Source organism: Pseudomonas sp. FSL R10-2189 (assembly GCF_009600325.1).
GTDB classification, from domain to species: Bacteria; Pseudomonadota; Gammaproteobacteria; order Pseudomonadales; family Pseudomonadaceae; genus Aquipseudomonas; species Aquipseudomonas helleri.
This window is the reverse complement of sequence record NZ_WIVZ01000006.1, coordinates 57,672-113,882: the sequence shown is the minus strand read 5'-3', so window position 1 is coordinate 113,882 and position 56,211 is coordinate 57,672. Positions and strand designations below refer to the sequence as shown.

Here is a 56,211-nt window from a genome sequence, read left to right as displayed (position 1 = left end):
ATTACCGGGCAAATCTACGTCTCGGACGGCGGCTGGACCGCTAACGGTTTCTAGCTTTCCTTCGTTGTGCCGGCCCGCAGGGGCCGGTCGCTTTGAGTTCTTTGTGGAGAAGTAAACATGCCGAATAGTGTTGCCTTGTCGCCGGCATCGCCGTGGGTCGAGCTGAATACCACCGACGCCGACTGGAAGCAGGCCGACCCCGCGCTGCTGGGCACCATGCTCAGCCAGTTGCACCTGATCCGGGCCTTTGAAGAAACCGTACTGGAACTGGCCGGAGAAGGCCTGGTGCACGGTCCGGCGCACTCCAGCATCGGCCAGGAAGGCGGCGCGGTCGGTTCGATCGTGCCGCTGGGTGCGGCAGATGAAGTCAATGGTTCACACCGTGGCCACCACCAGTTTCTGGCCAAGGCGCTGGTGTACCTGATGCCCGAGGGCATTGACCCGAAAGCGCCGGTCAATCCGTCGATCCAGAATTTGCTGCAACGCACCCTGGCAGAAATCCTCGGCCTGGCCCAAGGCTTCTGCAAAGGCCGGGGAGGCTCCATGCACTTGCAATGGGCCGAGGCGGGCGCCCTGGGCACTAACGCGATCGTTGGCGGCGGTGTGCCGTTGGCGGCGGGCGCGGCCTGGGCCCACCGGCATGCGCAGACCGACACCGTGGCGGTCACCTATTTCGGTGACGGCGCGGTCAACATCGGTTCGGTGCTGGAAACCATGAACCTGGCGGCGGCCTGGAAGTTGCCACTGTGTTTCTTTATCGAAAACAACCTCTACGCCGTGTCGACCACGGTAGACGAAGCCACCGCCGAACCGCGCCTTTCGGCCCGCGGCCTGGGCTTTAACATCCCGAGCTGGAAAGTCGACGGCATGGACCCGCTGGCGGTGTACCTGGCCATGCAACAAGCGCTGGCGCACATGCGTGCCGGCAATGGCCCGACCGTGATCGAAGCCGACGTGTACCGTTTCTTCCACCAGAATGGCCCGTTCCCCGGCAGCGCCTTCGGCTATCGCAGCAAAGAAGAAGAACAACACTGGCGTGCCCGTGACCCGCTGGACCGCTTGGCCACTGAAATGAAAAAACGCGAGCTGATCGACGAAGCCGGTCTGACCGCGCTGCGTGAAACCATCAAGGCGGCCATGGCCGAAGCAGCGGCGCAGTTGCTGGAAGCGGACCCGTCCGGCAAGCCGGGCAAACGGCGGATTCGCCCTGAGCTATGGCCTGCAGCGGACTTTCGTGACGTGGGCATTCGTGGCGACCTCAGCGAGCTGGCCGATGCTCGCACGTGCGAGCAATCGAGCTACAGCGGCACCCTGGAAAAACGCAAATTCATCGACGCAATTGCCGACGTGATGAACCGGCGCATGGAAACCGACGACAGCATCGTGGTCATGGGCGAGGACGTGCATCGCCTCAAGGGCGGCACCAACGGCGCCACCCGTGGCTTGAAAGATCGTTTCCCGGAGCGGATTCTCGGTACGCCCATCAGCGAAAACGCCTTTTGCGGCCTTGGCGGCGGGATGGCCCTCGATGGCCGTTTCAAGCCGGTGGTGGAGTTCATGTACCCGGACTTTATGTGGGTGGCCGCCGACCAGGTGTTCAATCAGATCGGCAAAGCCCGGCACATGTTCGGCGGGCAAAGCGACGTGCCCTTGGTACTGCGCACCAAAATTGCCATGGGCACCGGCTACGGCTCGCAGCACTCCATGGACCCGGCGGGCATTTACGTGACCAGCCCCGGCTGGCGCATCGTCGCCGCGTCGACGCCGTTTGACTACATCGGCCTGATGAACACCGCGCTGGCCTGCAAAGACCCGGTGCTGGTGATCGAACATGTCGACTTGTACAGCCAGACCGGTGAAGTGCCGACTGACGACCTGGACTACCAGATCCCGTTTGGCACCGCCGCCATTCGCCGCGAAGGCCGCGAACTGACCATCCTGACCTACCTGAGCATGGTCGGGCATTCCCTGGAAGCCGTCGAGCAGACCGGCATCGACGCCGAGGTCATCGACCTGCGCTTTCTCGACCGCGCCAGTTTTGACTGGGCCACGGTAGAGGCGAGTATCCGCAAGACCAACAACGTGCTGATTGTCGAGCAGGGCGCCCGTGGCACGTCCTACGGCGGCTGGCTGGCAGACGAACTGCAACGCCGTTGCTTCGACTGGCTCGACCAGCCGATTCAGCGGGTTACCGGCGGTGAAGGTTCGCCGAGTATTTCCAAAGTTCTGGAGCGTGCCGCCAGTGCCCGCACCGAAGAAGTGGTTGAAGGCCTGCAACAGGTCATCCGCGAAAAAGGAGCACGTCCATGAGCGTCAACATGCTGGTTCCAATGGAAGTCGGTATTTGCTGCGTCGACCTGCCGGCCCTTAGCCGGTTCTATCAGGACGTGCTGGGCTTTACCTTTGTCGCCCAGGTGCAAATGCCCGCTGCCGCCGCGCAACGCGTGGGGCTGAGCGAGGGCGGTTACAGCGTGGTGCGCTTGCAGACGCCTTACGGCGAGCGGATCAAATTGCTTGCCCCGGAGCGCACGCCCACCCGGCACGTCGACGGTTTGATCCTCGATCGCCAAAACGCCAGTTACCTGACCTTTATCGTCGAAGACATCGCCAGCCTGGTTGCTGACCTGAAGCGCGCCGGTGCGAGCTTTTTCGCCGGTGACGAGGCGATCCAGCTGCGCCCTGATGTGAAAGCGCTGTTTTGCCGCGATCCGGAAGGAAACGTGCTGGAGTTGGTCGAGTACGCCGACATCGCCGCTTACCGTCCTGACCTTTTCAACCACCGGAGTGCCTGATGGCCAAGCTCTTGCACATGCCCGAGGTGTCGGCCAACGCGACCCACGCCGCCATCCAGAATTGGGCCATCAAAGAAGGCGAAACAATCGCCGTGGGCGATTGCATTGCCGAGATCGAAACTGAAAAAGCCCTGGTAGAACTGGCCGCTGAAGAAGAGGGCGTGCTGGGTAAAATCCTCGTCGCGGCGGGCCGCGAAGTAGAAGTCGGCTCGCCTATCGGTGTGTTGTTTGCCAAAGGTGAAAGCAACGTCGACATTGCCGCGTTGCTGGCCAAGGCGGTCGCGCAACAGGCTGCACCCGCGCCGGTAGCCGATGAGGCGCCTGTCGTACCTGTGCCTGTCGCTGCGCAGCCCGCGCAAACGGGTCGGGTCTTTGCCAGCCCCTTGGCCCGCCGTCTGGCGGCGGCCAAAGGGCTGGACCTGGCGAGCCTTAAAGGCAGCGGCCCCAACGGCCGTATCGTCAAGCGCGACGTCGAAGCCGCCAGCGCCGCTCCCGTAGCGCCTGCACCGGTGGTTGCGGCAGCGATCAGCGGCCCGGCCTTTGATGAAATCCCCCACAGCGGCATGCGTAAAACCATTGCCCGGCGCTTGGTAGAGAGCAAGGCCACGGTTCCGCATTTTTACCTGGACGTCGAGATTCGCATGGAGCGCTTGTTGGCCTTGCGTGAGCAAATCAACCAGAACGCGCCGCGCAAAATCTCGATCAACGACTTTATCGTCAAGGCCGTGGCCGTGGCCTTGCGCCAGGTACCGGCCATGAACGTGACCTGGACCGACACTGCGCTGCGCCAGTACCACGAGGCCGATGTGTGCGTCGCAGTGTCCACGGACACCGGGCTGATTACTCCGGTGGTGCGCAACGCGGGCGGCAAAGCCTTGTCGCAGATCAGCGCCGATGTCGCAGAACTGGCCGGGCGTGCCCGTGACGGGCGCCTGCGGCCCGAGGAATATCAGGGTGGCAGCTTTACCATCAGCAACCTGGGCATGTTCGGCGTCGAGCAATTCAGCGCCATTATCAACCCCCCTCACGCAGCGATTCTGGCCGTGGGCGCGACCCAGCAGAAGCCGGTGGTTGAAGACGGCGAGCTGAAAGCCGGCGCGGTCATGCGCTGCACCTTGTCGGTGGACCACCGCGCCGTGGATGGTGCGCTGGCGGCGCAATGGCTGGCCGTGTTCAAGGGCCTGATGGAAAACCCGCTGGGCATGCTGATTTGAGGGAGTCCCCATGAGCGATAACACTTTCGACGTGATCGTGGTAGGCGGCGGCCCCGGCGGTTACGTCGCGGCGATCCGTGCCAGCCAGTTGGGCCTGCGCACGGCGCTGGTCGAAAAGGCCCACTTGGGCGGGATCTGCCTGAACTGGGGCTGCATCCCCACCAAAGCCTTGTTGCGCAGCGCCGACGTCTTGCGTCTGATCCGCAATGCCAAAGGCTTTGGCATTGACGTGGGCCAGGCCAAACCGGACCTGGAGGCCATCGTCAAACGCTCCCGCGACGTGGCGGCGCAATTGCAGCGCGGCGTCAGCGGGCTGATGAAAAAACACCGTGTCCAGGTCTTCAACGGCCATGGGCGGCTTAATGGTCCGCAGCGTCTGAGTGTGACCGGCGAACAGGGCGAACAACAGCTAAGTGCGGCGCACATCATCCTTGCCACCGGCGCACGGGCCCGCGTGCTGCCGGGCATGGAGCCAGACGGCCAACACTTCTGGACCTACCGCGAAGCGCTGGTGCCAAAAAGCATACCCAAGCGTTTGGTGATCATTGGTGGCGGCGCCATCGGCATCGAGTTCGCCAGCTTCTATCACGCCCTGGGTGCCCACGTCAGAGTGGTGGAGATGGCCGAGCGCATCTTGCCGGTCGAAGACCAGGACATCAGCACCCACGTGGCCCAGTCGCTGACCCGCGAAGGCATCCACCTGTACACCGGCTGCGCAGTCAAAAGCAGCCGTGTCCAGCAGGGCAGCGTCCAGGTGCAGCTTCAAGGCAAGCGCCAGGAGACGTTACAGGCCGATGTGGTTCTGGTGGCGGCGGGGATTGTGGGCAACGTTGAAGACCTTGGGCTCGAAGGAACTCGGGTCAAGGTCGAGCGCAGCCATGTGCAGGTCGATGACTACTGTCGCACCGACGAACCGGGCGTGTACGCCATTGGCGACCTTGCCGGGGCACCCTGGCTGGCGCACAAGGCCAGCCACGAAGCGGTGATCTGCGTAGAGAAAATCGCCGGGAAAACCCCGCATCCGTTGAACCCGCTCAGCGTCCCCGCGTGCACCTACAGCCACCCGCAAGTGGCCAGCGTGGGCTACACCGAAGCCCAGGCACGCGCGGCCGGCAAGGCGATCAACGTCGGTAAATTCCCCTTCGTGGCCAACGGCAAGGCCATCGCCATGGGCGCCACTGAAGGTTTCGTCAAAGTCATCTTTGACGCCGACAGCGGCGAACTGTTGGGCGCACACATGGTGGGTGAAGAAGTCACCGAAATGATCCAGGGCTACGTCATCGCCCGTGGGCTGGAGACCACCGAAGCTGAGCTGATCGACAGCATCCTGCCGCACCCGACCATGTCCGAAGCCATGCACGAAGCCGTGCTGGCCGCCTACGAGCGGGCACTGCACAGCTAATAAACCTTACACCTCGCCTGTAGGAGCGAGCTTGTCTCGCGATCTTTTGATCTTCAAAACACCCGATCAAAAGACCGTGAGCACGCTGGCTACAGCGCTTTATTCACTGCTGTACATGACACCGGACCCCCGCCTCAAGCACTTGCGGCTGTTGGCAGCCGTCGGTGCTCAGGCTGCAGCGTTCGCGGAAGAAACACCCCTGGGGAAGGTTTCGGTTGCCCGGCAATTCGGTGGGCGCTGCCACCTGTTCGGCCCGCAATGGCACGCCCAGGCGGGGAACGGCTTCGAAGAGCAGGCGGGTGTACGGGTGGCGCGGCTGGTCAAGAACTTGCTCCGCGCTGCCCAGCTCGACGATCTGCCCCAAGTACATCACGGCCACCCGGTCAGACATGTGCCGTACCACCGAGACGTTATGGGAAATCAGGATGTAGGTCAGATTGCGCGCCCGTTGCAACTCGGCCAGCAGGTTGAGGATCTGCGCCTGCACCGAGATGTCCAGCGCAGAGGTGGGCTCGTCCAGTACGATGATGTCCGGGTCCGACGACAAGGCTCTGGCAATGGCGATCCGCTGGCGCTGGCCGCCGGAGAACTGGTGGGCAAAACGGTCCAGGTACTCCGGACGGATACCGACCTGGGCTGCCACTTTCGAGGCAATGTCGCGCATCTGTTCGCGTGAGCGCATGCCGCGCGCATAAAGCGGCTCGGTGATGATGCGCCAGATCGGCAACCTCGGGTTCAGTGATGATTGCGGGTCCTGAAAGACGATTTGCACATTGCTGCTGCCCTGGCCTTTTTTGCCGTTGGCCCAGCTCAACGCGCCACTGCTGGGGGCAACCAGGCCCATCAGCACTTGCGCCAGGGTACTTTTGCCACAGCCGGACTCTCCGACGATGCCCAGGGTTTCTCCGGCCCTGACCTGAAGGTCGATGCCATTAAGGGCATGGGCATAGCCGCGGGGCCGCCCCAGCCAGTCATTGCTGACGGGGAAGCGCACGCGCACATCAGTCAATTGAAGGATCTCGTGAGGTACCACGGCCACCGATTCAGACACTGCACTGTTCATCACGAAAGCTCCTTATGCGGTAGCCAGCAAGCGCTTTTACGTTGTTCATCGTGGTTGATGGCGGTCAACACCGGCCGCTCGCTGCATATCGGCAACGCATGCTGGCAGCGCTCCGCGAACGTGCAGCCGACGGGCAGGCGCGAGAGATTCGGCACTTGCCCGGGAATGGTCATCAAGGGCTGCCCCGGCTCGACCATTTCCGGTAAGCCGCTGAGCAATCCCCGGGTGTAGGGATGGCGCGGATGGCGCATCACATCCGCGGTCAGCCCTTGCTCAACCACCGCGCCGGTGTACATCACGTACACCCGGTCACAGAACTGCGACACCAGGGCCATGTCGTGGGTGATCAGCAGAATGGCGGTACCTTTTTGCCGGGCCTTTTCTTGCAGTAACAGCAGCACCTGGCGTTGCACCGTGACGTCGAGTGCGGTGGTGGGTTCGTCGGCGATCAGCAACTGCGGCTCACATGAGAACGCCAGGGCAATCATGACCCGCTGGCGCATGCCGCCCGACAGTTCGAACGGGTAGCTGTCCAGAACCTGCTCGGGGCTGGCGATGTGCATGTCGCGCAGCAGTTCGATGGCCTTGGCCCGGGCCTGTTGTGTACTGATTTTTTGGTGATGGATGATCACGTCGAGCATTTGCCGACCGATCCGCCGCGTCGGGTTGAGTGCGGTCATCGGCTCCTGGAAGATCATCGCCGCATCACGGCCGCGAATCTTCAAAAGCTCTTTTTCAGGGGTGTTGAGCATGTCGCGATCGAGCATGCTCAGGCTGCCGGAGGTGATCCGGTAACTGCGCTCGGGCAGCAAGCGCATGCTGAGCATCGCGGTGACGGATTTACCCGACCCGGACTCGCCGACCACGCCCACAATTTCGCCGGGGTTGACGTGCAACGACACGCCATTGAGTGCCTTGACGCTGCTCTTGTAGGCCGGGAACTCAAGGCTCAAGTTGTCGATGGCCAACACTGGATTGCAAGTCGACATGCTTATTTCCCCTGCTGGCGTGGATCGAGCAGATCGCGTACGCCATCGCCCAACAAATTGAAGCCCGTCGCCGTGATCAGAATGGCCAGCCCCGGGAAGGTGGAGTACCACCAGTTATCCAGAATGTAATTGCGCCCGGTGGCGACCATTGCCCCCCACTCAGCGGTGGGTTGTTGCGCACCCAGACCGATAAAGCCCAGGGCCGAGGCCATGAGAATGGCGCTGCCGATGTCCAGGCTCAGTTGCACCAGCAACGGTGGCATGGCGTTGCGCGCAACGTGCCAGTGGACCATGTGCCAGCGCTCGGCACCGAAGGTTTCGGCGGCCTTGACGTAGCCCATCTGGCGAATGCTCAAAGACTGGCCACGGGCCAATCGCACATAAGAAGGAATTCGCACCAGAGTAATCGCCAACATGGCATTGAACAGGCTGGCGCCCAGAGCGGCCGCCAGGGCCATGATCAGCACCAGTGACGGCACCGACAGCATGATGTCCATCATGCGCATGGTCACGGCGTCGAAACGCCCGCCAATCACCCCGGAAAAACAGCCCAGCAGCCCGCCGATAAAACACGCAGAAAAGGCCACGAACAAACCGACGCCGACCGATTGACGGCTGCCGAACAGCACCCGGCTGAACAGGTCACGGCCTACTTCATCGGTTCCGAACCAGTGCTCGGCAGAGGGCGCAGCCAAACGCGCCGAGAGGTTCAGGGCGTTAGGGTCATGGCTGGCCAGCCATGGCGCGAAGATCATGCACAACACCACCATCAGGGTGATGGCCAACCCGGCCATGGTCAGCGGGCTGCGGCGGATCTGATGGATCAAGTAGGCGGTTTGCTCGCGCCAGCGCGGGGTGGGGGCGGTGGAAGTCAGAGGGACGGACATTTCAATTCACCTCGCCGATACGCGGGTCGATCACGCGATACAGAAGATCGATGGCCATGTTCAGCAACACATAGATAAACGACACCAAAATGGCGAAACCCATCACCGCAGGGAAATCCAGCGACTGGATCGACTTGACGACGTAGGCGCCCATGCCGGGCCAGGCGAAGACGGTCTCGGTGAGCACTGCGCCGTAAAGCAAGTCGCCCAGGGTCAGGCCGAGCACCGTCACCGAAGGGATCAACGCATTGGGCAGGGCGTGGCGCAGGATCACGGTCCAGCGCGACAGGCCATAGGCGCGGGCCGTGCGGATATAGTCCTCGCCGAGCTGGTCGAGCATGGCGGAGCGAATTTGCCGGGCGATCACCCCCAGGGTCACGAAACCCAGTGTGGCGGCGGGCAGGATGAGGTGTTTGAGCGCATCCATAAACAGGCTGAAGTTTCCGGCCAGCAGGGCGTCAATCAGATAGAACCCGGTGATCGTGGTTGGCGGGGCAAGCCCTTCGGACAGACGCCCGCCACCGGGCAGCCAGCCCAGATGGCCATAAAACAGCACGATGGCGCCCAGCCCCAGCCAGAAAGCCGGGGTTGAAATCCCGGTGACCGCCAGGGTCCGTGCAATCTGGTCGATGGCGCGGTTGTGATAGACGGCTGACAACACACCCAGCGGTACGCCCACCACAATCGCCAGAAACAATGCGACCACCGCCAGTTCCAGGGTCGCCGGGAAGAACGCCTGCAGGTCTTCGAGCACCGGGCGATTGGTGCGGATCGACGTGCCGAGGTCGCCCTGCACCAGGTCCAGCAAGTAACGGCCATATTGTTGGTACAGCGGTAAATCCAGCCCCAGTTGATGGCGGATGCCGGCCACCAGCTCATCGCTGGCACGGTCACCGGCAATCAGTCGGGCGGGGTCGCCAGGAATCAGGTGGGAAATGGCAAAAGTAATCAGCGAAACACCGAACACGACCAGCAACAGGCCAAGCAGGCGCTTGCGCAACAACGTCAGGAAGGCCATAAGGCACCTCTGTTACTCAAACGACAGATATCAGAAAACCGTGCACGCCTTTAGCGGCGTGCACGAAAGCGCCGGTTCACTTGCTCATGCTGCCCAGGTTGAACACCTGTTCGAGCATGGGGTTGAACACATAGCCTTTGACCGAATCACGCATCGGCAAGGTGTAGCTCTTTTGGTAGAGGTACACGTAAGCACTGTCGTTGAGCGCCAGCTTTTGCGCGTCCTGATACAACTCGACGCGCTTGGCCTGATCGCTGGTGGTGGCCGCTTCACGAATCAGCGTGTCGACCTGCGGGTTGCTGTAGAACGAGCGGTTGCCCTGCAGGCCCTGCATTTTGGAGTCGAACCAGAAGTTCATGAACATGTACGGGTCGGCGAAGTCAGGGCTCCAGGTGCCGACGGCGATGTCATAGTCGGCCTGGCCAACACGTTCGCGCAGGGTGGCGTTGGCGGTTTTTTCCATCTTGAGGTTAATGCCCAGCGGCATCAGGGCCGCTTGCAAGGTCAGGCCAATCGGTTCCCAGTTGGCGTCCTTGTCCGAGTACATGTAACTCAGGTTGGTGATCTTTTTCGGCACTTTGGCCAGGCTGTCGGCTGCTGCCGCCATGTCCTGCTTCATGTTCGGCAGCGAACTGTCATACGCCCACATGCCTTTGGGGATCGGCCCGTTCAGCAGTTCGGCCTTGTCTTTGAGAATGCCGCTGACGATGCCCTTGTAATCCACCGCTTCGGTGATCGCACGGCGGGCGTCAACGTTGGTCAGCGGGCCTTTCTTGTTGTTGAGGTACAGGTAGGTCACCCGCAGGGACGGGTACTCTTTGACTGCAATGCCTGGCTTGCTGGCCAGCGCCCCCAACTGGTCTTCGGGCATGTCCTCAATAATGTCGAGGTCGCCACGTTCCAGTTGCAAGCGACGTACCGAAGGCTCGGCGATGATTTTCAACACCACGGTTTTCAACGCAGGCGCGGGGCCGGCGTAGTGAGGGTTTGGTTCCAGGGTCAGCGACTGGCCTTTTTGCCAGTTGGCCAGGCGATAAGGGCCCGAACCTGCGGTGTGGCTGGACAGCCAGGCGTTGGTTTCTGCGCCTTTGTTCGCCACCAGCGGGTTGATCACCGAGGCGCCGTTGTGGGCCAGGGTGTAGAGGAACGGCGCAAAAGGTGTTTTCAGGGTGAAGCGGATGGTCTGCGGGTCAACCACAGTGACCACCATGTCTTCCGGGAATGCCCCGGACGGCCCTTGCTTGAGGGTCATCAAACGGTCGAACGAGAATTTCACTGCTGCGGCGTCTACGGCGCTGCCGTCATCGAATTTGTTGCCCGGCTTGAGCTTGAATTCCCATACCAGGTTGTCGGGGGACACGGTCCAGCTTTCGGCCAGGTCGCCCTCGACTTCGGTGCTGCTCTTGTCACCGTCGGTCTTGTAGCCCACCAAACGTTGATAGGACGGGTAGGTAATGGTCCAGTCGTTGTTATCAAACGTCACGGCGGGGTCGAGGGTTTGCGGGTCGGCGGGTTTGCCGATAATCAGCGTGTCCTGTGCCACGGCAGCGGTAGCAGCCTGCCAGGCGCCGAGGCTCAAGGCGGCACACAAAAAACTCAGCGCCAATCTGCGGGCACGGGGAGGGGTGTGGCGGTTCACGGGGTTCATGACGGTCATTGCCGGTTTCCTTCAACATTCGATGTCTGGAAGTGGGTCAGGTTTTTTTTTGGAATCTATAACCGGGCAGTAGCAGTTGAAGCATGTTTACAGCGTTTTTGTTGTTCTTTTCGGGCAGTGCGTTGGCCCTGAAACTCTTTGGTTTCATCGACCTTTTACGGCTCAAACAGGTGTTACTCGTGGATCAACGGGTAGTCGTCGGCGTTGGGTAATTCGTAATGCCACCATTCACTGGCGATCGGCAGGAATCCGGCTCCGAGCATCACCCCCAACAGCAGCAAGCGATTGCGTTGCACCTGCACGGGCAAGTGTGGGTAGAACTGGTGCGAGGGTTCTTCCATGGTGTCGAAACCCGTGCCCATATCCAGCGCTACGCCGTCGCCGTCCACCAGTGTCAGGTCAACCGCGACACCACGACTGTGGTGTGAGCCCAGGTGCGGATCGCGCACGTAGTCGCCGTTGGGCAGGGCTTCCCACAACAGGAACTGCGCAGCAGGCGGCCGGTAGGCGTCATAAATCAGCAGGCTGTAACCGGCCAGTCGCGCCAGTTCGCTGGCCTTGCGCAGGCAGGCAGCGGCATCGCGATGCAGCAGGCAACGGGTTGTCGGGTAGATCACTTTGCCGGCCAGATTGTCGGCAGTGGCGTAGATCATGTTGATCTGCACCTGAAACTGCCGGGCATCAATCTCAATCAGTGGGCTGGGACTGGTAACGCTCTGATTCACACACTCACTCCTGGTGAAATCGGTTGGGGCAATGCGCTTAACCTTCGAACTGGCCGAAGGCTTTTTGCAGTTGACGATTCTTGGCCAAACGTTCGTCCAGATGCTCGCCATATTGCTGCGCAACAGCTGAAACCATGAGATTCAACAGGCATGCCAGCGGCGCCGGGGAATCCCAGAACTGGCCAACATCGGTTTTGATCTGCAACAGATCCAGCGCGTAGTCGCGGGCCCACGGGCATTGCAGGTCGGTAATCAGGGCCAGCGGCAATGCGTTTTCAAGAGCCGCCTGGCAGAAGGTCTGGGTCACGCTGGAATACGCCCGAAAGTCAGCAATGATCGCATAGGGGTTGTCGAAGCCTGAGTTCAGCGTTTCGGCATAAATGCCGGACAGGCCGTCTACGTAGAAAACCTTGGGGCGGATGTACTCAAGGTGGCTGTGAAAGGCCGTGAGAATCCCGCGGGTGGACTGGATGCCGATAATGAACACGGCATCGGCTTCGTGGATGCGTTTGACGATCTGGGCAAAGGCTTCGCTGCGCGCCACTTCATAGACGTACTGGATCGCTTCGATTTCACGCTGCATCGAACGGTCAAGCGCGTCGCCGCCGTTGCTTTCAAGGCGAAAGGCTGCAATCCGGTCGGTGATCAACCAGGACGCAGGCACTTCACCGCGCAAGCTCTGTTTGACGTCGTCGAGGTTCTGATAACCCAACGAGCGCAAGAACCGCCCGACCGAAATCCCGGTGGTTGAAGCTTGCAGCGCAATGCTGTCAGCGGACTCGAAAGGGAGCTGTTGCGGGTTGCCGAGCAAGTAACTGGCAATGCGTTTGCCGGTCGGCGTCATGCTGGAAAACTCGTTTTCCAGCAACTGAAAAAAATTGTTTTTTTCCATAAAGATCAACGCGCGCCGACAGGTGAGTGTTATGTGAGTGTCATTTTCACTCTTGGTGTTATCAACATAACATCAGTCTTCGAGCGGACACAACGGCTTTTCTGTGGATTGCTGAGGAATTAATTTTTGGCGTGGGAATGCGTTCTTTAAGAGGGGCCGTCCCGTCTTCGATTCCGTGCTGTCGCACAGCAAACAAGCCACCGACAGTCGTCAGCATCCCCCAATCGGTTCCCTCTCCTTCGGGAGAGGGCTAGGGTGAGGGGGGCTCTTACAGGGAGGGTTAGCCGATTGGCTTGCGACTTCGGGTCAGTAGCCACAGCAGGTAAAACCCGCCCAACAGCCCGGTGGTGAGGCCGATGGGCAGGTTGAGGTTCAGCGGGAAGCGCTGGCTCACCAAGTCGGCGCTGAGTAACAGCAGGGCGCCCATGATGGCGCCGGACACCAGTGGGATGTCCGGTGAGCCGGTCAGGCGTCTGGCCAGTTGCGGTGCTGCCAGGGCGATAAAGCTGATCGGCCCGGCCGCTGCCGTGGCAATCGAGGTCAAGCCCACGGCGGCCATGACCATCACCAGTCGCGAGCGCTCAACCGGGACGCCCAGTTGGCAGGCGGTGTCGTCACCCATCTCGAGCATGTTCAACGGCCGCGCATGGTAGATCGCAATGGGCACGATCAGCACAAAGCCCAGGGCTGCCGGCACCACGTGGGACCAGGTGCGGGTGTTCAGCGAGCCCGACAACCACAGTTGCGCGGTCATGGCTTGGTCGAGGTCGCCGGTCACCAGCAAGACAGTGTTGAGGCCGGTGAGCATGGCGCCGACGCCAATCCCCACCAACACCAGACGATAGCCTCCCGTGGTGCGGCCTTTCAGAGACAGGACAAACACCACGGCGGCTGTGCAGACGCCTGAGAGCACGGCCGCTAGCGAGGTGCCCAACGGACCGGCATTGAACAGGATGATTTGCACAATGGCGCCGCTGGCTGCGCCGGTGGTAAAGCCGATGATGTCCGGCGAGCCCAGCGCATTGCGCGAGATTGACTGAAACACCGATCCGGCCATGCCCAACGCGGCGCCGACAAACACGGCGGTGAGCACGCGGGGCAGACGCACCCGCTGAATGATCCGCTCGGCCGTCGGATTGTCACCCAGGCCGAACAGGCTGGCGAGCACTTCGCCGGGGCTCAGGTGCAAGGTGCCGATGCCCAGCAACAGCACGGCCAGCAGCAGTGCCAAGAGCAGTAATCCGGCGCCGATCAATGCCGCCCGTGGGCGCCAGACAAACGAGCAGTGGGCGAAACGAACCACGGCGGGCAGGCTGTTTTTCATAGTTGGCTCAGTCGGTACTTGCGCACCACAGCAATAAAGAAGGGCCCGCCGAGCAACAGGGCGACGATCCCGGCAGCGATTTCAGACGGGGCGACCACCAACCGGCCCAGCACGTCGGCACCCAGCAGCAGGATTGCCGCGTAGAGCCCGGAGTAGGGCAGGATCCAGCGATAATCCGGACCCACCAGCAAGCGGGCAATGTGCGGTGCCACCAGCCCGACAAAGGCAATCGGCCCGGCCCCGGCCGTGGCTGCCCCGGCCAGCAGCATGACCGCCAGGCACGCCAGCAGCCAGGTCGAGCGCGGGCTGGCGCCGAGTGCCAGGCCCAAGTCCTTGCCCAACGCCAAAATGTTCAGGTTGCTGACAATCAGCAGGGCCACCGCGCAGCCGAGGCTGACCGCCACGGCCAAGACGGCAGCCGCCTCCAGCCCGCTGCGCTCAAGTGAACCGGAAGCCCAATGGCGGAACTGATCGAACACCTCGGTGGGGGCATTGAGAATGAAAATCCCGGTGATCGAGGTCAGCATGATCGACAACCCGGCCCCGGCCAGTACCAGCCGCACCGGGTTGTTCCCGCTGGAGTGGGCCTGGCCGATGATGAACACCGCTATCCCGGCCAGCCCGGCGCCGATAAAGGCAAACCAGACATAGGCCAGTGGCGTGACCACATGGAACGCCACCGCGCCGATGATCACCGCCAGCGCGGCACCGGCGTTGATCCCCAGCAGGCCCGGTTCAGCCAGCGGGTTGCGCGTCACGGCTTGCATGATCGCCCCGGCCACGCCCAGGGCCAGCCCCGCGAGGATCGCCACCAACGTGCGCGGCACGCGCATTTCGCGCACGATCAGGTGCAAGTCGTTATGCCGGTCGTAGTGCCTGAGGGCGTCCAGCACCTGCGCCAGATCAATCGAGCGTGAGCCCAGCGTCAGGCTCAGCACGCTCATCAATAACAGCAGCGCAACGCCGCCGATCAGCCCCCGGTAACGCTTGCGTTGGCGGGCATCACCGCGTGCGGTGTATTGCAAAGACAATGGCCTCACTCAGTGAAAACTCCGTGCCACGGTGTCGATCATTTGCCGCCCCGAGTAATAGTCGATGCGAAACGAGCTGACTCCCAGCGGGTAGACCCGTTTATGGATCACCGCAGGCAGGTTGGCCAGCACCGGATCCGCGAGAAACGCTTGCACGTCGGCGTCATTGCCGCCGAGTAAAAACACGCTGTCACCGACAATCGCCCTGGACAGGTTTTCACGGGAAATAAAGCCCACGTCCGAGCTGCGTCGCACTTGCGCGTCCAGCGCCTCGGGCAAGCCGGCGACCTTGAAACCCAGCGCCGACAACAGGCGCGCCTGCGGGCTGCTCGGCAGGCCGACCGAGTAACTCCCGGCAATGTTGTAGCCGACCACGCTTACCGGTTCGGCCGGCGGCGTCAGGGTCGCGGCAACTTGCGCGGTGTAGTCGTCGAAGCGCTTGATCGCGTCCTGTGCCTGCTGTTCCAGGCCCGTCACCTTGCCCAACTCAACCGCCATTTGCTGCCAACTCTGGTTCGAGTAGTTGACCACGGTGGTGTTGATGCCCTGGGCTTGCAGCTCGCCTTGGTGCTGAATCACGCTGTCGGCCCCGGTGGCAGACAGCACCAGCAGGTCCGGGTCCTGGCCGATCACCGCTTCGATGTCGAACAGCAAATTGCTGTACAGCACTTGCACCCCGCGCTGGTCGGCCACCTCAGCCCATTGCGTGAAAAAGCCCTTGTCGTCAGACAGCCGGCTGGGAGTGGTCGCGGCGGTGGCGATCAAGGGCGCGTTCATGGCCAGCAAGATGCCGGTCACGCTGGGGGTGGTCGAGACGATGCGCCGGGGTGTGTCGGCGGCGTGGGCGACGCTGGCCAGCAGCAATGCCGCCAGCGACAACAGGGGCAGGGCGCGCAGTTTAATCATCGGTGCATGGCTCGTTCAGGTGATGGTTAAAGGTCGAGCCGCTGTATTGCTCGCGGAAACGCCCGGCTTGTACCAGACGCGGCATCACCTGCTGCAGAAATAAATGCACGGACTCGACAGCCCCTCCCGGCGCCGCGATAAAGCCGTCGATGGCACCCGAGTCGGCCCATTCTAGGATCTGCTCCACGGCATCGTCGACAGTGCCCACCACTTGCCAGTGCGCCGCCGAAATCACTTCCGGGCGTAGCAGCAGTTGGTCAATGGTCAGTGATTCGCGTTCGATCAGGCGTCGCAGCAGGCTGTTATGGGTACGGCTCCCGGCACTGGGCGGTACTTCAGGCAGGTCGGCCCTGGTCACCAGGCGATCGGCTGCCCAGTGACTCAGGTCGAGGCCGATCATGTCTTTGATCGACGCCAGTTTGCGCGTGCGGTCGAGGCGGGCATGGGTTTGCATAAACAGGGCGCGGGCTTCTTCGCGGGTGGCGGCCAGGTACAGGCTGAGGCCGGGCAACAAACGAATATCCGCCGGGTTGCGACCGTGGCGCTGGGCACGTTCAGACAGGTCGCGGCGCAGATCTTGGGCGGCCTCTATATCGGGCGTCGGGGCGAACACCAGGTCAGCCACCGAGGCCGCAAAATCGCGCCCCGAGTCTGACGCGCCGGCTTGAATCAGCGGGATGCGGGTGTCGGGGAAGGCGGGCAAATTGAGCGGGCCTTTGACCTTGAGGTGCTTGCCGTCATGGTTGATCGGGTTGACTTGGGCCACGTCCGCATAACGGCCGCTGGCGCGGTCAATCTGCAAAGCTTCGCTGGGGAAACTCGCCCACAGCGCCTGCACCACCTGGGTAAATTCGGCGGCGCGCTCATAGCGCTCTTCGGCGCTGGGCATGTGTTCCAGACCAAAATTTTCATGGCCTTGCAGGGCTGTGACGATGTTCCAGCCCGCGCGGCCACGGCTCACCCAGTTCAGCGATTGCAGCTGGCGGGCAACCACGTACGGCGGAAAAAAGGTGGTCGAGACGGTTGAAACCAGGCCGATATGCGTGGTTTCCCGGGCGACGGCCGCCAGCAGCACGGTGGGGTCGAGGCTGGCAAAGCCCGAGCCGCTGGCAAGCATTTCGGTGGGCATGCTGCTGACGTCCGGACGGAACACAAAGTCCAGGTGTGCGGCTTCGGCGCGGCGGGCCAGGTCAATGGCGTAATCAGCGGTGAAAATCCCTTCGATGTTGCTGTTTTCGCGTCTCCAGCCGTCGCCGCTCAACCAGGTGGGCGCCAGGGACAGACCGATGTGCAGGTGTTTTTTGCGACTCATGATCAAACCTTTGTGACCTAAACAAAAAGATCGCGAGACAAGCTCGCTCCTACAGAGGGGCGGGGGGTCAGAACGCGCCCTTGACCCCGACGCCGAACATCCGGGGTGTGGTCATGCTCGCTTCAAGGCCGCCGATGCCACGGTTTTGCTGCATGTAAATGGCGGAGCGGTCGTCGAAGACGTTCTTCACGTAGCCATACAGCTCGACCGCTTCACTGAAGCGATAACTCATGCGCGCATCGGTCAGGGTGTACGAGTCGATGCTCAGGCTCTTGGTGTTGGCGGTGTCGGAGTAGTAGCCGTCGAAGTGCCGCACTTGCACCGACAGGTTGGCTTTATCGGTGATGTCCCAGCTCGGGCCAAAGCTCAGGCTGTAACCGGGTGAGCGGGCAAATTCATTGGCCTCATACGATTCGTTGCTGGAGATCTTGTCGATGCGGGTGCGCAAGGTGCCGACGCTGCCGCGCAGTTTGAGGTTGTCCAGCACTTGGTAGTCCGCGCCCAGCTCAAGCCCATAGCCGTGGGCTTTTTCGGCATTGATGGTGTACGACTGGGCGACGCCGGGCGAGATCACCACCGGGATGTTGTACTGCGCGTCCTTGAAGTCCATGTAGAACAGGTTGGCGCTGAGGATCAGCCGGTCATTGAGCAGGTTGGCGCGGGTGAACAGTTCATAGTTCCACACCGATTCTTCCTTGAAGTCCTGCCACTGGCGGGTGCTCAGGTTAAGCGACATGCCGCCCGGGTTGTAGCCACGGCTGACCATCGCGCCGACGGTCCAGTCCGGGGTGGCGGCAAAGGCCAGCGACACTTTGGGCAGAAACGCCGAGAAGGTTTTCTGGTAGTCCAGCGGGCCGGGGGCGAGCACCGAGGTGCCCTGGCGGTCAATGCGGTCTTCCTGATAACGCAAGCCGCTGCTGAGGGTCCAGCGATCGTTCAGGCGGTAATTCAATTCACCGAAGACGCCGTAGTTTTCCTTGGTGTCATCAAAGCTCGACAGCCCTGACAGCAACAGGGATTCATCGGATTTGGTGCGGGCCACATACACGCCGCCGACGCCGCTGAATTCGCTGTGCTGGTCACCAAAGGTCAGGCGCGTTTCGTTGGACAGGTTGTTCTGCTTGACGTCGGCGTCGCCCTGGCCGCGAATGCCGGTGTAGCGTTTAACGCTGGAGTGCGAGTACTGCGCCTGGTTGAACAGTTTGAGGCCGTTGTCGAAGTCATAGCTGACATCGAGGATCCCGGTGTTGGTGGTCTGCTCCCATGACGGCATGGTCGTGGTGGTGTGGTCGAGCTTGTGGAAAGGCTCGGAGGCTGCTTCCTGGCTGGGGCGGTTGCTGTCGTTATGGACCAGTGTCAGCTTGGCTTCCAGCCCGGTGATCGAGCTGGGTAGCCAGAGCAATTTGGCGCGGGCGTTCAACGCGCTGAAGTCCTGATCGGTCTTGCCCTTCTGGAAGTTGGGGCTGGTGTAGTCAATGAACGTGTCGCGGGCCGAGTAATCCACCGCCAGACGGCCCGCCAGGTCTTCGCCCATCAACGGGCCGGAGAGGGCAATCGAGGTGCGTTTATGGTTGTAGTTGCCGATTTCGGCCTGGTACAGCGCTTCGGGGGTGAAGGTCGGGTTTTTGGTGTTGACGATGATCGCCCCGGCAATCGCGTTGGCCCCTTGCGAGGTGGTTTGCGGCCCGCGGAACACTTCGATGCTGTCCAGGTCCCAGACCGACGTCGCGCCAAAGAACATCTCGTTGTAATTCAGGTAATGGCCGTCCAGGTTGATCGTCGCGCGGGGCACGGTGCCGCCCCAGAACACGTTTTGCCCGTTGTTCGGCCCCTGGCTGTCCATCCCGCGAATGACCGGAGCGCCCACGGTGTCGGTGTAGATCACGTTGGGCACGCCCTGGAGCACTTCGTGAACCGTTGAGTCGCCGGTTTTTTGCTGATCGATTTCGCGACCGCTGATGACCGTGACCGAGGAGGCGGTGTTCTTCAAGTCACGCTCAAGTTTCTCACCGGTGACGGTAATCGGCTCGAACACCAGCGATGTTTTTTTCTCGCTGACCACGCTCTCTTCTGCCAGCGCACAGGACGCGCCAAGCAGGGTAGACAAGGTTAAAACGCTGAATCCACGGCTCAGCTTGCGGGATGGATAGGCCTTCAAGAGATGCTCCAAATGAGAATGATCCTCGTTAATGGCGATCCTAGCATGTAGCTATTACGTTCCTCAATAAAGAATTGATTCCTCTATGCGGTATTTGTCGGTGTGAACTACGCTGCTTTTTTTGTCCGCGGTAAGGGACGCTAAAGTCGGTATCATGCGCATCGCCGTTGCGTCATCGCGTCGTCGATGGATGCCTATTGAGAGACTGCTGCGAGACAGTGGCGAGGAGAGGTTATTTGAAGAAGTTGAAGGCCAGCGTGGACGACGAGGTCCCCGAGACCCCGAACGAAAAGCGCTCGGGTACGATTCAGTCGGTGGCCATTGCTGCACGGTTTTTGAATGTGCTGGCCAGCGCTGAGCGCGAACTGGCCTTGGGTGAAGTCGCCCGGCGCACCAGTACCGGCGGTTCCACGACCCATCGCTACCTGCAAAGCCTGGTCAAGGAAGGCCTGGCCAAACAGGACCCGGCCACCGGCCTGTATGACCTGGGCCCGGCGGCACTGAGCATTGGCATTGGCGCCCTCAAACGTGTGGATGCGGTAGAAATCGCCGCCGCGCAAATGAAAGCCCTGGCCTACCAGCATGCCGCCAGTGGCGGGGTGGCGATCTGGACCGACCGCGGGCCGACGCTGGTGCGCTGGTATCGCAGCGCCTACTTCTCCATCAGCCCGTTGGCCCTGGGCGATATCCTGCCGTTGGACAACACCGCCTGCGGGCTGGTGTTTCAGGCGTTTTTGCCGAAGACCACGATTGATGCAGCGCGCAAGCAACAGCCCGCGCATTTTCGCGGTACGCCGCCGACCAAAGCGGTGCTTGAAGATGTGCGCAGTGCCTGCTGGTCCGAGCTCACCAGCCACCTGCTGTCGAACGTGACCGGGCAGGCCGCCCCGGTGTTTGACGCCCAGGGTGAGCTGGTCTGCGTGATGACCACCGTGGCCGATCTGGGCCAGTTGAAATCGCCCGAAGATCGCCGGGCGCTGTTCCATGCGGCCAATCGGGTCAATCAGTCCACCGGCGGTTTGCCCTGGCAGGGTGGCGAGTAAGCCTTAGTCGATGGCTCGGGCCTTGGGCACCACCAACGGGGTGCCGGTGACCGGGTCAGAAATGATCACCGACGCCAGGCCGAACACTTGCTCGACCAGCGCTTCGGTGAATATTTCACTGGGAGCGCCCTGGTCGACAATCGCACCATCTTTCATCGCAATGATGTGTGAAGCGTAACGGCAGGCCTGATTCAGATCGTGCAACACGGCGACTATCGTGCGGCCCTCGCGGTTGAGGCGGGCGAGCAGTTCGAGCAGCTCGATCTGATGGGCAATATCAAGAAACGTGGTGGGTTCATCCAGCAGCAGGATCGGTGTTTCCTGCGCCAGCACCATGGCGATCCACACACGCTGGCGCTGGCCGCCGGACAGTTCGTCCAGCAAGCGGCCGGCCAGTTCCGTGACCTGCGCTGCCGCCATCGCCGCGCTGACGGCTTGCTCATCGGCCTGCGACCACTGGCGCAAAAAAGACTGATGCGGATAACGCCCACGGGCGACCAGATCGGCCACGGTGATGCCATCGGGGGCCACCGCTGTTTGCGGCAACAAACCGAGGGTGCGGGCAACTTCTTTGGCCGGCAACTGCGTGATGACCTGCTGATCGAGCAACACCTGGCCGCTGGCCGGGGTCAGCAAACGGGACAAGGCGCGTAACAAGGTCGACTTGCCACAGGCGTTGGGGCCGACGATCACGGTGAACGAGCCATCGATAATGCTGACCGAAAGGTCGGTCGAAATCGTCCGTTGCTCGTAACGCAGCGTCACGGCATCGGCACGCAAGCGATGGGTCATGGAGAAGAGTTCCTGGCCAGTCAGAAGGGCGGCCAGTATCACAGATGCGGAATTTGTTCCGCAATACGGAAAGCGCGGGGCGATATCAAGATCAAAAGATCGCGAGGCCCGCGATCTTTTGATGTCAACGTTATGCGGCCTTGGTTTTAAGGGCCTCGGCAATGTAATCCGCTTGCCGGATGGCCAGGCTGACAATCGTCAGCGTGGGGTTTTCGGCCGCGCTGGTGGTGAACTGGCTTCCGTCCGAGATAAACAGGTTAGGCACCTCGTGGCTCTGGCCGTGTTTGTTGCACACCCCGTCAGCCTCTTTCAGGCTCATGCGGCACGTGCCCAGGTTGTGGGTTGAAGGGTAGGGCGGCACGCGGTGGGTTTTCAGCGCGCCCACCGCTTCGTACACCGCGCTGCCTTGTTTGAAGGCGTGCTCGCGCATGGCCAGATCATTGGGGTGATCGTCGTAGTGCACGTTGGCCACGGGGATGCCCAAGTGATCCTTGGTGTCACTCAAGGTGATGCGGTTGGTCTCGCGGGGCATGTCTTCACCCACCAGCCACATGCCCGCCAGATGCGTGTAGTTGTCCATCACGCGGGTGAAATCCCGGCCCCAGGCGCCCGGATTAAAAAACGCTGCCATAAACGATGGGCCGAGGGAAATGGTCTCCATTTCATAGCCGCCGACAAACCCGCGATCCGGGTTGAAGCGCGACTCGTCACTGATCAGCCCCGCCATGATCGTGCCCCGATAGAAATGCACCGGGTCGTTGAACTCGGCGAATACCGAGCCGGTGGTGTGGCGCATGTAGTGCTTGCCGACCATCCCCGAGCCGTTGCCCAGACCGTGGGGAAACATCGCGCTGGACGAGTTGAGCAACAACCGCGGGGTTTCAATCGCATTGCCGGCAATCGCCACGATACGGCCTTTTTGCCGGTGCAACTGGCCTTGGGCATCGGCATAGACCACGGCATTGGCGCGGCCCTTGGCGTCGTGTTCGATGCGCACAGCATGGGCCTGGGTGCGCAAGTCGAGCTTGCCGGTGGCTTCGGCGGCGGGGATTTCGGTATACAGCGTGGACCACTTCGCGCCCATCTTGCAGCCCTGGAAACAGAACCCCAGCTGCATACATTGTGCTCGCCCGTCGCGGCCACGGCTGTTGATTGCCATGTGCCCGGTTGAGCACTCCTTGTAACCGAGCTTTTTGGCGCCGTTGTACATCACCTGGAAATTGTTGTTGCCCGGTAAGCCGGGGATGTCGTGGGTGCGGGTCACGCCCATTTTGTTTTCGGCGCGTTCGTAATAAGGCTCCAGTTCAGCCAGGGTCAAGGGCCAGTCCAGCAGGTTGGCGTCTTTGACCTCGCCGTACATCTGGCGTGCGCGAAATTCGTGTTCTTGCAGGCGAATACTGGCACCGGCCCAGTGGGTGGTGGTGCCGCCCACGGTTTTGCAGATCCAGGCGGGCAGGTTGGGGAAGTCTTTGGCGATCTGCCACGAGCCCGACGTGGTGCGGGTGTCGCCCCAGGACAATTGCGCAAACGAAGGCCATTCGTCGTTGATAAACGTTGCCGGGGATTGCCGTGCACCGGCCTCCAGCAACACCACCGGGATGCCTTTTTGGCACAACTCGTTGGCCAGCGTGCCGCCGCCTGCGCCGGAGCCGATGATGATCACTACCGAATCGTCGTCAAAACTGTAAGTCGTCATGTTCGCTGCTCCTCAAAACGCACTGGGACTGGCATCGGCTGGCGCGGCGGGTAGCCACTTCAGGTCATTGAAGCCGCGCATCAGGTAGCCGCCTTTAGGGAAGGAGGCACCTTCGTAGCCGAAGTGCTCGTAGGCCAGTTCATTGCTGTAGAGCGAATTGACCGACGTGCCGCGCACCAACTTGAAAAAGTCGCTGTTCTGGATTTTTTCGAGCAGGGCCACTTGCTGGTGTTCATCCAGGCTCGCCCACTTGCCGCCCGCCAGCGTGTCCAGTTCGGCGAGGCCTTTCTCCAGCTGCGGCAGAATTGAAGGGTCGGCCGATGCGCGCTCATCCAGCGCCTTCACAGCAAAGGCGTAGACAGCGTCTTCCATACGGTCATGGGGATAAATGCGCCGCACCACAAGCAACAATTGCGACGCCGCATCACTGGGGAGTGTGTTCATTTCCATGGCCCAGGACTGACTGGGAGCCAGCAGCGCAATAGGGCCGGAGCTGAACATGAGGGTGCCTAACAGCAGCCCGCCACTTCCTTGCAGGAAGCGACGACGATTGACCTTTAGGTCTTGCATGAAATGTCTCCTTGTTATTTTTATAGGAGTAACAGTGTCACAGGCAAATCACAGGTCGCGGGTTGGCAGGAGCGGGTGACAGCGGTAAGCCCGTCCAGCCGGACGCTGGTTAAAAGCAATCAGGTGTTTCTATTGATAGTGGCCTCCACGTTGCAGCACCTCGATCTTGTAGCCATCGGGGTCCTGGATAAAAAAGAACCGCGCGAGCAGTTCGCCGTCTCTTTTAAATTCTTTGATGGGGGCGGGCGACCACTGCAAGTCGCTAAGGCGCTTGAACTGCTCATCGAGATCATCGACCACGAAGGCGGCGTGCCCGTAGCCCGTGCCGTGGGTGTACTCGGTTTGGCCCTTGTTCCAGGTGAGTTCTATTTCTGCGCCACTCTCGATGTCGCGCAGATACACCAACGAGAAATCGTCAAACTCCAGGCGATGCGACTCGATAAGCCCAAACGCCTGCTGATAGAAATGCATGGATTTTTCGAGATCGCCTACGCGAATCATGGAATGAATAAACTTTGCCATTGCCTCATCCTGCCTTGGAATTCTGGTTCTTGTTATAAGCACATTCCAATGGATCATGAGACCAATTGCAGGAGGGCAGGTAATAGAGGGGTACTACGTTTTGGCATGTTGCGATCGATTTAAAGATCGCAGCCTCGCGCTGCTCGGCAGCGACTACACGTTTGTCATCCCTGTAGTCGCTGCCGAGCAGCGCGAGGCTGCGTTAAGGTTGTTTATACGCCAGCCGGAACGTGTGCAGCAGCGGCTCGGTGTAGCCATTGGGTTGCGCGCACCCTTCAAACACCAACGCGCACGCCGCTTGAAACGCGACCGATTGATCAAAATTTGCCGCCATGGGCGTGTACTGCGGGTCGTCGGCGTTTTGCTGGTCAACCACCCGGGCCATGCGCTGCAAGATTTCGAGGGTTTGCTCGCGGCTGATCACGCCATGCAGCAGCCAGTTGGCGATGTGCTGGCTGGAAATACGCAATGTCGCGCGGTCTTCCATCAGGCCCACGTCGTGAATGTCGGGCACTTTGGAGCAACCAATGCCTTGTTCAACCCAGCGCACCACGTAGCCCAGCAAGCCTTGGGCATTGTTTTCGACTTCTTCGCGGATGGCATCCGCTGACCATTCGGCCTTGCTCACCACCGGCACGGTCAGCAGCCCTTCAAGCAGGGATTCGCTGACGTCGGCGTAGCGGGTCTGTTCGAGGGTGGTTTGCACGTCGTGTACCGACAGCTGGTGGTAATGCAGCGCATGCAGGGTCGCCGCCGTCGGTGAGGGCACCCAGGCGGTGGTAGCACCGGCTTGGGGGTGGGCGATTTTCTGTTGCAGCATGTCGGCCATCCTGTCCGGCATGGCCCACATGCCTTTGCCGATCTGTGCGCGGCCGCGCAAGTTGCAGTCAAGCCCCACCAGCACGTTGTTGCGCTCGTAGGCGGCAATCCACGGCGTGCCTTTCATGTCGCCCTTGCGCAGCATCGCCCCGGCTTGCATGGCGCTGTGGATTTCGTCGCCGGTGCGGTCGAGAAAGCCGGTGTTGATGAACGCCACCCGTGACGCGGCGGCGCCAATGCAGGCCTTGAGGTTGACGCTGGTGCGCCGCTCTTCGTCCATGATGCCCATTTTCAGGGTGTGGCGTTGGAGCTGCAGAAGGTCTTCGATCCGGCTGAATAACTGCTCGGCGAAGGCCACTTCGGCCGGGCCATGCATTTTCGGTTTGACGATGTACACGCTGCCAGCGCGGGAGTTGCCCCGGCGTTGCAGGTCATGCACGGCGATCAGGCTGGTGATGACGCCGTCGAGAATCCCTTCGGGAATTTCCAGTCCCTGGTTATCGAGGATCGCCGGGTTGGTCATCAGGTGCCCGACATTGCGAATAAACAATAACGAGCGCCCCGGCAGTGTCAGCGACGAGCCGTCGGCGCCGGTGTATTCGCGGTCGGGGTTGAGGCGTCGGGTGATGGTTTTGCCGTTTTTGACCAGGTCTTCTTTAAGGTCGCCCTTCATCAAGCCCAGCCAGTTGCGATAGACCTGCACCTTGTCGTCTGCGTCGACCGCCGCCACCGAGTCTTCGCAGTCGATGATGGTCGAGAGTGCGGCCTCCATCAGCAGGTCTTTGACCCCTGCGGCGTCCGACTGGCCGATGACGCTGTGGCGGTCGATCTGGATTTCAACGTGCAGGTCATTGTGCTTGAGCACAATGGCCGTCGGCTCGGCGGGGTCGCCCTGATAGCCAAGGTATTGGGCCGTGTTGGCCAAACCGCTCTGGCTGCCATCTTTGAGGCTGACCAGCAGGGTTCTGCCTTCAATCTGGTAGCGCGTGGCATCCACGTGCGAGCCCTTTTGCAGCGGGAACGCCTGATCCAGAAACGTCCGGGCAAACGCAATTACTTTGGCCCCGCGCAGCGGGTTGTAGGCGCGGCCCGCTTCAGCGCCGCCGTCATTGGCGATCACGTCGGTGCCATACAGCGCGTCGTACAGCGAACCCCAGCGGGCGTTAGCCGCATTCAGGGCGTAGCGCGCATTGGCGGCAGGCACCACCAACTGTGGCCCGGCCTGTGTGCTGATTTCGCTGTCGACGTTGGCCGTGTTGACCTTGACCTGATCGGGTGGCGCCTGCAGGTAGCCAATGCCGCTGAGGAAGCTGCGGTACGCCGCCATGTCGGTGATCGGGCCAGGATGCGCGCGGTGCCAGGTGTCGAGTTCGCCTTGCAGACGATCACGCTCGGCCAACAGGGCACGGTTGATCGGCGCCAGTTCGTGCACCAGCCCGGCGAAACCGCTCCAGAACGCTTGCGCATCCAGCCCGGTGCCCGGCAGCACGTCGTGTTCAATGAAGTGGTGCAGCACGGGTGCAACCTTGAGGCCGTGGCAGTTAACAAAATCGCTCACTGTTATCTCTCCTTCAGTTCGGTTTATTTGAGGCTGTGTGCGCCGGCTTTGGCGACTTGCGCGTCTTGCGCGGAGGTGACCCCGGACACGCCAATGGCTCCGATGACCTGGCCGTCGACGATGATCGGCACGCCGCCTTCAAGGGAGGTCAGCAACGGCGCGGACAAAAACGCATGGCGGCCGCCATTGACCATGTCTTCGTAGCCTTTGGACTCGCGGCGGCCCAGGGCGGAGGTGCGGGCTTTTTCGGTAGCGATGTAGGCGCTGATCGGTGCGCACTCATCGAGCCGCTCCAGGGCCAGCGGGTGGCCGCCGTCATCGACAATCGCGATGCTCACGGCCCACTGGTTGTTCTGCGCCTCGAGGCGGGCAGCCTTGAGAATCTGCTGGACTTCGGTCTGGCTCAATACGGCTTTGCTTTTCATGACAGGTCTCAAGTGAGTTAGGGGTTAAGGCAATGCCGCTTCGACCAGCTCGATCCAGTGCCGCACCGGGGTGCGTCCGGCACCGTTAAGGTGGGTCTGGCAGCCGATATTGGCGGTGATGATGAGCTCGGGCTTGCCGCTTTCCAGGGCGTTCAACTTGTTATCGCGCAGTTGCCGGGACAATTCGGGTTGGGTCAGCGAATAAGTGCCTGCCGAGCCGCAGCACACATGGCTGTCAGGCACCGTAGTGAGGTTGAAACCCAAGCGGGTGAGGACGGACTCCACCGCGCCGCCGAGCTTTTGTGCGTGCTGCAAGGTGCACGGGCAATGGAAGGCCACTCGCTGGCTAGAGCTAATGGCAAGGGTTTCCAGAGGCTCGTCGCGCAGTACTTCAACCAGGTCCTTGGCCAGGGCGCTGACCCTTTTGGCCTTGTCGGCATATGCCGGATCGGTGCTCAGCAAGTGCCCGTATTCCTTGATAAAGGCCCCGCAGCCGCTGGCGGTTTGCACGATGGCTTCGGCGCCTTGTTCAATACTTGGCCACCAGGCGTCGATGTTACGCCGGGCCCGGTTCAGGCCCGCGGCTTGTGCATCGAGGTGGTAATCCACGGCGCCACAACAACCGGCCTCTCGGGTTGGCGTAATGCTGATGCCCAGCCGGTCCAGCACGCGGGCGGTGGCCGCGTTGGTGTTGGGCGACAAGCCGGGTTGCACGCAGCCTTCGAGCATCAATACCTGACGGGCATGACGGCGGGTCGGGCGTGCTTTGGCAGGCTCTACGTTGTGTGGCAGCTTGCTTTGCAAGGTCGCGGGCAACACGGCGCGAAACACCTGACCGCTGCCCAGCAATCCTTTAAACAGGCCCGGTTTTGGCACCACGGCGCGTAACCCCTCGCGCAACAGGCGCTGGCCAAGCGGCCGCTGCACCGCCGAGTCCACCACCGCCCGGCCGATGTCCAGCAGGTTGTGGTAATCGACCCCGGAAGGGCAGGTGGTTTCGCAATTGCGGCACGACAGGCAGCGGTCCAGATGCGCTTGGGTTTTGCGGGTGACGTCGTTGCCTTCCAGCACTTGCTTGATCAGGTAAATTCGTCCGCGCGGGCCGTCCAGTTCGTCGCCGAGCAATTGGTACGTCGGGCAGGTGGCATTGCAAAAACCGCAATGCACGCAGGACCGCAGTATGCGTTCGGCTTCTTCGGCGCGGGGCAGTTGCCGGGCCTCTTGGCTCAAAGTGGTTTGCATGGCTCAAAGCTCCGCGTACAGGCGCCCGGGATTGAAAATACCCTTGGGGTCGAGTTGTTGCTTGAGGGTGCGGTGGTAGCGCATCAGGGCTGCCGGCAACGGTTGGAACGGGCTGTCAGTCCGGCCGGGTGTGTAGCAGGTCGCATGCCCGCCCACTGCTTCAACCACACGGCGGATAAAGGCCGCATCGGCATCCGTTTTGAGCCAGCGCTGGGCGCCGCCCCAGTCGATCAACTGCTGGCCGGGCAGGGCCAGTGGTGCGGTGTTGTTGGGCAAGGACAAGCGCCACAGCGGCTGCTCTTGAGCAAAGAAACCCAGGCGTTGTTCGTTCAAATCCGCCCAATAGGCGGCGTCCAGCAACTCGCCGCCCAGCCTGTCATGGGCAGCCGCCACCGACCCTTCGCCGCCTTCAAGGCGCAGGTGCAGGCGCTGCCCGTCGTGGCACGCGGCGCTGATCGGCAGCGGCTCCTGGCCCCATTGCGCCAGCCGTTGCAAGGCCCGGTCAGGGTCGATTTCCAGGCTGATGCTCAAGGCCTGACGCGGTTTGGGCAGGACCTTGAGCGACACCTCGGTGATCACCCCCAATGCGCCATAACTGGCGGCCATCAAGCGCGACAGGTCATAACCGGCGACGTTTTTCATCACCTCGCCACCAAAGCGCAAGTGCTTGCCGTGGCCGGTGATCACGCGGGTGCCCAGCACGTAGTCACGCACCGAGCCGGCCCATGGGCGACGTGGCCCGGACAGCCCGCTGGCGACCATGCCGCCCACGGTCGCGTGGCTACCGAATGACGGCGGTTCGCACGGCAGCATCTGTTGTGCCGCGTCCAGGGCAGCGGCCAGTTCACTCAATGGCGTGCCGCAGCGGGCGGTGATCACCAATTCGGTCGGGTCGTAGCTGACGATGCCCCGGTGGCTGCGGGTGTCGAGCACTTCGCCGGTCATCGGACGGCCCAGAAACGCCTTGCTGTCAGCGCCCTGAATGCGCAAGGGCGTGGCGCTGTGCAGGGCCTGGTTGACCTGCTGCAGCAACGCGGCGCTGTTGTCGACATCATGTTCACTGCGCATCAAAAACGCTCCAGTTCAGGGAAGGGCAACTGGCCCATGTGCACGTGCATCGCGCCAAATTCGGCGCAGCGGTGCAGGGTGGGGATGTTCTTGCCGGGGTTGAGCAGCCCGCCGGGGTCGAACGCGGCTTTGACGGCATGGAACAGGGTCAGCTCATCACTGTTGAACTGCGCGCACATCTGATTGATTTTTTCGCGGCCTACGCCATGTTCGCCGGTAATGCTGCCGCCGACTTTCACGCACAATTCGAGGATCTTGCCGCCCAGCGCTTCGGCGCGATCCAGCTCGCCGGGCTGGTTGGCATCAAACAGGATCAGCGGGTGCATATTGCCGTCACCGGCGTGAAACACGTTGGCCACGCGCAAGTCGTATTCGGCTGACAGTGCGGCGATCGCTTGCAACACGCCGGGCAGCTCGCGGCGTGGAATGGTCCCGTCCATGCAGTAATAGTCTGGCGAAAGGCGGCCCACCGCCGGGAACGCATTTTTGCGTCCGGCCCAGAACCGCACGCGCTCGGCCTCATCCTGGGCCTGACGCACCTCGGTGGCACCCGCGAGTTCCAGCACCTGACGCACGCGTTCGCAGTCATCGTGTACGTCGGCCTCTACGCCATCGAGTTCGCACAACAGGATGGCTTCGGCGTCGATCGGGTAACCGGCGTGGATAAAGTCTTCGGCGGCGCGAATCGCAAGGTTGTCCATCATTTCCAGACCGCCCGGAATAATCCCCGCCGCAATGATGTCGCCGACTGCGCGCCCGGCTTTCCCGACCGAATCGAACGCGGCCAGCAGCACCTTGGCGGTTTGCGGCTTGGGCAGCAGCTTGACGGTGACCTCGGTGATCACCCCGAGCATGCCCTCGGAACCCGTGAACAGCGCCAACAGGTCCAGCCCCGGCGAGTCGAGCGCTTGCGAGCCGAGGGTCAGGTGTTCGCCGTCTACCGTGAGGATCTCGACCTGCAACACGTTGTGCACGGTCAGGCCGTACTTCAGGCAATGCACGCCACCGGCGTTTTCGGCCACATTGCCGCCAATCGAACAGGCGATTTGTGACGAAGGGTCCGGCGCGTAGTACAAGCCATAGGGCGCGGCAGCCTGGGAAATCGCCAGGTTACGCACCCCCGGCTGAACCCGCGCGGTGCGGGCGGCGGGGTCGATGTGGAGGATGTTGTTGAAGCGCGCCATCACTAGCAGCAAACCTTTTTCCAGTGGCAAGGCGCCACCCGACAGTCCCGTGCCCGCGCCGCGTGCGACCACCGGCACCTTGTGCGCATGGCAGAGCCGCAGCACGGTCTGTACCTGCTCAAGGTGATGGGGCAGGACCACCAGCATCGGCGTGGTGCGATAGGCCGACAGACCGTCGCACTCGTAGGGCTTCAGTTCCTCAGGCTCATGCAGGATTTTCAGGTCGGGCACCTGCGTTTGCAGGGCCAGCAGCAGGGCGTTTTTGTCGACGTCGGGCAAAACCCCGTCGACGGCTTCGTCGTAAAGAATATTCATGGTCGGTGGGCGACACCTGTTTATTTTTATTAGAGGTCCGTTGCCGGAGAGTGCTGGCTTGCATCATTGGCCCGAGGCGATTTACTGTCCATACGTTGTTGAACTGGTCGAACCAGTTTTTGCAGCGCCGCTTGTTTGTTTCAAATAAAAATAAATTCAAAAACAATGCGTTAGGTGTGTGCGCAAACCGACAGGATTGTGCCGACCGAACTGGTCGTACCAGTTGGAGTGTTCATGGACAGAATGGAATCACCGCGTAACCCGCAAGTGGCCGATGTGGTGTGTGAGCGCATCGAGCGCCTGATCGTTGACGGCGTGCTCAAGACCGGGCAATTACTGCCCTCGGAACGGCGCCTGACCGAAAAACTCGGCGTGTCCCGCACCGCCCTGCGGGAAGGCCTGAAACTGCTGCGCGCTCGCGGCATCATCAAGACCGAGCAGGGCAAGGGTTCTTTCGTTGCTGAACTTTCCGGCGAGGCGAGTGCGTCGCCGCTGATGCACTTGTTCAGCTCGCAACCGCGCACGCTGTATGACCTGTTTGAAGTGCGCAGCTTGCTGGAGGGCGAATCTGCACGGCTGGCCGCCTTGCGCGGTACCGACGCCGATTTTGTGCTGATCACCCGTAGCTATCATGCGTTGCTCGATGCGCACGACCGCTCCCTCGATGCGTCTGCCCATGCACGTCTGGACCATGCCTTTCACTTGGCTATTTGTGAGGCGTCGCATAATCCGGTGCTGGTGCAGACCCTGCGTTCACTCACCGATCTGTTGTTGAACACGGTGTTTGCGTCGGTCAATAACCTCTACCACCGCGAGCCGCAAAAGCGCCAAATCGACCGCCAGCACGCGCGGCTGTACAACGCTGTGACCGGTCGCTTGCCGGAGCAGGCGCGCAAGGCAGCCATCGCTCATATCCAGAGCATCAGTGAAAGTCTTAAAGAGATCGAAAACGAAGAACAGCGGCTGGTGCGGGCGACGATGCGCCTGGAGGGGTGGAGCTGAACATGGCGTCCAGCTCCTGTGTTGCGGGGGTCAGGCGACTTTGCCGCGGATGGTCAACAGGCTGATGCCCAGGCCCATAAACGAGGCGCCAAACAAGCGGTTAAGGGCTTTGGCCCGCGCTGGCGTCGCCAAATAGCCTTTTAGCGTCTGTGCAAGCAGGGCATAAAACAGGTGAGCGACAATCGAGCAGCCGGCAAATGTGATGATCAGCACGGCCAGATAAGACAAGCTGGAGTCACCGCCCTGAATGAACTGCGGCAAGAAAGCGGCAAAGAACAGGATGGCTTTGGGGTTGGTAATCGCGACCGAGAAGCCCTTGGTGAACAGCTTCCAGCCCGACAGGTTTTCCGAAGGATTGGCCTGTACGTTATCAAACGCGCGATTGCGGCTGCGCCATTGTTTGATGCCCAGATAAATGAGGTAACTGGCCCCCGCGACCTTCAGCACCAAGAATGCTGTGGCAGATGCGATCAATAGCGCGCCGAGTCCGGCACTGGTGGCCGAGGCAATCAGCAGCAGCCCGATGGCATTGCCAAGCGACCCGATCATCGCCCGCCACGGACCATGGCTGATGGAGTTGGACAACGCCATGATCACCGCTGGCCCGGGGGTGAGCGTCACGAGCATGGCGATAAAGGTAAAGCTCAGCCAATCATTTAATGAAACCAAAGGGGAACTCTCCGCAAGACCCACACAGCAGGGGCTGCAAGATTCTCATAGAGCGGGTGTTGTGTTCTATAAATCTCTTGGATATCTGTAGGAGTGGCTGCCCCGTCTCCGACGCCGCGCTGTCGCGCAGCAAACAGTCCACAGTAGTCGCTGACGAGGTACGAAGGCTGCGATCGGCTGCGTGCAGCCGTAAAAACCATCCATCTCGGGATTCTTGGGTACATATCCATTGCTGCGGCAACGGCCACTTAGGGTTCCGGCCTTACGCCGTGCCACTTTGAAAAGCGCAAAGTGGCCAAACGCTTTTTGCCCCAACCCCTCGGTGCCTCGCTGTGGCTCGGCATGCCCTCACCACAGGCCTTACTCCGTGGGCCCGCCGCGATCGGCCATCCCTGGCCGTGTCGCGGCTAACCCGGCGTCCTGCCGGGTTACCCACTGCGCAAAACCTGCGTTCGGCCAGCGTGGTTTAACGGGGCCTTTTAGATCAAGATCAAAAGCCAGATCAAGATCAAAAGATCGCGAGGCAAGCTCGCTCCTACAGTTTTATCGCGCATACCCGTAGCAGTTGACGAGCTCTGCGAGGCTACGTCCGGGCGAGCAGCGGCCGTAAAAGAGCCCGATCAAAAGATCGCGAGCAAGCTCGCTCCTACAGTTTTATCGCGTACACCCGTAGCAGTTGACGAGCTTTGCGTGGCTACGTTCGGGCGCGCTGCGGCCGTAAAAAGAGCCAGATCAAAAGATCGCGAGGCCCTCTGTTGTGCCCATTGATGACGCACCCTCCCGCGCACCAAAAGCAACCGCGCATGATCGATGCTGATGCATCCGCATGCGTATTTTTATGAAATTTTATTCATTTTTAGTGGTTTTGACAGGCTGGCACAGCCCTTGCTCCAGGCCCTTGCAGGCACAGATATTTTCTTTCGCTTCAAAGGACTGATCATGCAAGAGCAAGCAATGGTTGTGAGCCGCCGCAAGGTGCTGAACTGGATCGGTGTGACAGCGGGTGCCGCTGCGATGTATCAGGCAATGAGTGCGTTGAGCTTTGCCGCGGAATCCACCTACGAGCGCAATTTTGCCTTGAGCGGCGCGCCCAAGGGCACCCGTGTATTGATTCTCGGGGCAGGGCTGGCGGGCATGACTGCCGCTTACGAACTGCGTAAAGCCGGGTATCAGGTCAAGGTGCTGGAGTTCAACGCCAAACCGGGCGGGCGTTGCTGGACATTGCGCGGCGGCGACCGCTTTACCGAGTTGGGCGGTGCGACCCAGCAGTGCGAGTTTGATAAGGGCTTGTACCTCAATCCCGGGCCGTGGCGCATCCCTTACCATCACCATGCAGTGCTCGATTACTGCCACAAGTTCGGTGTCGCGCTGGAGCCCTTTATTCAGGTCAATTACAACGCTATGGTGCATTCCACCAAGGCGTTTGGTGGCAAGCCGCAGCGTTATCGCGAGGTGCAGGCCGACTTTCAGGGACATGTTGCCGAACTGCTGAGCAAGGCCGTCAACCAGCACGGCCTGGACCAGGCGCTGACCCGCGAAGACCGCGAACGCTTGCTGGAAGTGATGCGCAAGTGGGGCGCGCTGGATGCCAACAACGCGTACAAGAAATCCCTGGAAACCAGCCTGCGCCGTGGTTTTGCTGTGGATGATGGCGGCGGTCTGATGCCCGAGGCAGTGCCGTCCGAGCCCATTGACTGCAAGGCGCTGCTCGATTCCAACCTTTGGCAAAGCATTGCCAGCGGCCAGGAGTACGAATTCCAGAGCAGCATTTTCCAGCCAGTGGGCGGCATGGACATGATTGCCCAGGCCTTTCAGAAACAGGTGAATGACCTGATTCATTACAACGCCAAGATCACGCGCATTCAGCAAGATGCCAACGGCGTTACCGTGACCTATCAAAACAGTGATGGCAGCGGCGGGGCGCAGCAGGAGCAGGCTGACTGGTGCGTGTGCACCTTGCCGCTGTCAATTCTTGGGCAACTGCCCATCGATGTAAGCGCGCCAATGATGAGCGCCATTCGCGCCGTGCCTTATGAGTCTTCGGTGAAGGTCGGCTTGCAGTTCAAGCGGCGTTTCTGGGAGCAGGACGAGCATATTTACGGCGGCATCACCTACACCGACACGCCCGTCAGCAAGATCAGCTACCCGAGCACCGACTATGGCAAGCAAGGCAAGGGCGTGCTGCTGGGGGCGTATATCTGGGGCCCGAATGCCTACGAATTTACCGCCATGAGCCCGCAAATGCGCGTGCAGAAGGCTGTGGAGTTTGGCGCGCAGATTCACCCGCAATACCCGAGCGAATTCGAAAACGGCATCGCCGTTGGCTGGCATCGTGTGCCCTGGACTAACGGCTGCTACGGCTTATGGACGCCCGAGACGCGCCAGCAGCACTACAAAAACCTGTGCCAGATCGACGGCCGCATTGTGCTGGCGGGTGAGCATGCTTCGTACATCCCGGCCTGGATGGAGGGCGCGATTTTGTCGTCGCACGATGCGATCAAGCGCCTGCACACCCACATCATCGCCAGCACTAAAACCGCCTGACAGGGAGTTAGCCATGCGTACGATTATGTCCACCGCTGTGTTGTGGGGCCTGATGGGCAGCGCGACGGCGTTTGCCGCTGACGCCCCGATCCTGTCCACCTCCGGCAAGTTCGAAGAACAGACCGGTGAAGCGCTGTTCAATCAAGTCTGCCAGGGCTGCCACATGGCCGAAGGCCAAGGGGCTCATGGTGCAGGCGCTTACCCGGCGCTGTCGACCAACCCCAAGCTCGGCGCCAAGGTGTACCCGGTGTACATGGTGGCCTCCGGGCAAGGCGGGATGCCGGGCTTCAAAAAGTACATGGATGACCAGCAGATTGCTGCGGTGGTCAACTATGTCCGCACACATTTTGGTAATCAATATCCTGATACGGTCACGGCCGAAGAGGTTAGGGTTCTCACCCAGCGCTGAAAGTCTCCATGGATTACGTTTTTTCATCCCTAAAGGAATAAACAATGTCGAAGACCATCATCACCACCTTCCTGCTGACCTCTTTGTTGGGCGGCTTGATGGCCACCCAAGCCAACGCCGCAGAGGTTATCCGCCACAAGTTGCCAAACTCCGATTTCCCTATCTCCCTGGCCGTGGAAATTCCGCCTGGGGCCACCGTGGTCAACCTCAGTGGCGTAGTGCCGCCGATTGCCGACAGCAAGGCCGACCCCAAGACACTGGCCGCTTATGGCGACACCGAAGTGCAGACCGTCAATGTGCTGAAGAACATTGAAGGCACGTTGAAAAGTCTCAATCTGACCATGGGCGATGTGGTGAAAATGCAGGTCTATCTGGTGGGCACGCCTGAAACCGGCAAGATGGATTTCGCCGGCTTTATGAAGGGCTACACCCAGTTCTTTGGCACGGCTGCCCAGCCCAAGCTGCCAACCCGCTCAGCGTTCCAGGTGGCAGGTTTGGCCAACCCCAACTACCTGGTAGAAATCGAAGTGACGGCGGTTCGTCCATAACTTGATCCACGGCTTGACCCATGGTCAGCGAACACGCTGACCATGGTGGGTGGCCTTTAAACCTGGCCGCTGATAATCGCATCGGCAATGGTTGCGCAAAACCAGCGCAGCGCCGCCGAACTCTCACTGTTGGGGTTCCAGTGCAACGAGACATCGAACTCGGGCACCTGGAACGGCAAGTCCAGCATCTGCAACCCCCCGTCATGCACAAATAATCTGGCGATCTGCTCAGGCAGCACGGCCAGCAGGTCGGTGCCCGGAAGAATTTTTGGCAGCACGGAAAAATGCGGCACGTGCAGGTTGATCCGCCGCTCGACATTCATGCTCTTCAATACGTCTTCAATGCTGCCGTGGCCGGAGGTGCGGGTCACGGTGACGTGCCGTTCGGCGAGAAACTGTTGCAGATTGATGCGCTCGCGGATGCGCGGATGGCTGGCGCTGAGCAGGCAGGTATAGCGCTCATGCATCAGCACCCGGTTGTGGGTGCCGGGCACCGGATGGCGGCAAATCGCGGCGTCGATCTTGGCGCTGGCCAGCCATTCGCCCACCTGGTCGACCTGCAGCGGTATGACTTCGACCTCCGCCTGTGGCGCCTCGCGGTTCAGGCGCGCCAGAATCAACGATAAAAAGCCCATCTCACCCAGGTCTGAGAGCGCAATGCGAAACCGTCGTTCTGTGGTCGCCGGGTCAAACTGACGGGTGCTTTGCACGGCGCCCTCAATGCGCGTCAGGCAATCACGCAGCGTGGGGTAGAGCTGCTGCGCGACAAACGTCGGCTGAATGCCGTCACGGGTGCGACTGAACAACTTGTCATCGAACAGCTCGCGCAGGCGGGCCAGGCCATAGCTCACGGAAGGCTGGGTGACGAACAGGCGTTCTGCGGCCAAAGTCACGCTGCGGGCTTCATACAGGGTGATGAAGGTGCGGATCAGGTTCAGGTCGATGTGGCTCATGGCGCCTCAGGTGGCTACAGCGATATAGATGGGGCTTATTTTTGATAGAGATAGTATCGATTTGATCAATCAAGTGGCAGCTGCAAGAGTAACCCAAAGTCTAAAAACAGCTGCAAGGGTCCCTATGAAAACCGTCCACTCTGCCACTTACGACATTCTGCGCGAGCAAGGCCTGACCACCATTTTTGGCAACCCCGGCTCCAATGAGCTGCCGTTTCTGAAAGGGTTCCCCGAAGATTTCAGCTACATCCTCGGCCTGCACGAAGGCGCTGTGGTGGGCATGGCCGACGGCTTTGCCCTGGCCACCGGCAAACCGACCTTCGTCAACCTGCACGCCGCAGCAGGCACCGGGAACGGCATGGGCGCGCTGACCAATGCCTGGTACTCCCACAGCCCGCTGGTGATTACCGCCGGGCAGCAAGTGCGTTCGATGATCGGTGTCGAAGCGATGCTGGCCAACGTCGATGCCGCGCAGTTGCCCAAGCCTCTGGTGAAATGGAGCCACGAACCAGCCTCGGCGCAGGACGTACCGCGCACCCTGAGCCAGGCCATCCACATGGCCAGCCTGGCGCCCCGTGGCCCGGTGTATGTGTCCATCCCGTATGACGATTGGGCCTGCGAAGCACCGGCCGGAGTTGAGCATTTGGCCCGGCGCCAAGTGGCAAGTGCCGGTGTGCCGTCGCCCGCGCAGTTGCACGACTGGGGGCAGCGCCTGTCGAACGCGCGCAACCCGGTGCTTGTACTTGGCCCGGACGTGGATGGCAGTGGCAGCAACGCGCTGGCCGTGCACCTGGCGGAAAAGCTGCGCATGCCGGCCTGGGTGGCCCCTTCGGCATCGCGTTGCCCGTTCCCGACGCGCCATCCATGTTTTCGCGGTGTGCTACCGGCGGCGATTGCCGGGATCAGCCGCCTGCTGGCGGACCATGACGTGATTCTGGTGGTGGGCGCGCCGGTGTTTCGTTATCACCAGTTCGCCCCCGGTGACTACTTGCCAGCGGGCACGCAACTGCTGCACATCACCTGTGATCCGGGCGAGGCGGCGCGGGCGCCGATGGGCGATGCGCTGGTGGCGGATATTGCCCTGACCCTTGAAGCCCTGGTGGCCGAGGTTTCAACCAGTACGCGGGCAATGCCCGAGGCTTTGCCGCGCCCGCCAGCGGTGGTCGAGGAGGGTGGTTTGCTGCGCCCGGAAACCGTTTTTGATCTGATCGACCAACTGGCGCCCAAAGACACCATCTACGTCAAGGAGTCCACCTCAACCGTGGGCGCGTTCTGGCAGCGCGTCGAAATGCGCGAACCGGGCAGTTACTTCTTTCCGGCCGCCGGTGGCCTGGGCTTTGGCTTGCCTGCAGCGGTCGGCGTGCAACTGGCCACGCCAGAGCGGCGGGTGGTCGGCATTATTGGTGACGGCTCGGCCAACTACGGCATTACGGCGCTGTGGACGGCGGCGCAATATGGCATCCCCGTGGTGTTCATCATCCTTAAAAACGGTACGTACGGCGCCTTGCGCTGGTTTGCCGATGTATTGAACGTCAGCGATGCGCCAGGGCTGGATGTGCCAGGCCTGGACTTTTGCGCGATTGCTCAGGGGTACGGCGTACACGCCGTGCGCACCGACACTGCCGAGCAGTTTGCCGCGGCATTTGCTGAGGCGCTGGCGGGCCAGCGCCCGGTCTTGATTGAGGTGCCGACGCTCACCATCGAGCCTTAAAACCCCAGGTCAGGCCCGAGCCTTGTCTGGGGGAACGGGCCTGATACCGCACGACAACAACAATAAAAAAAGAGGTGGTTATGAACAAAACTTCCGTCAGTGAAGTGATCGACGCCGCACCGTTTAATCGCACGCACCTGCTGATACTGATGTGGGGCTGCTTCATCATGCTGTTCGATGGCTACGACATGGTGATCTACGGCTCGGTGGTGCCGCAGTTGATGCAGGACTGGCAATTGTCTGCGATCGAAGCCGGCACCCTGGGCAGTTGCGCGTTGTTCGGCATGCTGTTCGGCGGCACCTTGATTGCGCCCTTGGCCGACCGTTTTGGGCGGCGCAAGCTGATCATCCTCACCACCTTGCTGGCCAGCCTGGCGGCTTTTCTCACCGGGCACGCCACCACGCCTTTCGAGCTGGGCGCCTGCCGTCTGGTCACGGGCCTGGCCTTGGGCGCATTGGTGCCGAGTGCAATCAACCTGATCAGCGAGTTCGCTCCCGAAGGGCGGCGCAGCACCATGATCACCGTGATGTCGAGTTTCTACTCGGTGGGCGCGGTGCTGTCGGCCTTGCTGGCGATTGCAGTGATCCCGCAGTGGGGCTGGCAGGCGGTATTTTATGTGGCCGTCCTGCCGGTGTTGGCGGTGCCGTTTATGCTGCGTTACCTGCCTGAATCGGCGGCGTTTCTGGCCCTCAAGGGGCGCCGTGGTGAACTGGACCAACTGTTGGTCAAGGTCGACCCGGCGTATCGCCCCGGCACTGCGTTGAGCCTGCCGGTCAATGACAAACAAACCCGCGCTGCCCGCCTGCCGCAGCTATTCAGCAAAGGTCAGGCACTGGCCACCGTGTTGCTGTGGGTGGCATTCGCCATGTGCATGCTGATGAGCTACGGGCTCAATACCTGGTTGCCCAAGCTTATGGCACACGGCGGTTACCCCCTGGGTTCGAGCCTCGCGTTTCTGGTGACGCTCAACGTGGGCGCCACGGTGGGTGCACTGTTCGGCGGCTGGCTGGCGGACCGTCTGGGTGTGCAGCGCACTCTGGCGTTGTTTTTCGTTCTGGCGGCGCTGTCACTGGCCGCCCTCGGCTTCAAGCCCGGCCCGATCCTGCTTAACCTGCTGTTGCTGATTGCGGGTGCAACCACCATAGGCACTCTGGCGGTGATTCATGCCTATGCTTCGATTTCTTACCCGGCGCACATCCGTTCGACCGGCGTGGGCTGGGCCGCCGGGATTGGCCGCCTCGGGGCCATTGCCGGGCCGATGCTCGGCGGCAGCCTGTTGGCGCTGGACTTGCCCTTCCAGCAGAACTTTTTGGCGTTCGCGTTGCCCGGAGTAATAGGTGCTTTGGCCATCGTGTGCATTCACGTACGCCCCACGTCTTCCGTTACCCAAGCCTCTGAATCTGTTTAAAAGGAGCATGACATGACCCATTACAGCGATTTTCATCTGCAACCGATTGCCGGAGAGTGGCGTAAAGGCACGGGCGGTAAACACCTGCGGGTGACTAATCCGTTTGACGACTCGCTGCTGCTGGAAATCCCTCAGGCTAACCGGGCCGACCTCGACGCTGCCTATCGCAAGGCCGCCGAGGTGCAGCCGCAATGGGCTGCGCTTGGGCCTTCGGCGCGAGCGGCGGTGTTGCATGAGGTGGTGGCGGTGTTTGACCGGCGCCGCGACGAAATCATCGACTGGCTCATCCGCGAGTCCGGCAGCACCCGGCTCAAGGCGCAACTGGAGTGGGGCGCGGCACGGGCCATTGCGCTGGAGTCGGCATCGTTCCCGGCGCGGGTTCACGGGCGCATCGTCGAGTCCAACGTACCGGGTAAAGAGAGCCGGGTGTATCGCAGCGCGCTTGGCGTGGTCGGCGTGATCAGCCCGTGGAACTTCCCGCTGCATTTGACCCAGCGTTCCATTGCCCCGGCGCTGGCGCTGGGCAACGCCGTGGTCATCAAGCCGGCCAGCGACACCCCGGTGTGCGGTGGTTTGCTGCTGGCGCGCATCTTTGAGGAGGCCGGGTTACCGGCTGGTGTATTGAGCGTGGTGGTGGGTGCGGGCAGTGAAATTGGCGACGCGTTTGTTGAGCATCCGGTGCCGTCGCTCATCACCTTCACGGGTTCAACCCCGGTCGGTCGCGGTATTGGCGCAATCGCCAGCGGCGGCGAACACCTCAAGCACGTCGCGCTGGAATTGGGCGGCAACAGCCCGTTTGTCGTGCTGGAAGACGCTGACCTGGAGCAGGCGGTGAATGCTGCGGTGTTTGGTAAATTCCTGCACCAGGGGCAGATCTGCATGGCGATCAACCGCATCATCATCGATGACCGTTTGTATTCGGCCTTTGCTGAGCGTTTTGTGGCGCGGGTCAAAGGGCTCAAGGTGGGCGACCCGAACCTGCAAGACACCGTGATCGGCCCGGTCATCAACGCCAAGCAGTTGCAGGGCCTGCATGAAAAGATCGAACTGGCCCGCGCTGAGGGTGCCCGGCCGTTGTTTGAGGGCGGCAGTAATGGGAACTTGATGGCGCCCCACGTCTACGGCGAAGTCACCGTCGACATGGACCTGGCCCGTAATGAAATTTTCGGCCCGCTGGTGGGGCTGATCCGTGCCCGCGACGAAGCCCATGCCCTGGAATTAGCCAACGCCACCGAATTCGGCCTTTCCAGCGCCGTCTTCAGCACCAACCTGGAACGCGCCGTCACCTTTGCCCGCAAAGTGAGAGCAGGCATGACCCACGTCAACGACATCCCGGTCAACGACGAAGCCAACGCACCTTTTGGCGGTGAAAAGAACTCAGGGCTTGGCCGTTTCAATGGTGACTGGGCGATTGACGAATTCACCCGTGATCACTGGATCAGCGTGCAACACACACCACGGCACTACCCGTTTTAAACCGCAGCAGTTCTCGTAGGAGGGGCCGCCCCGTCTTCGACGCCGCGCTGTCGCGCAGCAAACAGGACAGCGAGTTTCTTCAGCATCCCCCAATCGGTTCCCTCTCCTTCGGGAGAGGGCTAGGGTGAGGGGGCTCTTGACTTGAGTACATATCCGTTGCTGCGGCAACGGCCACTTAGGGTTCCGGCCTTACGCCGCGTCACTTTGCAAAAGCGGCAAAGTAACCAAAACGCTTTTGCCCCTACCCCTCGGTGCCTCGCTTTGGCTCGGCATGCCCTCACCACAGGCCTTGCTCGGTGGGCCCGCCGCGATCGGCCATCCATGGCCGTGTCGCGGCTAACCCGGCGTCCTGCCGGGTTACCCACTGCGCAAAACCTGCGTTCGACCAGCGTGGTTTAATGGGGCCTTTTAGATCAAGATCAAAAGATCGCGAGCAAGCTCGCTCCTACAGTTGAAATGGGGGGATTCAAAACTTCATCGCCGGATACGATTCTTCTGCCAGCTGAAGTCACTGTGAAACGTGCCAGTATCTCCCCGTAAAACGTACAAAGTGGCCCTGTAGGCAGATGACAGGCGTGAGCATTGTAAACTGCGGACTTTTCGGTAAGCCCAGACCCAGCCGTGTGAGGAAGTGGCGTTCATCTTGGCAATCCTGAGTCGATAAGAACCTCATTGGACTCAGTTTAGAACTCAAGTTCCCTTGCCATGACAAACGTCATACCAATCGTCGGTTGCCTCATAAAACAGGCGTAAAACCGCAGTCTGGCAAGCTCGCCTCAAGTTTTGCTAGTCTGTGTGGTAATCGCAAAGGGAGTACAGACAGAATGGAACTGAAATCACCGGACAAAAATATTCGAATTGTCGGCCTGGCAGGGATCGTCGCGGGGCTGGGAATGATAGTGGCCGGTCATGCCAGTTTCGGCACCACGCTTCTGGGCGGCGGGCTGCTGTTTCTGGCACTGCCGCTGTTCAGGACAGCGGGCAAAAAATAAAGGGTTTTTCCGTACGGTGTTCCCTGCCGGTCGTGATCTGCTGGAGGGCTTAAATGCTGTTTGTTGTCATGCTCGGAGGCAAGCATCCCCGAGCCAAAATCGAAGTCCATGACGTGGTTTTTGCCATCGCCGACAGCCTGGAAGCAACCTACCCGCAGCTGCGTCAGGGCTGGTTTGGCGCCCCGGCAGGTTTGCACATCGATGCCTGGATGCGTGTTGACGGCGTAGATGGCTGGAAGGTTGAGCTGAGCCCGCTGGCACCGCTGCCAGGTTCGCCACGTTTGTATTTCATCAACCTGGGTGGCTACGAGCCGAATACCTTTGGTGAAGCCCATCATTACCTGCTGGTGGTTGCCCAGGACAAGAACCAGGCCAAATCCAGGGCCAGACAGCACATGCTCAAGCATTGGCATCAGGCCCACACCGACGCGCTGCTGGATGTGGATGATTGCTTGCCGATTGATCAGGTGAGCGGGCGTTACATTCATCTGGTTGAGGGCGAGCATCGGGGTGTGATTCAGCACAACGACTACATCGTTATATAGCGTTTACCCGTCACAACCGCTGCGCCCCTATGCGGCGTATCTCATACCCCTGTAGTCGCTGCCGCAGGCTGCGTTTTTTTAAAATGTCTTGGGCAAACAAAATTCAATCGCAAGAATCGGAGTTCCTGGGCGGGTTGGGTGTCCTAATCTGACGTCCTAATCGTTTATCAGGTATATCGCGATGCCCCGGACTCCTCTCTCATCGGCCCTCTACAGTACGGACGAGCAGCGCTGGGCCGCCGTGCAAACACGTGACCCCGGCGCGGACGGGCAGTTTGTCTACGCCGTGCGCACAACCGGGGTTTATTGCCGCCCCAGTTCTTCGGCGCGCCAGCCCAAGCGTGAGAACGTGCTGTTCTTCGACAGCGCCGAACAGGCTGAAGCGGCGGGTTATCGGCCCAGCCGTCGTGCTGCCGGTGATCAAACCTGTGCCAGCGAGCAACGGGCGCAGTTGGTGGCTAAGGCCTGCCGTTTGATCGAAGCCTGCGAGACCGCGCCGAGCCTCGATGATCTGGCGGCCCAACTGGGCATGAGTTCGTTTCATTTTCATCGGGTTTTCAAAGCTCAGACCGGCCTGACGCCCAAGGCCTATGCTTCGGCCGCCCGGGCGAAGCGCTTGCGTGACGAGCTGGGGCACACCTCGACCTCGGTAACCGATGCCATTTATGGCGCTGGCTTCAATTCCAACAGCCGTTTTTACGAAACCGCCCATCAGCGCCTGGGGATGCATGCCCGTGACTACAAGGACGGCGGCGCCGGGGCAACGATTCGCTTCGCGGTGGGCGAATGCTCACTCGGCGCCATTTTGGTCGCGCAAAGTCAGCGCGGGATTTGCGCGATTCTTTTGGGCGAAGACCCTGACGCGCTGCTTATCGATCTGCAGAAGCAGTTTCCCAAGGCTCAATTGATTGGCTGCGATAGCGAATTCGAACAGTTGGTGGCCCAGGTGGTGGGCTTTATCGAGGTGCCTTCGCTGGGCTTGAACCTGCCGCTGGATGTGCAAGGCACGGCGTTTCAAGAGCGCGTGTGGCAAGCGCTGCGCGAGATACCACCGGGGACGACTGTCAGTTACGGCCAGATTGCCGAGCGCATCGGTTCACCGAAAGCGGTGCGGGCCGTGGCTCAGGCTTGTGCTGCAAACGCTATTGCGGTGGCGATTCCTTGCCATCGTGTGGTGCGTCGCAATGGCGATATTTCTGGCTACCGCTGGGGTGTCGAGCGCAAATGCGAACTGCTCAAGCGCGAGTCTGCGGTCTGAATCGACGAGATCAACATGAACACCATAGCGACTGCTGTCGAGCGGCTTGACTGGCCGCTTATTGCTGCACAACTCAATGAAGAAGGCTATGCCGTGCTGTCGGGGTTTTTAAGCCCGGGGCAACGGCTAGAATGCCTTCAGTTGCTTAACCCCGGGCCGGATCAGCGGCGCTCGCAACTGAGTGAGCAGTTGTTGGGGCAGGGCGAGCTTGTCCACTGGCAGGCAGGCGCTGCGGGTGTGTTTGAGGCACTGAGGGCTGATTTTTATCCGCCGTTGGTACGGATTGCCAACCTATGGAACGAGACACTTGGCGTCACCGATCGTTACCCGCCGCAGCTTGCCCGGTTGCACGCACTCTGCCAGGCCGCGGAGCAACGGCACGACAGGTCATGCCTGCTGCGCCTGGCGGAGCAAGACTACCTGGGCTTGCAGCAACACGCCCAGGGCGAGCAGGTGTTCCCGTTGCAACTGATTGGCCTGCTCTCATCGCCGGGCGACGAGTTTAGCGGCGGTGAGTGTGTGCTGACCGAGCAACGGCCGAGGATGCAATCACGGCCCATGGTGGTGCCGTTGCGTGCAGGGGATCTGGCGATCATCTGTACCGCGCAGCGGCCCTTCAAAGGCAGCAAAGGCTACTACCGCGTCAACACCAAGCATGCGATTAGCCGGGTAAGAAGCGGCGAGCGTCTGGGCTTTGAACTGACCTTTCATTTGTCGCCCTGAAGCCACATCGATACCTCACACCCTTGCCGCAATTTATCTGGACGCCCATGAACCTTCAGACTTTTCCAAGCCTTGATTCGCTGGACTGGCGAGCTGTGCACACGTCATTAAACGCAGACGGCTTTGCCCTGCTGGGGCAGTTGCTCACGCGTGAACAATGCCAGCGACTGGCCAGCCTTTATGCCGAAGAACAGCACTTTCGCAGCCGCATCGTGATGGAGCGCTACGCCTTCGGGCGTGGTGAATATCAGTATTTCAAGTACCCGCTGCCGGACCTCGTGGAGCACCTGCGCACGGCCTTGTATCAGCACCTCGCACCTATCGCAAACGGCTGGCATGCAGCGCTGAAAATCAGCCAGCGATTTGCGCCAACTCATCAAGCCTTCAAGGACATCTGCCATGCTGCTGGCCAGCTCAGGCCCACGCCATTGCTGCTGCGTTATCGAGCCAACGATTACACCTGCCTTCACCAAGATTTGTACGGCGAGCAGGTCTTTCCTTTTCAAGTGGTGATTTTGCTGGACGAGCCCGGTCAGGATTTTCAGGGCGGGGAGTTGGTGCTGACTGAAAGCGACCCTAAAAAGCCGGGGCGGGCCGAGGTGATTAATTTGCGCCAGGGCCAGGCGCTGGTGTTTGCCGTCAACAGCCGCCCCGTGCGCTCAGCCCGAGGGTTCTATCGGGTCAGCCTGCGGCACGGGGTCAGCAAGGTGTATCAAGGCGAGCGGCGCACCCTGGGGATTATTTTTCACGATGCCAAGTAGCGTTATTCGGGGAGTGACTAGCGAGTAACAGGCGCTTGCCCTTGGTCATGCAACAAGAACTTTATTTTTGAGTCGAGCTCGTCCGGCGCGCTTTCTGCCGGCAGCGGCGTCGCTTTCACTGAGGCGGTGTTGTTCAGCGCCTGGCCGTCTGATTTGAAGGGTGAGATGACGAGAGGCGGGTGGGAAGGCATGCCGGTTTTTTGCGGCACGCGATTGTATGAGTACTCGATGATGCAGTTTTCTTTCTGGACGCCCTCGGGTATGTCGCGGCAAGCCTGCGCGCTGTTGTTTTTGTAGCATTTGGCGCGGTCGGCCTCTACCAGCCGGTTCTGGCAGCTACTCACCGACAGCACGGCCTGCACCACCTTGGCCCAGTCAGCACCCGGCGCGACATGCGGGTCGGCGTGTGCGGCACTGGCCATCAATAAAAAGCTGACGCTCAAGGTTTTGAATGACGAGGTCGAGTTAAACATCCGGGCAGTCCATGGCGAGGGATGCGCGTATGTAACAGGGTTTTTTGAGTTGCCGCAATGCGTCTTGCATGCTGATTTGCTAGGGTGACCCACGGACTCATTTAAGGAATGACGTGATGAAAAAGGAAGTGATGGCGCCCCTCGCGGCGTTTGTGTTGCCGTTGCTCTTGAGCGCATGCAGCCAGCATGCGCCCTCGGTCAGCAGCACGGGCTCTGAAGCAACGGGTGCGGCCCGGCAGTTTGTCGCCCGTGGCAACGAGCCGTTCTGGACCCTCAAGGTCAATGGCGACACCCTGGCCTGGATTACTCCGGATCACTTAGAGGGTCGGCAATTGCACGCCGACAAAGTGGTGTCAGGGGATCGCACGACCTACACCGGCATCGATCAGGGCAAGGCGTTCAGCCTGGTGATCGAGCCTAAACCCTGCACCGACTCGATGTCGGGTGAGACGTTCAGCCACACGTCTACCTGGACTTATGCCGGTGAACGCAACAGCGGATGTGCTGGCGAAGGCAGCTGATTCAGGGAGTAACGCACTCGCTGTGTATCACACTGTGTACCAACCCCACGCTGATACACCCGCAGGTTGTTAACGGTCGAACGCGACACAGACCAGATACACGCCTGGCTTTAAATCTGTCTACCCGATAGCGCAAGTGATCACTCACCTGAACTTGCGCTACGGACACATTCAGTCAAGCCAGGAGATATAACAATGAAGCGCCATTACGCCGCTCTCGCCGCCACCCTCGCTCTGTCCCTCGGTGCCTTTGCCGGTGCTGCCCACGCTGATGATGCCAAGCCTCAAGAGAAATGCTTTGGCGTGTCGCTGGCCGGTGCCAATGATTGTGCCGCGGGTAAAGGCACCTCATGCGCCGGTACCGCCACCGCTGACTACCAGGGCAATGCCTGGATCCTGGTGGACAAAGGCACCTGCACCCAGATCAAAACCCCTAAAGGCTACGGCAGCCTGACGGAAAAACCGTGATTGCCTCGGCCCCGGTGGTGCTCAAGCGGTTATTGCCTGAGGCACTGCTGTTGTTGGTGGCCCGTGTCGGTATCGCCTCGGTGTTCTTCCTCTCGGGCCGTACCAAAGTCACCGGTTTTCTGGAACTCAAACAGTCGACTTACACCTTGTTTCGCTCGGAATACGCCTTGCCTGTGATCCCCCCGGAATGGGCGGCGCATCTGGCGGCTTACGCCGAGCATGCGTTCCCGCTGTTGCTGGTGCTGGGCCTGATGACCCGCCTGTCTGCTGCTGCACTGTTGGGCATGACCCTGGTGATCGAGGTGTTTGTCTACCCCGACGCCTGGCCGACGCACCTGACCTGGGCGGGGTTGTTGTTACCGCTGTTGGCCTACGGTGGCGGGGCCTGGTCGCTGGACAACGTGTTGCGCCGTCGGCGTGTGTGAACCCTTTAACAATAATGCTGTGGAGTGTCTTTATGCGTGTTCTGTCTTCTCTGGTCATCGCCATGGCGCTGACCGCTCCCATGCTGGCTTCAGCGGCTGAAAAGCCGCAGGCGTTGCCCGGCACCGGCAAAAACGTGGTGATTGTGCCTGGCTCGTTTGTTGACGGCTCCGGCTGGCGAGTGGTGCACGACATCCTGTCCCACCAGGGCTACAAGGTCACCGTGGTGCATCAGGGGCATGAAAGCCTTGCTGCAGACGTAGCCGAAGCCCGTGAAGTGCTGGAACAGCAGGTCGGCCCGGTGGTGCTGGTGGGTCACAGTTCCGGCGGCGGGGTGATCTCGATTGCCGGTGACCGGGGCAAGGTCAGGGCGCTGGTCTATGTTTCAGCCCTGCAGCCGGAAGTGGGCGAGAACATGTCCCAGTTGTTGAACTCCATGCCTGCGCCAAGCAATGACATCAAGCAGAGCCGCGACGGCCATCTGTTTGTGGACCGCAGCAAGTTCCATGATGATTTTGCCGCTGACCTGACTACTAACCGCACCGACTTTATGGCGGCCTCGCAAGTTCCGGCCACCACCGCATTGTTCGGCGGCACCGTGTGGGACGCCGCCTGGCACAAGAAGCCGACCTATGCGGTGCTCTCTACCGAAGACCGGGCCTTGAGCCCCGATTTACAGCGCTGGATGTACAAGCGCGCCGGTTCCAAAGTCACTGAACTAAAAGGCAGCCACTCCGTGTACATTTCCCAGCCGGAAGCGGTGGCCAAAGTGATCGAAGACGCTGCATCAGTTATTAACTAATCCCAAACCCCCACAAAAACACCCTGGAGACATCCCATGAGCACTTCTTTGAAATCCCGCGTCAGCCTTGCCACTGCTGCTGCCCTGATCGCTATGGCATCCGCGTCTTTTGCTACGGCCGCCAGCGCTGCCGACCAGCAGGAGAAACCTGGCCGCTGCTACGGCGTCAACAGCTGTAAAGGCGAAAGCCAGTGCGCCACGTCGAAAAACGACTGCAAAGGCCTCAATAGCTGCAAAGGCCAGGGCGTTGTGGTGAAAACCCCGTCCGAGTGCATGAAACTGGGCGGCACCACCACCGAAGCCAAGTAACCCCCCGGTGTAGGAGAGAGCTTGTCTTGCGATCTTTTAAACGATCAAAAGATCGTGAGACAGTTGGCTCCTGCAGTCTTTGCATACAACGACCTATCGATGCACTGGAGCACATCACATGGCGACATCCAATCCACGTTTCTCGGGCTTTGGCCTGGGGTTGCGCAAGGAGCATTACAGCGACTTTCTTGAAACCTCGGTCGCCGTGGATTTCGTCGAAGTGATCTCCGAGAATTTTATGGTTGCAGGCGGCCAACCACTGCACATCCTGCGCCAGATCCGTGAGCGGCACCCGGTGGCGCTGCACGGCGTGTCCATGTCCATCGGCACCGCCGAAGGGCTGGACCCTGATTACCTCAAGCGCCTCAAGTCGCTGGTGGATGCCATTGAGCCGCTGTTTGTGTCCGACCATTTGAGTTGGTCACGCACCGGGGGCTTCAACTCCCACGATTTGCTGCCGCTGCCTTACACCGAAGAGGCACTGAACCTGGTCTGCGCCAATATTCATCAGGCACAAGAGGCCTTGGGCCGCACTATGCTGTTTGAAAATCCGTCGAGCTATCTGGCCTTTGCAGGCGCGTCCATGAGCGAGTGGGAATTTATTGCCGAGATGTCCCGGCGTACCGGCTGCGAGCTGCTGCTGGACGTCAATAATGTGTTTGTCAGCGCCAGCAACCACGGCTTTGATGCGCTGGCGTTTCTCGACGGGATACCCGCCGAGCGCGTGCGTCAGGTGCACCTCGCGGGCCACAGCCAGGGCCCCAGCCTGTTGATTGACAGCCATGACAGCCCGGTGTGCAGCGGCGTCTGGCACTTGTACGCCAGGGCCATTGAGCGGCTGGGCCCGGTGGCCACCATGATCGAGCGTGATGATGATATTCCGCCTTTGTCCGAACTGCTCGATGAACTCGCCATCGCCAGGGCTTTGGGCGCCAGCGCGGCCAAACAGCGTGAGGAGGTGCGCGCATGAATCTGGCCCGTTTGCAGGAAGAATTCCAGAACTGGCTGGTGAACGCTTCGGATGAATCCGCCGCGCTCCTGGGCAATCATGTTGCCGGTCTGGCGGTGTACCAGAACAACTACCGGGCGCAATTGGTAGGTTGCCTGGAAGGGGCGTTTCCCAACCTGCGCAAATGGCTGGGGGATGAAGCCTTTTTGGCCGCGTGCATCACCCATATAGACCGCCATCCGCCGCATGCCTGGACTCTTGATGTGTACCCCGAAGGCTTGCAAAAAACCTTGTATGACGTCTTCCCCAATAACCCGGACGTACACGAACTGGCGTGGATCGAATGGTCACTGAGCGAGGCGTTTGTCGCCGCCGATGCTGCGCCCCTGCGCATGGAGGCGCTGGCCTCGGTGGACTGGGACACCGCGCGCCTGCAACTGGCGCCGTCGCTGCGCAGCCATGCCTTGACCACCAATGCCGAAGCCATCTGGTCGGCCTTGTGGCAGCAAACCCCGCCGCCCGAAGCCACGATGCTGGCCGAGGCGGGCGGGTTGCTGGTGTGGCGTCGCCAATACACCTCGCGCCTGCGCCAGGTCGACGCGCTGGAACTGCACGCGCTGCAGCACCTGCAACACGACGGCAGCTTTGCCGGGTTGTGCGAGTTTTTAGTCGAGCGTCTGGGCGAAGACGAGGGTATAGGCCGGGCCGGTGAACTGCTGGCTGGCTGGATTGGCAGTGAATTGATTGTCGGTGTAATCAGCGACTAATGACGGCGTAGGAGCGAGCTTGCTCGCGATCTTTTAAACATCAAAAGATCGCGAGGCAAACTCGCTCCTGCGGTTAGCTGCGCTCGATGGCCAGGGCCACGCCCTGACCGCCGCCGATGCACAAGGTCGCGAGGCCTTTTTTGGCGTCACGCTTGATCATTTCGTGCAGCAACGACACCAGCACGCGGCAGCCTGACGCGCCAATCGGGTGGCCCAGGGCAATGGCGCCGCCATTGACGTTGACCTTGTCCATGTCCCATTCCAGCTCTTTGCTCACCGCCAGGGCTTGCGCGGCGAAGGCTTCGTTGGCTTCGATCAGGTCCAGTTGGTCGAGGCTCCAGCCGGCTTTTTTCAGGCAGGTGCGGGTTGCCGAAACCGGGCCGATGCCCATGATGGCCGGGTCGACACCGGCGTTGGCGTAACCGGCGATCCGGGCCAGCACGGGCAGGCCCAGGGCTTTGGCCTTGTCGGCGCTCATCAGCACCACGGCGGCAGCGCCGTCGTTGATGGTTGAGGAGTTGCCAGCGGTGACGCTGCCGTCTTTTTTGAACGCAGGCTTGAGTTTGCTCAAGGCCTCGGCGGTGATGCCGTCGCGCGGTTGCTCATCGACCTTGAACGAAATCGGCTCGCCTTTGCGCTGAGGAATCTGGATGGGGGTGATCTCGTCGGCAAAGCGCCCGGACTCGATGGCCGCAATGGCTTTTTGTTGCGATGCTGCGGCGAAGGCGTCCTGTTGCTCGCGGGTCAGTTGGTATTTGTCCACCAGATTCTCGGCGGTGATGCCCATGTGGTAGTCGTTGAACGCGTCCATCAGGCCGTCTTGCAGCATGCTGTCGAGCATTTTCGCGTGGCCCATGCGCAGGCCGGTGCGTGCGGCCGGCAGCACGTACGGCGCCAGGCTCATGCTTTCCATGCCGCCGGCGATGATGACCTCGGCATCGCCGCAGCGAATCGCCTGGGTGGCCAGGTGCAGCGCCTTCAGGCCAGAGCCGCAGAGTTTGTTCAGGGTCAGCGCCGGTACAGCGTGGGGCAGACCGGCGAGGATCGACGCCTGACGCGCCGGGTTCTGGCCGCAGCCCGCGGTGAGCACCTGGCCAAGGATCACTTCGTCAACCTGCTCGCCTTTGATGCCGGTGGTTTGCAGCAGTTGACGAATGACGGCAGCGCCGAGTTCGGCAGCCGGAATGTTGGCCAGCGCGCCCTGAAAACTGCCAATGGCCGTGCGGGTGGCGGCAACAATGACGACTTCTTGCATGACTTCTCTCCTTAAATTGTGGCGGATCAGGCGAACTGCATTTCCGGGACATGGTCCGGGACGATCAATTTACCGGCTGTTTTGCTGACGATTTCTTCAACGCTGACGCCGGGCGCCCGCTCTTTGAGGATGAAGGCGCCGTCTTCGATTTCCAGGTAGGCCAGGTCGGTCAGCACCCGCTTGATGCACCCGGCACCGGTCAGCGGCAGGCTGCAGCGCGACAGCAGTTTGGATTCGCCGTCTTTGGAGGCGTGGGTCATGGTGACGATGATGTTGTCGGCACCGGCCACCAGGTCCATCGCGCCGCCCATGCCCTTGACCAGCTTGCCTGGGATCATCCACGAGGCGATGTTGCCGTGTACGTCGACCTCAAAGGCGCCCAGCACCGTGAGGTCAATGTGGCCGCCGCGAATCATCGCGAACGACTCGGCAGACGAGAAAATCGATGCGCCGGTGCGGGCGGTGACGGTTTGTTTGCCGGCGTTGATCATGTCGGCATCGGCTTCACCTTTGCGCGGGAAGGCGCCCATGCCGAGCAGGCCGTTTTCCGATTGCAGCATGACTTCCATGCCGTCGGGGATGTAGTTGGCGACCAGGGTCGGGATACCGATGCCGAGGTTCACGTAGAAGCCGTCCTGCATTTCGCGGGCGACGCGCTGAGCCATTTGTTCGCGGGTAAGGGCCATTATTATTCTCCGTGCTCTGAATCCAGAGCTTAAGGCTGGGGGCAGGGGATCAAGAGCGCTCAGTGAGCTGTTCGATACGTTTTTCAAACGTGCCGCAAATGATCCGGTCGACGTAGATGCCAGGGGTGTGGATCTGCGCCGGGTCCAGCTCGCCGGGTTCAACAATTTCTTCGACTTCGACCACGGTGATCTTGCCCGCGGTAGCGGCCAGCGGGTTGAAGTTTTGCGCGGTGTGGCGGTAGATCACGTTGCCGAAATGGTCGGCTTTCCAGCCTTTGACAATGGCAAAGTCGCCGGTGATGGATTCTTCCATCAGGTACTCGCGGCCTTTGAATGTGCGGGTTTCCTTGCCTTCGGCCACGGGAGTACCGACGCCGGTCGCCGTGAAAAACGCCGGGATGCCCGCACCGCCTGCGCGCATTTTTTCTGCGAGGGTGCCTTGGGGGGTGAGTTCGACTTCGATTTCGCCGCTGAGCAGTTGCTTCTCGAACAGCGCGTTTTCACCCACGTAAGAGGCGATCACTTTGCTGATCTGGCGGTCTTCCAGGAGGATCCCGAGGCCAAAACCGTCGACGCCACAGTTGTTGGACACCACGGTCAGATCACGGGTGCCTTTGCGTTTGATCTCGTTGATCAGGTTCTCGGGGATGCCGCACAGGCCAAAGCCGCCTGAAATCACGGTCATGCCATCTTCGAGCCCGGCCAGCGCTTCCTCGTAGGACGCTACGCGCTTATCAAAACCTGCCATATGCACCTCTTTTATTATTGATGGGTGATGGTGTGTCGAATGGTACGAGTGTTACTCCACTGGATTGATTTGTTAAATTGATTTTTGCGGTTGATTGATAGATAAATCGAAACAATTAAACACGAGAGCACGCCCATGACGGTGAAACAGATCCGCGCCTTCCTTGCCGTGGCGCAAAGCCTGAGCTTTGCCGTGGCCTGCGAGCGCCTGCATTTATCGCAATCGGCCTTGAGCCTGACCATCAAGGCGCTGGAAGAAGGGCTGGGCGGGCGTTTGTTCAGCCGCACCACGCGCAACGTGGCGCTGACCCCTGAAGGCCAGGCGCTGTTGCCGCGGGCGCGTAAGTTGGTGGCGGACTGGGACAATGCTGAAGACGAAATGCGCCAACTGTTCACGTTGCAACGCGGGCGGGTGACGTTGGCGGCGATTCCGTCGTTTGCCTGCAACCTGCTGCCGCCGATTCTCAAGCATTTTCGCCTGCGCTATCCCAAGCTCAATGTCACGGTCAACGACGTCATCAACGAGCAGGTGTTGGAAATGGTCCGTGATCGCCAGGTTGAACTGGGGGTCGCGTTTGAGCCAGCGCCGGGTTCATCACTGACATTTACCCCGCTGTACATCGACCGTTTTGTGGCGGTGGTGCCCAGTGACAGTCCGCTGGCGAATGCCACGGTGATCGACTGGAAAACCTTGCTGGAGCAGCCATTTATCACCCTGCAACGGCCGTCGGCGGTGCGGGTGCTGCTGGAGGAACATTTGCAGGCGCGGCAGATGAAATTGCCGGTGGAGTTCGAAAGTCATCAACTGGCTACCGTCGGGCGCATGGTCGCCAGCGGGTTGGGCGTGAGCGCTGTCCCGGCCCTGTGCGTCGAGCAAATGCGCGAGTTGGGCGCGCGCTGCATCACCTTGCATGAGCCGATCGTCGAGCGGGCGATGGGTGTGCTGACCAAGCCGGGGCATGAGCTGTCAGCTGCCGCGCAAGCACTGTTCGACAGCCTGCTGGATGAGTGGGAATCCCCATGACTCGCACCGGGAATTGGCGAAATCAAACTGAAGGAGCGAGCTTGTCTCGCGATCTTTTAAAGATCAAAAGATCGCGAGGCAAGCTCGCTCCTTCAGAGGTTTATATAAGCCTTAAACCTTTTTTGTCGATGGCAACAAGATGGTCAAAATGCCCAGCAACGGCAGGTACGAACACAGCGAATACACGTACTCAATGCCGTGAATGTCCGCCAAGTGCCCGAGCAAGGCCGCGCCGATGCCACCAAAACCGAACATCAAACCGAAGAATACCCCGGCGATCATGCCGACATTGCCCGGCACCAGTTCTTGCGCATACACCACGATGGCCGAGAACGCAGAGGCCAGAATAAAGCCGATGATCATGCTCAGGATGCCGGTCCAGAACAGGTCGACATAGGGCAACGCGAGGCTGAATGGCGCTGCGCCGAGTATCGAGAACCAGATCACCGCTTTACGCCCGATCTTGTCGCCAATCGGGCCGCCAAAGAAGGTGCCCGCTGCCACTGCGCCGAGGAACAGGAACAGATACAACTGGGAACTGGCCACCGACAGGTCAAACTTTTTGATCAGGAAAAAAGTGAAGTAGCTGGTGAAACTGGACATGTAGAAGTACTTGGAGAACACCAGCAACGCCAGTACCACCAGGGCACCGGTCACGTGTTTTTTAGACAGACCGTGGGTGGCCACGCTGCCTTGCTTGAGCTTGAACAGGTTGAGGTGGTGGCGGTACCAGCGGCTCAAGCCGAACAGGATCAAGATGGCAAAGGCCGCGAACAGGCCGAACCACGCTACGTTGCCCTGACCGTAAGGGATGACGATGGCCGCTGCCAGCAACGGGCCGAAGGCGCTGCCCGCATTACCGCCGACCTGGAAGGTGGATTGTGCCAGGCCATAACGCCCGCCCGAAGCCAGCCGCGCAACCCGCGAAGTCTCGGGGTGAAAGGTCGATGAGCCAACACCGATCAGCGCCGATGCCACCAGAATGGCGGTGAACGAGCCGACAAACGCCAGCATCAAAATGCCGATCAAGGTGCACACCATGCCCGCGGGCAGCAGCCACGGCTTGGGGTGGCGGTCGGTGTAATAGCCGACGCCCGGTTGCAGCAGCGAAGCGGTGAGCTGGAAGGTCAGGGTAATCAGGCCGATTTGGGTAAAGCTCAGGTCATAGTTGGCCTTGAGCATCGGGTAAATCGACGGCAGCACGGCTTGAATCAGGTCGTTGATCAGGTGGGCTAGCGCGCACGCGGCGATCACGCGCATGACCAACGGGCTGGACTGGCTGCTGACTGAGGCACTGGGACTGCTGCTGGGGCTGCTGGTAGCCGCCGGGTTCGTACTTGTTATAGACATCGAAGATCATCCGGGCAGGGAGTAAGGACACTGGATGCACGCAGGCAAACCAGCGGCTATCCTAGGTTTCGCGAAATTGCCTGTCTCGCGCAATTCGGGCGCTCACTGTCGCAAAAAGGGAATCATGATCAAACCGCTGAAAGAATTTCTGCTTGAGGTCGATGAAGCGCACTGGACAGTGAGCTGCAGCGCTACCGATTACCCGGCCGACTGGGTTATCGCGCCGCATTCCCACGCCAAGCATCAACTGCTGTATGCCATTGAAGGGGTGATGGTGGTGCACTCGGCGTTGAGCCAGTGGACGGTGCCGCCCAGTCGCGGCATCTGGATGCCCAGTGGTCAGGTGCACTCGGTGCGATGCGTTGGCCCACTGAAAATGCGCAGCGTGTATGTACGGCCTGAAGTGATGGCGCAACTGCCGACGCAGACCCGTGCAGTGAGTATTTCGGCGCTGTTGAGTGAACTGATCAAGGCCTCGGTCGACATCCGTGCGCCTTACGAGGCCGACTCGCGAGAAGACCGCATCATGAAGCTGATTCTGGATGAACTGGCGATTTTACCGGTGCTGCCGCTGCACCTGCCGCAGCCGCTCGACTCGCGCATCCAGAGCATTTGCAGCGTGTTGCAGCGTGACCCTGGCGACGGCTCGACCCTGGCCGACTGGAGTGCCCGGCTGGCGCTGGATGAAAAAACCATCCAGCGGCTGTTTCATAAGGAAACCGGCATGACCTTTGGCCAATGGCGCCAGCAATCGCGGTTGCTGCTGGCGTTGGAGCGCATTGCCGTCGGTGAAAAAATCATCGACGTGGCCGGGGCGCTCGGCTACGACAGCC

Annotated in this window: 55 protein-coding genes (2 of these 55 running past the window's edge); 27 read left to right on the top strand and 28 right to left on the bottom strand. The window is 60.8% G+C overall.

Annotated elements, in window-relative coordinates; translation table 11 throughout:
• From GHO32_RS07200 to lpdA, 5 genes are all read left to right on the top strand, one after another.
• Positions 1–54, top strand: partial view of an SDR family NAD(P)-dependent oxidoreductase gene (locus GHO32_RS07200; protein WP_153336819.1) — the end only. The gene continues 759 nt to the left of window position 1, outside the view; the window shows 54 of its 813 coding nt (coding positions 760–813); its start codon lies off the left edge, out of view; it ends in the stop codon at positions 52–54.
• Positions 55–117: 63 nt separating this feature from the next.
• Complete coding sequence (locus tag GHO32_RS07195) at positions 118–2,310, top strand: thiamine pyrophosphate-dependent enzyme (RefSeq protein WP_153338161.1); 2,193 nt, start codon at positions 118–120, stop codon at positions 2,308–2,310.
• Positions 2,307–2,792 (top strand): VOC family protein, encoded by a 486-nt coding sequence (locus tag GHO32_RS07190; RefSeq protein WP_048386934.1) that lies wholly within the window; start codon positions 2,307–2,309, stop codon positions 2,790–2,792. The genes GHO32_RS07195 and GHO32_RS07190 overlap by 4 nt, the downstream gene beginning before the upstream one ends.
• Positions 2,792–4,006: a pyruvate dehydrogenase complex dihydrolipoamide acetyltransferase gene (locus GHO32_RS07185; RefSeq protein ID WP_153338162.1), complete on the top strand. Its 1,215-nt coding sequence runs from the start codon at positions 2,792–2,794 to the stop codon at positions 4,004–4,006. The genes GHO32_RS07190 and GHO32_RS07185 overlap by 1 nt, the downstream gene beginning before the upstream one ends.
• Positions 4,007–4,016: 10 nt before the next feature.
• Positions 4,017–5,408, top strand: a complete 1,392-nt coding sequence (gene lpdA / locus GHO32_RS07180) for a dihydrolipoyl dehydrogenase (RefSeq protein WP_153336776.1) — start codon at positions 4,017–4,019, stop codon at positions 5,406–5,408.
• Positions 5,409–5,511: 103 nt separating this feature from the next.
• Here lpdA and GHO32_RS07175 read toward each other — a convergent pair whose 3' ends face one another.
• From GHO32_RS07175 to GHO32_RS07120, 12 genes are all read right to left on the bottom strand, one after another.
• Positions 5,512–6,471, bottom strand: coding sequence for an ABC transporter ATP-binding protein (locus GHO32_RS07175; RefSeq protein WP_153336775.1), 960 nt, complete (start codon positions 6,469–6,471; stop codon positions 5,512–5,514).
• Positions 6,471–7,460 carry an ABC transporter ATP-binding protein gene (locus tag GHO32_RS07170; RefSeq protein WP_153336774.1) on the bottom strand — a complete coding sequence of 330 codons (990 nt, stop codon included), beginning with the start codon at positions 7,458–7,460 and terminating at the stop codon, positions 6,471–6,473. The genes GHO32_RS07175 and GHO32_RS07170 overlap by 1 nt, the downstream gene beginning before the upstream one ends.
• Before the next feature lie 2 nt (positions 7,461–7,462).
• A complete protein-coding gene (ddpC, locus tag GHO32_RS07165) occupies positions 7,463–8,347 on the bottom strand; it encodes a D,D-dipeptide ABC transporter permease (protein WP_048369273.1) in 885 nt (294 codons plus the stop codon).
• A gap of 1 nt (position 8,348) precedes the next feature.
• Positions 8,349–9,365 (bottom strand): ABC transporter permease, encoded by a 1,017-nt coding sequence (locus GHO32_RS07160; protein ID WP_153333999.1) that lies wholly within the window; start codon positions 9,363–9,365, stop codon positions 8,349–8,351.
• Between the two features lie 76 nt (positions 9,366–9,441).
• A complete protein-coding gene (locus GHO32_RS07155; RefSeq protein WP_371924572.1) occupies positions 9,442–11,013 on the bottom strand; it encodes an ABC transporter substrate-binding protein in 1,572 nt (523 codons plus the stop codon).
• Positions 11,014–11,195: 182 nt separating this feature from the next.
• Entirely contained in the window at positions 11,196–11,747 is a 552-nt protein-coding gene (gene ddpX / locus GHO32_RS07150; RefSeq protein ID WP_368668395.1) for a D-alanyl-D-alanine dipeptidase, read from the bottom strand.
• Between the two features lie 37 nt (positions 11,748–11,784).
• A complete protein-coding gene (locus tag GHO32_RS07145) occupies positions 11,785–12,639 on the bottom strand; it encodes a MurR/RpiR family transcriptional regulator (protein ID WP_153336771.1) in 855 nt (284 codons plus the stop codon).
• 280 nt (positions 12,640–12,919) lie between these two features.
• Positions 12,920–13,963 (bottom strand): iron chelate uptake ABC transporter family permease subunit, encoded by a 1,044-nt coding sequence (locus GHO32_RS07140; protein ID WP_153336770.1) that lies wholly within the window; start codon positions 13,961–13,963, stop codon positions 12,920–12,922.
• Entirely contained in the window at positions 13,960–14,907 is a 948-nt protein-coding gene (locus GHO32_RS07135) for an iron ABC transporter permease (protein WP_153338167.1), read from the bottom strand. Before GHO32_RS07135 ends, GHO32_RS07140 begins: the two co-directional genes overlap by 4 nt.
• A gap of 96 nt (positions 14,908–15,003) precedes the next feature.
• Positions 15,004–15,900, bottom strand: a complete 897-nt coding sequence (gene fepB, locus GHO32_RS07130; protein ID WP_153336702.1) for a Fe2+-enterobactin ABC transporter substrate-binding protein — start codon at positions 15,898–15,900, stop codon at positions 15,004–15,006.
• Positions 15,893–17,212: an NtaA/DmoA family FMN-dependent monooxygenase gene (locus GHO32_RS07125; protein ID WP_153336703.1), complete on the bottom strand. Its 1,320-nt coding sequence runs from the start codon at positions 17,210–17,212 to the stop codon at positions 15,893–15,895. Before GHO32_RS07125 ends, fepB begins: the two co-directional genes overlap by 8 nt.
• A gap of 67 nt (positions 17,213–17,279) precedes the next feature.
• Complete coding sequence (locus GHO32_RS07120; RefSeq protein WP_153336704.1) at positions 17,280–19,370, bottom strand: TonB-dependent receptor; 2,091 nt, start codon at positions 19,368–19,370, stop codon at positions 17,280–17,282.
• A gap of 257 nt (positions 19,371–19,627) precedes the next feature.
• Here GHO32_RS07120 and GHO32_RS07115 point away from each other — a divergent pair, with 257 nt between their 5' ends.
• Positions 19,628–20,413 (top strand): IclR family transcriptional regulator, encoded by a 786-nt coding sequence (locus GHO32_RS07115; RefSeq protein ID WP_368668401.1) that lies wholly within the window; start codon positions 19,628–19,630, stop codon positions 20,411–20,413.
• Positions 20,414–20,416: 3 nt separating this feature from the next.
• On the opposite strand, the gene GHO32_RS07110 is transcribed toward GHO32_RS07115, so the two are convergent.
• The 9 genes from GHO32_RS07110 to glcD all read right to left on the bottom strand — a co-directional run bounded on the left by GHO32_RS07110 (position 20,417) and on the right by glcD (position 30,604).
• Positions 20,417–21,205: an ABC transporter ATP-binding protein gene (locus tag GHO32_RS07110; protein WP_153336705.1), complete on the bottom strand. Its 789-nt coding sequence runs from the start codon at positions 21,203–21,205 to the stop codon at positions 20,417–20,419.
• 130 nt (positions 21,206–21,335) lie between these two features.
• Positions 21,336–22,901: a GMC family oxidoreductase gene (locus GHO32_RS07105; protein ID WP_153336706.1), complete on the bottom strand. Its 1,566-nt coding sequence runs from the start codon at positions 22,899–22,901 to the stop codon at positions 21,336–21,338.
• Between the two features lie 12 nt (positions 22,902–22,913).
• The gene (locus GHO32_RS07100; RefSeq protein WP_153336707.1) at positions 22,914–23,471 is read right to left on the bottom strand and encodes a tat (twin-arginine translocation) pathway signal sequence; all 558 of its coding nucleotides are present in this window, start codon (positions 23,469–23,471) and stop codon (positions 22,914–22,916) included.
• Between the two features lie 129 nt (positions 23,472–23,600).
• Positions 23,601–23,993 carry a VOC family protein gene (locus tag GHO32_RS07095; RefSeq protein WP_048386967.1) on the bottom strand — a complete coding sequence of 131 codons (393 nt, stop codon included), beginning with the start codon at positions 23,991–23,993 and terminating at the stop codon, positions 23,601–23,603.
• 202 nt (positions 23,994–24,195) lie between these two features.
• Positions 24,196–26,370 carry a malate synthase G gene (locus GHO32_RS07090; protein ID WP_368668396.1) on the bottom strand — a complete coding sequence of 725 codons (2,175 nt, stop codon included), beginning with the start codon at positions 26,368–26,370 and terminating at the stop codon, positions 24,196–24,198.
• A 23-nt stretch (positions 26,371–26,393) separates the two neighbouring features.
• A complete protein-coding gene (locus GHO32_RS07085) occupies positions 26,394–26,795 on the bottom strand; it encodes a heme-binding protein (RefSeq protein WP_153336708.1) in 402 nt (133 codons plus the stop codon).
• A 24-nt stretch (positions 26,796–26,819) separates the two neighbouring features.
• Complete coding sequence (gene glcF / locus GHO32_RS07080) at positions 26,820–28,037, bottom strand: glycolate oxidase subunit GlcF (RefSeq protein ID WP_153336709.1); 1,218 nt, start codon at positions 28,035–28,037, stop codon at positions 26,820–26,822.
• A gap of 3 nt (positions 28,038–28,040) precedes the next feature.
• Positions 28,041–29,105: a glycolate oxidase subunit GlcE gene (gene glcE, locus GHO32_RS07075; protein WP_153338163.1), complete on the bottom strand. Its 1,065-nt coding sequence runs from the start codon at positions 29,103–29,105 to the stop codon at positions 28,041–28,043.
• A complete protein-coding gene (gene glcD, locus GHO32_RS07070) occupies positions 29,105–30,604 on the bottom strand; it encodes a glycolate oxidase subunit GlcD (RefSeq protein WP_153335172.1) in 1,500 nt (499 codons plus the stop codon). Before glcD ends, glcE begins: the two co-directional genes overlap by 1 nt.
• A 234-nt stretch (positions 30,605–30,838) precedes the next feature.
• Here glcD and glcC point away from each other — a divergent pair, with 234 nt between their 5' ends.
• On the top strand, positions 30,839–31,606 hold the full coding sequence (gene glcC / locus GHO32_RS07065) for a transcriptional regulator GlcC (protein WP_153335173.1): 768 nt from the start codon (positions 30,839–30,841) through the stop codon (positions 31,604–31,606).
• A gap of 30 nt (positions 31,607–31,636) precedes the next feature.
• Here glcC and GHO32_RS07060 read toward each other — a convergent pair whose 3' ends face one another.
• The gene (locus GHO32_RS07060; protein WP_153335174.1) at positions 31,637–32,275 is read right to left on the bottom strand and encodes a LysE family translocator; all 639 of its coding nucleotides are present in this window, start codon (positions 32,273–32,275) and stop codon (positions 31,637–31,639) included.
• A gap of 1,014 nt (positions 32,276–33,289) precedes the next feature.
• Between GHO32_RS07060 and GHO32_RS07055 the strand changes: the two genes are divergently transcribed.
• Genes GHO32_RS07055 through GHO32_RS07045 form a run of 3 tightly spaced genes read left to right on the top strand, consistent with a single transcriptional unit; the run spans position 33,290 to position 35,776 of the window.
• Positions 33,290–34,819, top strand: coding sequence for a flavin monoamine oxidase family protein (locus GHO32_RS07055; RefSeq protein WP_153335207.1), 1,530 nt, complete (start codon positions 33,290–33,292; stop codon positions 34,817–34,819).
• 13 nt (positions 34,820–34,832) lie between these two features.
• Positions 34,833–35,228: a cytochrome c gene (locus GHO32_RS07050; RefSeq protein ID WP_153335175.1), complete on the top strand. Its 396-nt coding sequence runs from the start codon at positions 34,833–34,835 to the stop codon at positions 35,226–35,228.
• Between the two features lie 44 nt (positions 35,229–35,272).
• The gene (locus tag GHO32_RS07045) at positions 35,273–35,776 is read left to right on the top strand and encodes a RidA family protein (protein WP_153335176.1); all 504 of its coding nucleotides are present in this window, start codon (positions 35,273–35,275) and stop codon (positions 35,774–35,776) included.
• A gap of 56 nt (positions 35,777–35,832) precedes the next feature.
• Here GHO32_RS07045 and GHO32_RS07040 read toward each other — a convergent pair whose 3' ends face one another.
• A complete protein-coding gene (locus GHO32_RS07040; RefSeq protein WP_153335177.1) occupies positions 35,833–36,729 on the bottom strand; it encodes a LysR family transcriptional regulator in 897 nt (298 codons plus the stop codon).
• A gap of 124 nt (positions 36,730–36,853) precedes the next feature.
• On the opposite strand from GHO32_RS07040, the gene mdlC reads away from it, so the two are divergent.
• The 8 genes from mdlC to GHO32_RS07000 all read left to right on the top strand — a co-directional run bounded on the left by mdlC (position 36,854) and on the right by GHO32_RS07000 (position 45,604).
• Positions 36,854–38,440: a benzoylformate decarboxylase gene (mdlC, locus tag GHO32_RS07035; protein WP_218576909.1), complete on the top strand. Its 1,587-nt coding sequence runs from the start codon at positions 36,854–36,856 to the stop codon at positions 38,438–38,440.
• An 80-nt stretch (positions 38,441–38,520) separates the two neighbouring features.
• Positions 38,521–39,849 carry an aromatic acid/H+ symport family MFS transporter gene (locus GHO32_RS07030; protein ID WP_153335179.1) on the top strand — a complete coding sequence of 443 codons (1,329 nt, stop codon included), beginning with the start codon at positions 38,521–38,523 and terminating at the stop codon, positions 39,847–39,849.
• A gap of 12 nt (positions 39,850–39,861) precedes the next feature.
• The gene (locus GHO32_RS07025) at positions 39,862–41,325 is read left to right on the top strand and encodes an aldehyde dehydrogenase family protein (protein WP_153335180.1); all 1,464 of its coding nucleotides are present in this window, start codon (positions 39,862–39,864) and stop codon (positions 41,323–41,325) included.
• A gap of 824 nt (positions 41,326–42,149) precedes the next feature.
• A complete protein-coding gene (locus tag GHO32_RS07020) occupies positions 42,150–42,317 on the top strand; it encodes a hypothetical protein (protein WP_153326517.1) in 168 nt (55 codons plus the stop codon).
• A 53-nt stretch (positions 42,318–42,370) separates the two neighbouring features.
• Complete coding sequence (locus GHO32_RS07015; protein ID WP_153335181.1) at positions 42,371–42,862, top strand: DUF1543 domain-containing protein; 492 nt, start codon at positions 42,371–42,373, stop codon at positions 42,860–42,862.
• Positions 42,863–43,043: 181 nt separating this feature from the next.
• Positions 43,044–44,120, top strand: a complete 1,077-nt coding sequence (ada, locus tag GHO32_RS07010; protein WP_153335182.1) for a bifunctional DNA-binding transcriptional regulator/O6-methylguanine-DNA methyltransferase Ada — start codon at positions 43,044–43,046, stop codon at positions 44,118–44,120.
• Positions 44,121–44,135: 15 nt separating this feature from the next.
• Positions 44,136–44,843: a 2OG-Fe(II) oxygenase gene (locus tag GHO32_RS07005; protein WP_153335183.1), complete on the top strand. Its 708-nt coding sequence runs from the start codon at positions 44,136–44,138 to the stop codon at positions 44,841–44,843.
• A 47-nt stretch (positions 44,844–44,890) separates the two neighbouring features.
• Positions 44,891–45,604: a 2OG-Fe(II) oxygenase gene (locus GHO32_RS07000; protein ID WP_153335184.1), complete on the top strand. Its 714-nt coding sequence runs from the start codon at positions 44,891–44,893 to the stop codon at positions 45,602–45,604.
• A 17-nt stretch (positions 45,605–45,621) separates the two neighbouring features.
• On the opposite strand, the gene GHO32_RS06995 is transcribed toward GHO32_RS07000, so the two are convergent.
• Positions 45,622–46,077, bottom strand: coding sequence for a hypothetical protein (locus tag GHO32_RS06995; RefSeq protein WP_153335185.1), 456 nt, complete (start codon positions 46,075–46,077; stop codon positions 45,622–45,624).
• A gap of 116 nt (positions 46,078–46,193) precedes the next feature.
• On the opposite strand from GHO32_RS06995, the gene GHO32_RS06990 reads away from it, so the two are divergent.
• From GHO32_RS06990 to GHO32_RS06960, 7 genes are all read left to right on the top strand, one after another.
• Complete coding sequence (locus GHO32_RS06990) at positions 46,194–46,598, top strand: COG3650 family protein (protein WP_153335186.1); 405 nt, start codon at positions 46,194–46,196, stop codon at positions 46,596–46,598.
• Positions 46,599–46,793: 195 nt separating this feature from the next.
• Positions 46,794–47,066: a DUF2282 domain-containing protein gene (locus GHO32_RS06985; RefSeq protein WP_048369240.1), complete on the top strand. Its 273-nt coding sequence runs from the start codon at positions 46,794–46,796 to the stop codon at positions 47,064–47,066.
• Positions 47,063–47,491, top strand: coding sequence for a DoxX family protein (locus GHO32_RS06980; RefSeq protein WP_123752092.1), 429 nt, complete (start codon positions 47,063–47,065; stop codon positions 47,489–47,491). Before GHO32_RS06985 ends, GHO32_RS06980 begins: the two co-directional genes overlap by 4 nt.
• Before the next feature lie 32 nt (positions 47,492–47,523).
• Complete coding sequence (locus GHO32_RS06975) at positions 47,524–48,291, top strand: alpha/beta fold hydrolase (RefSeq protein ID WP_048369238.1); 768 nt, start codon at positions 47,524–47,526, stop codon at positions 48,289–48,291.
• Between the two features lie 36 nt (positions 48,292–48,327).
• Complete coding sequence (locus tag GHO32_RS06970; protein WP_048387006.1) at positions 48,328–48,600, top strand: hypothetical protein; 273 nt, start codon at positions 48,328–48,330, stop codon at positions 48,598–48,600.
• Between the two features lie 118 nt (positions 48,601–48,718).
• Positions 48,719–49,570, top strand: coding sequence for a DUF692 domain-containing protein (locus GHO32_RS06965; protein ID WP_153335187.1), 852 nt, complete (start codon positions 48,719–48,721; stop codon positions 49,568–49,570).
• On the top strand, positions 49,567–50,316 hold the full coding sequence (locus GHO32_RS06960) for a DNA-binding domain-containing protein (protein ID WP_153335188.1): 750 nt from the start codon (positions 49,567–49,569) through the stop codon (positions 50,314–50,316). The genes GHO32_RS06965 and GHO32_RS06960 overlap by 4 nt, the downstream gene beginning before the upstream one ends.
• 73 nt (positions 50,317–50,389) lie before the next feature.
• Here the strand turns inward: GHO32_RS06960 and GHO32_RS06955 are convergent, their stop codons facing one another.
• Genes GHO32_RS06955 through GHO32_RS06945 form a run of 3 tightly spaced genes read right to left on the bottom strand, consistent with a single transcriptional unit; the run spans position 50,390 to position 53,005 of the window.
• On the bottom strand, positions 50,390–51,571 hold the full coding sequence (locus GHO32_RS06955; RefSeq protein ID WP_153335189.1) for an acetyl-CoA C-acetyltransferase: 1,182 nt from the start codon (positions 51,569–51,571) through the stop codon (positions 50,390–50,392).
• Positions 51,572–51,597: 26 nt separating this feature from the next.
• Positions 51,598–52,257, bottom strand: a complete 660-nt coding sequence (locus tag GHO32_RS06950) for a CoA transferase subunit B (RefSeq protein ID WP_048369231.1) — start codon at positions 52,255–52,257, stop codon at positions 51,598–51,600.
• Between the two features lie 49 nt (positions 52,258–52,306).
• Complete coding sequence (locus GHO32_RS06945; protein ID WP_153335190.1) at positions 52,307–53,005, bottom strand: CoA transferase subunit A; 699 nt, start codon at positions 53,003–53,005, stop codon at positions 52,307–52,309.
• A gap of 135 nt (positions 53,006–53,140) precedes the next feature.
• On the opposite strand from GHO32_RS06945, the gene GHO32_RS06940 reads away from it, so the two are divergent.
• Positions 53,141–54,028 carry a LysR family transcriptional regulator gene (locus tag GHO32_RS06940; RefSeq protein WP_153335191.1) on the top strand — a complete coding sequence of 296 codons (888 nt, stop codon included), beginning with the start codon at positions 53,141–53,143 and terminating at the stop codon, positions 54,026–54,028.
• A gap of 111 nt (positions 54,029–54,139) precedes the next feature.
• Here the strand turns inward: GHO32_RS06940 and GHO32_RS06935 are convergent, their stop codons facing one another.
• Positions 54,140–55,378 (bottom strand): MFS transporter, encoded by a 1,239-nt coding sequence (locus GHO32_RS06935; protein ID WP_153335192.1) that lies wholly within the window; start codon positions 55,376–55,378, stop codon positions 54,140–54,142.
• A 124-nt stretch (positions 55,379–55,502) separates the two neighbouring features.
• On the opposite strand from GHO32_RS06935, the gene GHO32_RS06930 reads away from it, so the two are divergent.
• Positions 55,503–56,211: the 5' portion of a helix-turn-helix domain-containing protein gene (locus GHO32_RS06930; protein ID WP_153335193.1), read on the top strand. Its footprint extends 65 nt past the window's final position; 709 of the gene's 774 nt are visible here — the first part of the coding sequence; its start codon is at positions 55,503–55,505; the stop codon falls past the right edge of the window.

What these genes read in the sequence shown, in the direction of transcription:
- GHO32_RS07135 (WP_153338167.1), bottom strand. Translation starts at nt 14,907, where the DNA reads ATGAGCGTGCTGAGCCTGACGCTGGGCTCACGCTCGATTGATCTGGCG.
- GHO32_RS07095 (WP_048386967.1), bottom strand. Translation starts at nt 23,993, where the DNA reads ATGGCAAAGTTTATTCATTCCATGATTCGCGTAGGCGATCTCGAAAAA.
- GHO32_RS06985 (WP_048369240.1), top strand. Translation starts at nt 46,794, where the DNA reads ATGAAGCGCCATTACGCCGCTCTCGCCGCCACCCTCGCTCTGTCCCTC.
- GHO32_RS07050 (WP_153335175.1), top strand. Translation starts at nt 34,833, where the DNA reads ATGCGTACGATTATGTCCACCGCTGTGTTGTGGGGCCTGATGGGCAGC.
- fepB (WP_153336702.1), bottom strand. Translation starts at nt 15,900, where the DNA reads ATGATTAAACTGCGCGCCCTGCCCCTGTTGTCGCTGGCGGCATTGCTG.
- glcF (WP_153336709.1), bottom strand. Translation starts at nt 28,037, where the DNA reads ATGCAAACCACTTTGAGCCAAGAGGCCCGGCAACTGCCCCGCGCCGAA.
- GHO32_RS07185 (WP_153338162.1), top strand. Translation starts at nt 2,792, where the DNA reads ATGGCCAAGCTCTTGCACATGCCCGAGGTGTCGGCCAACGCGACCCAC.
- GHO32_RS07170 (WP_153336774.1), bottom strand. Translation starts at nt 7,460, where the DNA reads ATGTCGACTTGCAATCCAGTGTTGGCCATCGACAACTTGAGCCTTGAG.
- lpdA (WP_153336776.1), top strand. Translation starts at nt 4,017, where the DNA reads ATGAGCGATAACACTTTCGACGTGATCGTGGTAGGCGGCGGCCCCGGC.
- GHO32_RS07030 (WP_153335179.1), top strand. Translation starts at nt 38,521, where the DNA reads ATGAACAAAACTTCCGTCAGTGAAGTGATCGACGCCGCACCGTTTAAT.
- GHO32_RS06975 (WP_048369238.1), top strand. Translation starts at nt 47,524, where the DNA reads ATGCGTGTTCTGTCTTCTCTGGTCATCGCCATGGCGCTGACCGCTCCC.
- GHO32_RS07190 (WP_048386934.1), top strand. Translation starts at nt 2,307, where the DNA reads ATGAGCGTCAACATGCTGGTTCCAATGGAAGTCGGTATTTGCTGCGTC.
- GHO32_RS07045 (WP_153335176.1), top strand. Translation starts at nt 35,273, where the DNA reads ATGTCGAAGACCATCATCACCACCTTCCTGCTGACCTCTTTGTTGGGC.
- GHO32_RS06995 (WP_153335185.1), bottom strand. Translation starts at nt 46,077, where the DNA reads ATGTTTAACTCGACCTCGTCATTCAAAACCTTGAGCGTCAGCTTTTTA.
- ada (WP_153335182.1), top strand. Translation starts at nt 43,044, where the DNA reads ATGCCCCGGACTCCTCTCTCATCGGCCCTCTACAGTACGGACGAGCAG.
- GHO32_RS07110 (WP_153336705.1), bottom strand. Translation starts at nt 21,205, where the DNA reads ATGACCCATCGCTTGCGTGCCGATGCCGTGACGCTGCGTTACGAGCAA.
- GHO32_RS06940 (WP_153335191.1), top strand. Translation starts at nt 53,141, where the DNA reads ATGACGGTGAAACAGATCCGCGCCTTCCTTGCCGTGGCGCAAAGCCTG.
- GHO32_RS06950 (WP_048369231.1), bottom strand. Translation starts at nt 52,257, where the DNA reads ATGGCCCTTACCCGCGAACAAATGGCTCAGCGCGTCGCCCGCGAAATG.
- GHO32_RS07145 (WP_153336771.1), bottom strand. Translation starts at nt 12,639, where the DNA reads ATGGAAAAAAACAATTTTTTTCAGTTGCTGGAAAACGAGTTTTCCAGC.
- GHO32_RS07025 (WP_153335180.1), top strand. Translation starts at nt 39,862, where the DNA reads ATGACCCATTACAGCGATTTTCATCTGCAACCGATTGCCGGAGAGTGG.
- GHO32_RS07055 (WP_153335207.1), top strand. Translation starts at nt 33,290, where the DNA reads ATGTATCAGGCAATGAGTGCGTTGAGCTTTGCCGCGGAATCCACCTAC.
- GHO32_RS07125 (WP_153336703.1), bottom strand. Translation starts at nt 17,212, where the DNA reads ATGAGTCGCAAAAAACACCTGCACATCGGTCTGTCCCTGGCGCCCACC.
- mdlC (WP_218576909.1), top strand. Translation starts at nt 36,854, where the DNA reads ATGAAAACCGTCCACTCTGCCACTTACGACATTCTGCGCGAGCAAGGC.
- GHO32_RS07105 (WP_153336706.1), bottom strand. Translation starts at nt 22,901, where the DNA reads ATGACGACTTACAGTTTTGACGACGATTCGGTAGTGATCATCATCGGC.
- GHO32_RS07195 (WP_153338161.1), top strand. Translation starts at nt 118, where the DNA reads ATGCCGAATAGTGTTGCCTTGTCGCCGGCATCGCCGTGGGTCGAGCTG.
- glcD (WP_153335172.1), bottom strand. Translation starts at nt 30,604, where the DNA reads ATGAATATTCTTTACGACGAAGCCGTCGACGGGGTTTTGCCCGACGTC.
- GHO32_RS06960 (WP_153335188.1), top strand. Translation starts at nt 49,567, where the DNA reads ATGAATCTGGCCCGTTTGCAGGAAGAATTCCAGAACTGGCTGGTGAAC.
- GHO32_RS07140 (WP_153336770.1), bottom strand. Translation starts at nt 13,963, where the DNA reads ATGAAAAACAGCCTGCCCGCCGTGGTTCGTTTCGCCCACTGCTCGTTT.
- GHO32_RS07175 (WP_153336775.1), bottom strand. Translation starts at nt 6,471, where the DNA reads ATGAACAGTGCAGTGTCTGAATCGGTGGCCGTGGTACCTCACGAGATC.
- GHO32_RS07040 (WP_153335177.1), bottom strand. Translation starts at nt 36,729, where the DNA reads ATGAGCCACATCGACCTGAACCTGATCCGCACCTTCATCACCCTGTAT.
- GHO32_RS06955 (WP_153335189.1), bottom strand. Translation starts at nt 51,571, where the DNA reads ATGCAAGAAGTCGTCATTGTTGCCGCCACCCGCACGGCCATTGGCAGT.
- GHO32_RS07000 (WP_153335184.1), top strand. Translation starts at nt 44,891, where the DNA reads ATGAACCTTCAGACTTTTCCAAGCCTTGATTCGCTGGACTGGCGAGCT.
- GHO32_RS06970 (WP_048387006.1), top strand. Translation starts at nt 48,328, where the DNA reads ATGAGCACTTCTTTGAAATCCCGCGTCAGCCTTGCCACTGCTGCTGCC.
- GHO32_RS06935 (WP_153335192.1), bottom strand. Translation starts at nt 55,378, where the DNA reads ATGTCTATAACAAGTACGAACCCGGCGGCTACCAGCAGCCCCAGCAGC.
- GHO32_RS07085 (WP_153336708.1), bottom strand. Translation starts at nt 26,795, where the DNA reads ATGAAAAGCAAAGCCGTATTGAGCCAGACCGAAGTCCAGCAGATTCTC.
- GHO32_RS07155 (WP_371924572.1), bottom strand. Translation starts at nt 11,013, where the DNA reads ATGAACCCCGTGAACCGCCACACCCCTCCCCGTGCCCGCAGATTGGCG.
- glcC (WP_153335173.1), top strand. Translation starts at nt 30,839, where the DNA reads ATGGACAGAATGGAATCACCGCGTAACCCGCAAGTGGCCGATGTGGTG.
- GHO32_RS07100 (WP_153336707.1), bottom strand. Translation starts at nt 23,471, where the DNA reads ATGCAAGACCTAAAGGTCAATCGTCGTCGCTTCCTGCAAGGAAGTGGC.
- GHO32_RS07015 (WP_153335181.1), top strand. Translation starts at nt 42,371, where the DNA reads ATGCTGTTTGTTGTCATGCTCGGAGGCAAGCATCCCCGAGCCAAAATC.
- ddpC (WP_048369273.1), bottom strand. Translation starts at nt 8,347, where the DNA reads ATGTCCGTCCCTCTGACTTCCACCGCCCCCACCCCGCGCTGGCGCGAG.
- glcE (WP_153338163.1), bottom strand. Translation starts at nt 29,105, where the DNA reads ATGCGCAGTGAACATGATGTCGACAACAGCGCCGCGTTGCTGCAGCAG.
- GHO32_RS07005 (WP_153335183.1), top strand. Translation starts at nt 44,136, where the DNA reads ATGAACACCATAGCGACTGCTGTCGAGCGGCTTGACTGGCCGCTTATT.
- GHO32_RS06990 (WP_153335186.1), top strand. Translation starts at nt 46,194, where the DNA reads ATGAAAAAGGAAGTGATGGCGCCCCTCGCGGCGTTTGTGTTGCCGTTG.
- GHO32_RS07020 (WP_153326517.1), top strand. Translation starts at nt 42,150, where the DNA reads ATGGAACTGAAATCACCGGACAAAAATATTCGAATTGTCGGCCTGGCA.
- GHO32_RS06965 (WP_153335187.1), top strand. Translation starts at nt 48,719, where the DNA reads ATGGCGACATCCAATCCACGTTTCTCGGGCTTTGGCCTGGGGTTGCGC.
- GHO32_RS06945 (WP_153335190.1), bottom strand. Translation starts at nt 53,005, where the DNA reads ATGGCAGGTTTTGATAAGCGCGTAGCGTCCTACGAGGAAGCGCTGGCC.
- GHO32_RS07160 (WP_153333999.1), bottom strand. Translation starts at nt 9,365, where the DNA reads ATGGCCTTCCTGACGTTGTTGCGCAAGCGCCTGCTTGGCCTGTTGCTG.